Origin of the sequence: Bacillus luti (genome assembly GCF_009739945.1) — a bacterium.
Taxonomy (GTDB): domain Bacteria; phylum Bacillota; class Bacilli; order Bacillales; family Bacillaceae_G; genus Bacillus_A; species Bacillus_A luti.
On record NZ_CP040336.1, the window covers coordinates 5,112,501 to 5,170,171 of the forward strand.

54 protein-coding genes and 4 tRNA genes (1 of these 58 only partly in view) are annotated in these 57,671 nt (G+C 35.0%); 42 read left to right on the plus strand and 16 right to left on the minus strand.

From position 1 onward, the window contains the following. The 6 genes from gyrA to dnaA form a co-directional block, all read right to left on the minus strand. Positions 1 to 839 carry the 5' end (the start) of a DNA gyrase subunit A gene (gene gyrA, locus EUC40_RS25885; RefSeq protein ID WP_001282869.1) on the minus strand. Its footprint begins 1,633 nt before the window's first position, so only the first 839 of its 2,472 coding nucleotides appear in the window; it begins with the start codon at positions 837 to 839; its stop codon lies off the left edge, out of view. An 88-nt stretch (positions 840 to 927) separates the two neighbouring features. Further along, positions 928 to 2,850: a DNA topoisomerase (ATP-hydrolyzing) subunit B gene (gene gyrB, locus EUC40_RS25890; protein WP_000372377.1), complete on the minus strand. Its 1,923-nt coding sequence runs from the start codon at positions 2,848 to 2,850 to the stop codon at positions 928 to 930. Between the two features lie 39 nt (positions 2,851 to 2,889). Further along, positions 2,890 to 4,017 carry a DNA replication/repair protein RecF gene (gene recF / locus EUC40_RS25895; protein ID WP_000470756.1) on the minus strand — a complete coding sequence of 376 codons (1,128 nt, stop codon included), beginning with the start codon at positions 4,015 to 4,017 and terminating at the stop codon, positions 2,890 to 2,892. 12 nt (positions 4,018 to 4,029) lie between these two features. Continuing rightward, positions 4,030 to 4,242, minus strand: coding sequence for a S4 domain-containing protein YaaA (yaaA, locus tag EUC40_RS25900; protein ID WP_000821362.1), 213 nt, complete (start codon positions 4,240 to 4,242; stop codon positions 4,030 to 4,032). A 127-nt stretch (positions 4,243 to 4,369) separates the two neighbouring features. Next, the gene (dnaN, locus tag EUC40_RS25905; protein ID WP_156576873.1) at positions 4,370 to 5,509 is read right to left on the minus strand and encodes a DNA polymerase III subunit beta; all 1,140 of its coding nucleotides are present in this window, start codon (positions 5,507 to 5,509) and stop codon (positions 4,370 to 4,372) included. 178 nt (positions 5,510 to 5,687) lie between these two features. Continuing rightward, positions 5,688 to 7,028, minus strand: a complete 1,341-nt coding sequence (dnaA, locus tag EUC40_RS25910; protein WP_000428019.1) for a chromosomal replication initiator protein DnaA — start codon at positions 7,026 to 7,028, stop codon at positions 5,688 to 5,690. Positions 7,029 to 7,592: 564 nt separating this feature from the next. On the opposite strand from dnaA, the gene rpmH reads away from it, so the two are divergent. The 10 genes from rpmH to spo0J all read left to right on the plus strand — a co-directional run bounded on the left by rpmH (position 7,593) and on the right by spo0J (position 16,638). Further along, the gene (gene rpmH, locus EUC40_RS25915; RefSeq protein WP_000831901.1) at positions 7,593 to 7,727 is read left to right on the plus strand and encodes a 50S ribosomal protein L34; all 135 of its coding nucleotides are present in this window, start codon (positions 7,593 to 7,595) and stop codon (positions 7,725 to 7,727) included. A gap of 76 nt (positions 7,728 to 7,803) precedes the next feature. After that, on the plus strand, positions 7,804 to 8,151 hold the full coding sequence (gene rnpA / locus EUC40_RS25920) for a ribonuclease P protein component (RefSeq protein WP_000728894.1): 348 nt from the start codon (positions 7,804 to 7,806) through the stop codon (positions 8,149 to 8,151). A 52-nt stretch (positions 8,152 to 8,203) separates the two neighbouring features. Then, on the plus strand, positions 8,204 to 8,971 hold the full coding sequence (gene spoIIIJ, locus EUC40_RS25925) for a YidC family membrane integrase SpoIIIJ (RefSeq protein ID WP_000726757.1): 768 nt from the start codon (positions 8,204 to 8,206) through the stop codon (positions 8,969 to 8,971). Then, the gene (jag, locus tag EUC40_RS25930; protein WP_098663466.1) at positions 8,968 to 9,585 is read left to right on the plus strand and encodes an RNA-binding cell elongation regulator Jag/EloR; all 618 of its coding nucleotides are present in this window, start codon (positions 8,968 to 8,970) and stop codon (positions 9,583 to 9,585) included. The genes spoIIIJ and jag overlap by 4 nt, the downstream gene beginning before the upstream one ends. 226 nt (positions 9,586 to 9,811) lie before the next feature. Further along, on the plus strand, positions 9,812 to 11,188 hold the full coding sequence (gene mnmE, locus EUC40_RS25935) for a tRNA uridine-5-carboxymethylaminomethyl(34) synthesis GTPase MnmE (protein ID WP_156576874.1): 1,377 nt from the start codon (positions 9,812 to 9,814) through the stop codon (positions 11,186 to 11,188). A gap of 46 nt (positions 11,189 to 11,234) precedes the next feature. Then, positions 11,235 to 13,124 carry a tRNA uridine-5-carboxymethylaminomethyl(34) synthesis enzyme MnmG gene (mnmG, locus tag EUC40_RS25940; protein WP_071711680.1) on the plus strand — a complete coding sequence of 630 codons (1,890 nt, stop codon included), beginning with the start codon at positions 11,235 to 11,237 and terminating at the stop codon, positions 13,122 to 13,124. Positions 13,125 to 13,145: 21 nt separating this feature from the next. Next, positions 13,146 to 13,865: a 16S rRNA (guanine(527)-N(7))-methyltransferase RsmG gene (gene rsmG / locus EUC40_RS25945; protein WP_001019622.1), complete on the plus strand. Its 720-nt coding sequence runs from the start codon at positions 13,146 to 13,148 to the stop codon at positions 13,863 to 13,865. Between the two features lie 105 nt (positions 13,866 to 13,970). After that, positions 13,971 to 14,843, plus strand: coding sequence for a nucleoid occlusion protein (noc, locus tag EUC40_RS25950; protein WP_000799022.1), 873 nt, complete (start codon positions 13,971 to 13,973; stop codon positions 14,841 to 14,843). A gap of 189 nt (positions 14,844 to 15,032) precedes the next feature. Next, positions 15,033 to 15,794 carry a sporulation initiation inhibitor protein Soj gene (gene soj, locus EUC40_RS25955; protein ID WP_000516111.1) on the plus strand — a complete coding sequence of 254 codons (762 nt, stop codon included), beginning with the start codon at positions 15,033 to 15,035 and terminating at the stop codon, positions 15,792 to 15,794. Continuing rightward, the gene (spo0J, locus tag EUC40_RS25960; protein ID WP_001051824.1) at positions 15,787 to 16,638 is read left to right on the plus strand and encodes a stage 0 sporulation protein Spo0J; all 852 of its coding nucleotides are present in this window, start codon (positions 15,787 to 15,789) and stop codon (positions 16,636 to 16,638) included. The genes soj and spo0J overlap by 8 nt, the downstream gene beginning before the upstream one ends. A 20-nt stretch (positions 16,639 to 16,658) precedes the next feature. Here spo0J and yyaC read toward each other — a convergent pair whose 3' ends face one another. Beyond that, positions 16,659 to 17,255, minus strand: coding sequence for a spore protease YyaC (yyaC, locus tag EUC40_RS25965; protein WP_001020706.1), 597 nt, complete (start codon positions 17,253 to 17,255; stop codon positions 16,659 to 16,661). A 257-nt stretch (positions 17,256 to 17,512) separates the two neighbouring features. On the opposite strand from yyaC, the gene EUC40_RS25970 reads away from it, so the two are divergent. The 24 genes from EUC40_RS25970 (at position 17,513) to EUC40_RS26085 (ending at position 36,856) form a co-directional block, all read left to right on the plus strand. Further along, positions 17,513 to 18,370: a mechanosensitive ion channel family protein gene (locus tag EUC40_RS25970; protein WP_156576875.1), complete on the plus strand. Its 858-nt coding sequence runs from the start codon at positions 17,513 to 17,515 to the stop codon at positions 18,368 to 18,370. 21 nt (positions 18,371 to 18,391) lie between these two features. Next, on the plus strand, positions 18,392 to 18,589 hold the full coding sequence (locus EUC40_RS25975; RefSeq protein WP_000436054.1) for a DUF951 domain-containing protein: 198 nt from the start codon (positions 18,392 to 18,394) through the stop codon (positions 18,587 to 18,589). A gap of 114 nt (positions 18,590 to 18,703) precedes the next feature. Further along, a complete protein-coding gene (gene ychF, locus EUC40_RS25980) occupies positions 18,704 to 19,804 on the plus strand; it encodes a redox-regulated ATPase YchF (RefSeq protein WP_000524657.1) in 1,101 nt (366 codons plus the stop codon). 191 nt (positions 19,805 to 19,995) lie between these two features. Then, on the plus strand, positions 19,996 to 20,286 hold the full coding sequence (gene rpsF / locus EUC40_RS25985) for a 30S ribosomal protein S6 (RefSeq protein WP_001233782.1): 291 nt from the start codon (positions 19,996 to 19,998) through the stop codon (positions 20,284 to 20,286). A 26-nt stretch (positions 20,287 to 20,312) separates the two neighbouring features. Beyond that, the gene (ssb, locus tag EUC40_RS25990; RefSeq protein ID WP_002113227.1) at positions 20,313 to 20,834 is read left to right on the plus strand and encodes a single-stranded DNA-binding protein; all 522 of its coding nucleotides are present in this window, start codon (positions 20,313 to 20,315) and stop codon (positions 20,832 to 20,834) included. A 45-nt stretch (positions 20,835 to 20,879) separates the two neighbouring features. Beyond that, the gene (gene rpsR / locus EUC40_RS25995; protein ID WP_000918873.1) at positions 20,880 to 21,113 is read left to right on the plus strand and encodes a 30S ribosomal protein S18; all 234 of its coding nucleotides are present in this window, start codon (positions 20,880 to 20,882) and stop codon (positions 21,111 to 21,113) included. A gap of 80 nt (positions 21,114 to 21,193) precedes the next feature. Continuing rightward, complete coding sequence (locus tag EUC40_RS26000) at positions 21,194 to 22,129, plus strand: YybS family protein (protein WP_071711685.1); 936 nt, start codon at positions 21,194 to 21,196, stop codon at positions 22,127 to 22,129. Between the two features lie 78 nt (positions 22,130 to 22,207). Next, positions 22,208 to 24,181, plus strand: a complete 1,974-nt coding sequence (locus tag EUC40_RS26005; protein WP_001113893.1) for a DHH family phosphoesterase — start codon at positions 22,208 to 22,210, stop codon at positions 24,179 to 24,181. Then, on the plus strand, positions 24,178 to 24,624 hold the full coding sequence (gene rplI / locus EUC40_RS26010; protein WP_071711684.1) for a 50S ribosomal protein L9: 447 nt from the start codon (positions 24,178 to 24,180) through the stop codon (positions 24,622 to 24,624). Before EUC40_RS26005 ends, rplI begins: the two co-directional genes overlap by 4 nt. 27 nt (positions 24,625 to 24,651) lie before the next feature. Further along, entirely contained in the window at positions 24,652 to 26,013 is a 1,362-nt protein-coding gene (dnaB, locus tag EUC40_RS26015; RefSeq protein WP_001286242.1) for a replicative DNA helicase, read from the plus strand. A 215-nt stretch (positions 26,014 to 26,228) separates the two neighbouring features. Next, positions 26,229 to 27,518, plus strand: coding sequence for an adenylosuccinate synthase (locus tag EUC40_RS26020; RefSeq protein ID WP_156576876.1), 1,290 nt, complete (start codon positions 26,229 to 26,231; stop codon positions 27,516 to 27,518). Between the two features lie 141 nt (positions 27,519 to 27,659). Next, positions 27,660 to 27,735 (plus strand) — tRNA-Lys (locus tag EUC40_RS26025). A 13-nt stretch (positions 27,736 to 27,748) separates the two neighbouring features. Next, positions 27,749 to 27,820: transfer RNA gene (locus EUC40_RS26030), tRNA-Glu, on the plus strand. A gap of 21 nt (positions 27,821 to 27,841) precedes the next feature. Continuing rightward, positions 27,842 to 27,917 (plus strand) — tRNA-Asp (locus EUC40_RS26035). A gap of 41 nt (positions 27,918 to 27,958) precedes the next feature. Continuing rightward, positions 27,959 to 28,031: transfer RNA gene (locus tag EUC40_RS26040), tRNA-Phe, on the plus strand. 281 nt (positions 28,032 to 28,312) lie between these two features. Then, entirely contained in the window at positions 28,313 to 29,020 is a 708-nt protein-coding gene (gene walR / locus EUC40_RS26045; protein WP_000971865.1) for a cell wall metabolism DNA-binding response regulator WalR, read from the plus strand. Positions 29,021 to 29,023: 3 nt separating this feature from the next. Further along, entirely contained in the window at positions 29,024 to 30,865 is a 1,842-nt protein-coding gene (walK, locus tag EUC40_RS26050) for a cell wall metabolism sensor histidine kinase WalK (protein WP_071710886.1), read from the plus strand. Then, positions 30,862 to 32,178, plus strand: coding sequence for a YycH family regulatory protein (locus EUC40_RS26055; protein ID WP_156576877.1), 1,317 nt, complete (start codon positions 30,862 to 30,864; stop codon positions 32,176 to 32,178). The genes walK and EUC40_RS26055 overlap by 4 nt, the downstream gene beginning before the upstream one ends. After that, entirely contained in the window at positions 32,159 to 33,001 is an 843-nt protein-coding gene (locus EUC40_RS26060) for a two-component system regulatory protein YycI (RefSeq protein ID WP_071710884.1), read from the plus strand. Before EUC40_RS26055 ends, EUC40_RS26060 begins: the two co-directional genes overlap by 20 nt. Beyond that, positions 32,985 to 33,779: an MBL fold metallo-hydrolase gene (locus EUC40_RS26065; RefSeq protein ID WP_000522832.1), complete on the plus strand. Its 795-nt coding sequence runs from the start codon at positions 32,985 to 32,987 to the stop codon at positions 33,777 to 33,779. Before EUC40_RS26060 ends, EUC40_RS26065 begins: the two co-directional genes overlap by 17 nt. A 63-nt stretch (positions 33,780 to 33,842) precedes the next feature. Then, a complete protein-coding gene (locus EUC40_RS26070) occupies positions 33,843 to 35,018 on the plus strand; it encodes a S1C family serine protease (protein WP_156576878.1) in 1,176 nt (391 codons plus the stop codon). A gap of 53 nt (positions 35,019 to 35,071) precedes the next feature. After that, the gene (locus tag EUC40_RS26075) at positions 35,072 to 35,257 is read left to right on the plus strand and encodes a CxxH/CxxC protein (protein WP_001052827.1); all 186 of its coding nucleotides are present in this window, start codon (positions 35,072 to 35,074) and stop codon (positions 35,255 to 35,257) included. A 59-nt stretch (positions 35,258 to 35,316) separates the two neighbouring features. Then, a complete protein-coding gene (gene rlmH, locus EUC40_RS26080) occupies positions 35,317 to 35,796 on the plus strand; it encodes a 23S rRNA (pseudouridine(1915)-N(3))-methyltransferase RlmH (RefSeq protein WP_001027003.1) in 480 nt (159 codons plus the stop codon). A gap of 181 nt (positions 35,797 to 35,977) precedes the next feature. Beyond that, on the plus strand, positions 35,978 to 36,856 hold the full coding sequence (locus tag EUC40_RS26085) for a radical SAM/SPASM domain-containing protein (protein WP_000713627.1): 879 nt from the start codon (positions 35,978 to 35,980) through the stop codon (positions 36,854 to 36,856). A 36-nt stretch (positions 36,857 to 36,892) separates the two neighbouring features. Here EUC40_RS26085 and pepF read toward each other — a convergent pair whose 3' ends face one another. Both pepF and guaC read right to left on the minus strand, forming a co-directional pair. Continuing rightward, positions 36,893 to 38,710, minus strand: coding sequence for an oligoendopeptidase F (pepF, locus tag EUC40_RS26090; RefSeq protein ID WP_156576879.1), 1,818 nt, complete (start codon positions 38,708 to 38,710; stop codon positions 36,893 to 36,895). A 137-nt stretch (positions 38,711 to 38,847) separates the two neighbouring features. Next, a complete protein-coding gene (guaC, locus tag EUC40_RS26095) occupies positions 38,848 to 39,831 on the minus strand; it encodes a GMP reductase (protein WP_061690304.1) in 984 nt (327 codons plus the stop codon). A 240-nt stretch (positions 39,832 to 40,071) separates the two neighbouring features. On the opposite strand from guaC, the gene EUC40_RS26100 reads away from it, so the two are divergent. The 3 genes from EUC40_RS26100 to EUC40_RS26110 all read left to right on the plus strand — a co-directional run bounded on the left by EUC40_RS26100 (position 40,072) and on the right by EUC40_RS26110 (position 44,209). Then, positions 40,072 to 41,103 (plus strand): acyltransferase, encoded by a 1,032-nt coding sequence (locus EUC40_RS26100; RefSeq protein WP_156576880.1) that lies wholly within the window; start codon positions 40,072 to 40,074, stop codon positions 41,101 to 41,103. Positions 41,104 to 41,280: 177 nt separating this feature from the next. Further along, positions 41,281 to 42,726: an ATP-dependent RNA helicase DbpA gene (dbpA, locus tag EUC40_RS26105; protein WP_071710879.1), complete on the plus strand. Its 1,446-nt coding sequence runs from the start codon at positions 41,281 to 41,283 to the stop codon at positions 42,724 to 42,726. Between the two features lie 244 nt (positions 42,727 to 42,970). Then, a complete protein-coding gene (locus EUC40_RS26110) occupies positions 42,971 to 44,209 on the plus strand; it encodes a hypothetical protein (RefSeq protein ID WP_033665338.1) in 1,239 nt (412 codons plus the stop codon). A 115-nt stretch (positions 44,210 to 44,324) separates the two neighbouring features. On the opposite strand, the gene EUC40_RS26115 is transcribed toward EUC40_RS26110, so the two are convergent. Beyond that, positions 44,325 to 44,888: a DUF1836 domain-containing protein gene (locus EUC40_RS26115; protein WP_071710877.1), complete on the minus strand. Its 564-nt coding sequence runs from the start codon at positions 44,886 to 44,888 to the stop codon at positions 44,325 to 44,327. A 164-nt stretch (positions 44,889 to 45,052) separates the two neighbouring features. Here EUC40_RS26115 and trhA point away from each other — a divergent pair, with 164 nt between their 5' ends. Further along, the gene (gene trhA / locus EUC40_RS26120) at positions 45,053 to 45,700 is read left to right on the plus strand and encodes a PAQR family membrane homeostasis protein TrhA (RefSeq protein WP_000995377.1); all 648 of its coding nucleotides are present in this window, start codon (positions 45,053 to 45,055) and stop codon (positions 45,698 to 45,700) included. Between the two features lie 171 nt (positions 45,701 to 45,871). Then, a complete protein-coding gene (gene galE / locus EUC40_RS26125; protein WP_156576881.1) occupies positions 45,872 to 46,888 on the plus strand; it encodes a UDP-glucose 4-epimerase GalE in 1,017 nt (338 codons plus the stop codon). Positions 46,889 to 46,936: 48 nt separating this feature from the next. On the opposite strand, the gene pelG is transcribed toward galE, so the two are convergent. Genes pelG through EUC40_RS26150 form a run of 5 tightly spaced genes read right to left on the minus strand, consistent with a single transcriptional unit; the run spans position 46,937 to position 53,763 of the window. Next, the gene (gene pelG / locus EUC40_RS26130) at positions 46,937 to 48,391 is read right to left on the minus strand and encodes an exopolysaccharide Pel transporter PelG (protein ID WP_071710875.1); all 1,455 of its coding nucleotides are present in this window, start codon (positions 48,389 to 48,391) and stop codon (positions 46,937 to 46,939) included. After that, positions 48,379 to 49,800 carry a GT4 family glycosyltransferase PelF gene (gene pelF, locus EUC40_RS26135; RefSeq protein WP_071710874.1) on the minus strand — a complete coding sequence of 474 codons (1,422 nt, stop codon included), beginning with the start codon at positions 49,798 to 49,800 and terminating at the stop codon, positions 48,379 to 48,381. The genes pelG and pelF overlap by 13 nt, the downstream gene beginning before the upstream one ends. A gap of 3 nt (positions 49,801 to 49,803) precedes the next feature. Continuing rightward, a complete protein-coding gene (locus tag EUC40_RS26140; RefSeq protein WP_156576882.1) occupies positions 49,804 to 51,636 on the minus strand; it encodes a DUF2194 domain-containing protein in 1,833 nt (610 codons plus the stop codon). After that, positions 51,620 to 52,540, minus strand: a complete 921-nt coding sequence (locus EUC40_RS26145) for a tetratricopeptide repeat protein (RefSeq protein ID WP_071710872.1) — start codon at positions 52,538 to 52,540, stop codon at positions 51,620 to 51,622. The genes EUC40_RS26140 and EUC40_RS26145 overlap by 17 nt, the downstream gene beginning before the upstream one ends. Further along, positions 52,540 to 53,763 carry a GAF domain-containing protein gene (locus tag EUC40_RS26150; protein ID WP_156576883.1) on the minus strand — a complete coding sequence of 408 codons (1,224 nt, stop codon included), beginning with the start codon at positions 53,761 to 53,763 and terminating at the stop codon, positions 52,540 to 52,542. The genes EUC40_RS26145 and EUC40_RS26150 overlap by 1 nt, the downstream gene beginning before the upstream one ends. A gap of 265 nt (positions 53,764 to 54,028) precedes the next feature. Here EUC40_RS26150 and EUC40_RS26155 point away from each other — a divergent pair, with 265 nt between their 5' ends. Continuing rightward, positions 54,029 to 54,847, plus strand: coding sequence for a glycoside hydrolase family 191 protein (locus tag EUC40_RS26155; protein WP_156576884.1), 819 nt, complete (start codon positions 54,029 to 54,031; stop codon positions 54,845 to 54,847). 91 nt (positions 54,848 to 54,938) lie between these two features. Here EUC40_RS26155 and EUC40_RS26160 read toward each other — a convergent pair whose 3' ends face one another. Beyond that, positions 54,939 to 55,370, minus strand: coding sequence for a hypothetical protein (locus EUC40_RS26160; RefSeq protein ID WP_156576885.1), 432 nt, complete (start codon positions 55,368 to 55,370; stop codon positions 54,939 to 54,941). A 427-nt stretch (positions 55,371 to 55,797) separates the two neighbouring features. Here EUC40_RS26160 and EUC40_RS26165 point away from each other — a divergent pair, with 427 nt between their 5' ends. Continuing rightward, positions 55,798 to 56,388 carry an AmiS/UreI family transporter gene (locus tag EUC40_RS26165; protein WP_000542563.1) on the plus strand — a complete coding sequence of 197 codons (591 nt, stop codon included), beginning with the start codon at positions 55,798 to 55,800 and terminating at the stop codon, positions 56,386 to 56,388. Between the two features lie 106 nt (positions 56,389 to 56,494). Beyond that, positions 56,495 to 57,376, plus strand: a complete 882-nt coding sequence (locus tag EUC40_RS26170) for an NAD-dependent epimerase/dehydratase family protein (RefSeq protein ID WP_244322211.1) — start codon at positions 56,495 to 56,497, stop codon at positions 57,374 to 57,376. Positions 57,377 to 57,671: the final 295 nt, after the last annotated feature.

Genomic DNA, 57,671 nt, shown 5'->3' on the forward strand with positions numbered 1-57,671 from the left:
TCTGCAATCTTTTCAATTAATCGCGCCTTATTAACTTGATAAGGTAGTTCTGTTACGATAATAGATTGTTTACCATTTGCTCTCTCTTCAATTTCAACTTTAGCACGAAGTATAATAGAACCGCGACCTGTTTCGTAAGCTCTTCGAATTCCACTTCGCCCTAAGATTAAACCTGATGTTGGGAAGTCTGGACCAGGAATATATTCCATTAATTCCGCGATAGTGATATCAGGGTTATGACTTAATGCCAACACACCGTCAATTACTTCTCCAAGTTGATGTGGTGGAATGTTTGTTGCCATACCAACCGCAATACCCGTCGTACCATTTACTAATAAGTTAGGAAAACGTGCTGGTAATACAACTGGTTCCCTTTCAGAGCCATCATAGTTATCTTGATAATCAATCGTATTTTTTGAAATATCGCGTATCAATTCCATAGAAATCTTAGACATTCTTGCTTCTGTATAACGCATTGCTGCCGCTGAATCTCCATCAACAGAACCAAAGTTACCATGCCCATCAACAAGCATATACCGTTGACTAAAATCTTGCGCCATACGTACCATTGTTTCATAAACCGCTGAATCACCATGCGGGTGATACTTACCAATTACTTCGCCGACAATACGCGCTGACTTCTTATATGCTTTATCAGCTGTAATTCCTAAATCATTCATCGCATATAAAACCCTACGATGCACTGGCTTTAACCCATCACGAACATCCGGCAATGCACGAGATACGATAACACTCATTGCGTAATCTAAAAATGAGGTACGCATTTCATGACTAATATTAATTTCTCGAATTCGTGCTTGTTGTTGATTGTCTGACATCAACGAGCACCTCCTCTTACATTTCCGTTACACATACATTGATTTATATGTAGAAGACAGGAATACTTAAATTCCTGTCATTACTCACTTAAATATCAAGGTTTTTCACGTATTTTGCATTTTCTTGGATAAAGTTACGACGCGGCTCTACTTTATCTCCCATTAAAATTTCAAATGTTTCATCCGCTTCAATCGCATCTTGAAGAGAAACTTGAAGTAACGAACGTACCTCTGGATCCATTGTCGTCTCCCATAGCTGAGTTGGATTCATTTCTCCTAGACCTTTATAACGCTGAATCCCAGGCTTAGGTTGTGCCGGCAATTCAGCTAGTATTTTTTCAAGTTCTTTATCATTGTAAGCATATTGAATTTTTTTACCTTGTTGTACTTTAAACAATGGCGGCTGTGCAATATAGATATAACCACACTCAATTATTTGACGCATATAACGATAGAAGAACGTTAATAATAGGGTACGAATATGTGCACCATCCACGTCGGCATCGGTCATAATGATAACCTTATGATAACGTGCCTTTTCAATATCGAAATCTCCACCAATGTTCGTACCAATAGCAGTAATGATTGTACGCACTTCATCATTAGATAAGATTTTATCTAATCGCGCTTTTTCAACGTTAATAATTTTACCTTTAAGTGGTAAAATTGCTTGGAAGTGACGATCACGCCCTTGTTTCGCTGATCCACCGGCAGAGTCACCCTCTACGATGTAAATTTCACTAATTGCTGGGTCTTTAGAAGAACAGTCTGCCAATTTCCCTGGTAAACTTGAAACTTCTAATGCACTCTTTCGGCGAGTTAACTCACGAGCCTTTTTAGCTGCTACACGCGCACGTGCTGCCATCGTCCCTTTATCTACAACTTTACGTGCAACATTGGGGTTTTCCAGTAAAAACTTTTCAAACGCCTCTGAGAATACTGACTCTGTAATCGTTCTCGCTTCACTATTCCCTAGCTTCGTCTTCGTTTGTCCTTCGAATTGTGGATTCGGATGTTTAATTGACACAATTGCTGTTAAACCTTCACGAACATCTTCACCAGTTAAATTACTATCCGCATCTTTTAAAATGTTATTTTTACGACCATAATCGTTGATCACACGTGTTAGGGCAGTTTTAAATCCTACCTCATGTGTACCACCTTCATACGTATGAATATTATTTGTAAATGAGTAAATATGATTTGTATAACCTTCGTTATATTGAAGCGCAACTTCAACCTGAATACCATCTTTTGAACCTTCTACATATACAGGTTCTTCATGAATTGGTTGTTTTGAACGATTTAAATGTTCAACATATGATTTAATTCCACCTTCATAGTGAAACTCTTTCTTTTGCTTATGTTCACGCTTATCTTCTATAGTTAATTTGATATTACGATTTAAAAATGCTAGTTCACGCATACGAGTCGCTAACGTATCAAATTCATATTCTGTCGTCTCTTTAAAAATCTCTGGATCCGGCTTAAAGCGAGTTATTGTTCCCGTTTTATCTGTATCACCAATGACTTTTAAATCCGCAACTGGAATACCTCTTTCGTACTTTTGGTAATGAATTTTGCCATCACGATGTACAAATACTTCTAGTTCTGTTGATAAAGCATTTACAACAGATGCACCAACACCATGCAAACCACCAGAAACTTTATAACCGCCACCGCCAAATTTACCACCAGCGTGGAGGACTGTCATAATAACCTCTACTGCGGGACGTCCCATTTTTTCTTGTATACCAACTGGAATACCGCGTCCATTATCCGTTACAAGAATACTATTATCTTCTTCGATGCTAACATTAATTTCATCGCAATATCCTGCTAATGCTTCATCGATACTATTATCGACAATTTCCCATACAAGGTGGTGAAGTCCTTTTCCACTTGTAGATCCAATATACATACCCGGACGTTTCCGAACTGCCTCTAGTCCCTCAAGTACCTGTATCTGGCTTTCATCATATGCGTTCTCTTGCATTTGTTTTTGGTCCATTGACACAAAGATCACCTACTTTTCCATTTAAACAGGGAATTATGCCCTATCTATTTCACAATCTACCGTGCCGTTCGTTACATGAATTGTTTTCGCTTCTTTTAACGTTTCGTGTTCAATTCCGTCGACACTCGTCGTTGTCACAAATGTTTGCACTTTTCCTTGAATTGTATTTAACAGATGTGATTGACGATAATCATCTAACTCTGATAATACATCATCCAATAAAAGAATCGGATATTCCTTAACTTCTGAGTAAATCAATTCAATTTCAGCTAATTTTAGGGACAGTGCGGTTGTTCGTTGTTGTCCTTGCGAACCAAAGACTTGAACATTTTTACTATTAACGAAGAATTGTAAATCATCACGATGAGGACCAATTAAAGTCGTACCACGGAAAATTTCACGTTGTTTCACAGATTGAAAACTTTCATAGTATACTTCTTTTATTTTCGACAAATCCATTGATTCTGATACATCTACACTTGGTTTATAGACAATTTCTAATTCTTCTAATCCACGGCTTATACCGCGATGAATTGGAGCTGCCCATTCTTGTAGTAAATGCAAAAATTCAAACCGTTTTCGCAATATTTTTGTACCATGCTCAATAAGTTGAAGTGTAAATACATCCAACATCGTTTCCTCATTCTTACTATTCCCTTGCATCTTCTTCAGCAAGTGATTTCGTTGCGTGAGCACTTTTTGATATTGACTTAATTCATACAAATAGACCGGAGCTATTTGACCTAATTCCATATCTAAAAAGCGTCTTCTTACTTGAGGGCTTCCTTTTACAAGATTTAAATCTTCTGGGGCAAACATGACAACATTCATCACGCCAATATATTGACTTAATTTCTGTTGTTCAAGTTGATTTAATTTTGCCTTTTTACCTTTTTTCGAAATATTTAATTCCAAAGACAAAGAACTATTTCTCTTTTGTAATTTCCCTTTAATTTGACCGAATTCTTCATCCCAGCGGACAAGCTCACGATCATTAGAGGTTCTATGAGATTTTGCCATCGCTAAAACATAAATAGCTTCCATCAAATTTGTTTTCCCTTGTGCATTTTCGCCGATAATTACATTTACCTTATCTTCAAAGGAAAGCTCTAACTTTTCATAATTGCGATAGTTTTTTAATTGTATTTCTGAAATAAACAAAGGGCTCCCCCTTTATGACTGAACTTGGAAACTTCCGCTTCCTGGAATTTCAATAATATCGTTCGCATATAGTTTGCGACCTCTTCTATTTTCAAGTTCTTGATTCACGTACACTTCATATTCTTGTAAAAACCATTTTACAGCGCCACCTGTATCAATTATATCGGCTAACTTTAAAAATTGTCCTAGTGTAATATACTCTGTTGAAATTTTAATACGTTTCATAAAATCGCTCACTTTCTGAAAGTGTTCATTCTTTCATTGTACTAAATAAACTAGCATTAGGAAAGTAATACCCAAAAATCAAATAAGGGCTACTAGTATCTTTAAACTAGCAACCCTTATTTCTTACTTAGTAAGTACGAACCGGTAAAATTAATTGAATAATGGACTCATCATTTACTGTACGAATTAAGAATGGTCTCATTGCTCCAGTAAAACTAATCTTAATCTCGGTGCTATCTAATGCCTTCAGTGCATCCATCATATATTTTGCACTAAAAGATATTTTTAATTCTTCCCCATCTACTTTTTCACATTGAACTTCTTCTACTACTTTTCCGATTTCTGGTGAATTCGAAGAAATTTCTAGCATTTCCTGTTCCAAAGCTGATAATTTTACAACATTATTACGACCATCTCTTGCTAATAGAGAGGCACGATCAATTGCTTGTAAGAATTCTTTTGTATTTACAAAGATATCTGTTTTACTCTCTGCTGGAATTAAACGAGTTGTATCAGGGTAATTCCCTTCTAATAATCTTGAGAAGAATAATAAATGTTTTGTACGGAATAATACTTGATACTCCGTAATAACGATATCTACCATTTCTTCAGACTCATCTAGAATTTTGCTTAATTCATTTAAGCTTTTACCTGGGATAACAACACTCGCTTGGAATTCATCTGCAATGCCTTCGATTTTTGCTTTTCGAAGAGCCAACCTGTGACTATCTGTAGCAATGCAAGTTAACTCGCTGTTATATACCTTCCAGTTTACACCTGTCAAGATCGGTCTTGTTTCAGAAGTGGAAACTGCAAATACAGTTTGTCTGATCATATGTTTAAGTAAATCTGTTGGGATCTTAAAAACATGATGTTCTTCAATCTGTGGCAATAATGGATATTCAGCAGAATCTAAACCATTTAAATTAAACTCTGATTTTCCAGATGTTATTTTTGTCATAAAATGATTTTCCACAGAAATTTCAACAGTTTCTTTCGGTAATTTTTTTACAATCTCACTAAAATATTTTGCTTGTAAAACAATACTTCCTGATTGTGCAACTTCTACAATTTCTTTCCCATTTTCTTCAACAGGGATAAAAGATTCAATGGAAATATCAGCATCGCTTCCTGTTAATGTAACTCCTTCTTCAGTAGCGACAACTTTAATTCCTGTAAGGATCGGAATTGTTGTACGAGAAGAAACTGCCTTCATTACATCTTGTACACTTCTTACAAGATAGTCTTTTTGTATTGTAAAACGCATAACGAAAAACCTCCGGTAAGTATAAGATTTTATTTAATTAATAAAGATAAAATATAGTAGTAATAGTAATAGGGCTTGTGGATATGTGGATAACCCCGTTAAAGGATGTAAAAACAGCCTATCTACATGTGGATAGACTGTGCGTAAAACAAGGTAAGTTATTCACACTATTCAGCTACTACTTTAAAATATCGTTAATTTCTTCAACTTGCTTTTGTAATTGCGTATCCGTTTTGAGCAGCTTAGAAATTTTTTCATGGGCATGGATAACTGTTGTATGATCACGTCCACCGAATTCTTCACCTATTTTAGGTAAAGAGGAGTCCGTAAGTTCGCGTGATAAATACATTGCAATTTGGCGAGGAAAGGCAACGGATTTTGTTCGTTTTTTTGCCTTGAAATCTTCTAATTTTACTTGATAAACGTCCCCGACCGCTTTTTGAATATCATAAATAGAGATAATTTTTGGCTTAGAATTCGGAATAATATCTTTAAGTGCTTCAGCTGCTAAATCAGCATTAATATCTTTGTTAATTAAAGATGAATAAGCTACAACTCGGATTAGTGCACCTTCCAGTTCACGAATGTTTGAATCAATTTGATTTGCGATATAAAGCATAACCTCATTTGGTATGTCGAGCCCTTCAGCCTTTGCTTTTTTACGTAAAATTGCAATTCGTGTTTCTAAATCTGGTGGCGTAATATCTGTAATAAGTCCCCATTCAAAGCGAGAACGAAGACGATCTTCTAAAGTTGGAATTTCTTTTGGTGGCCGATCACTTGAAATTACAATTTGTTTACTTTCTTCGTGTAATGCATTAAATGTATGGAAAAACTCTTCTTGAGTTTGTTCTTTTCCAGCTAGAAATTGAATATCATCTATCAATAAAACATCTACATTGCGGTATTTATTACGAAAATCGACCGCTTTATTATCACGAATAGAGTTAATGAATTCGTTTGTGAATTTTTCTGATGATAAATATACAACCTTCGCATTTGGGTTGTGTTCAATTACATAATGACCAATCGCATGCATTAAATGCGTCTTTCCAAGTCCAACTCCTCCATAAATAAAGAGGGGATTGTATGCTTTAGCTGGTGCTTCGGCCACAGCTAATGAAGCAGCGTGAGCAAAGCGGTTACCAGAGCCAATAACAAATGTATCAAACGTATATTTTGGGTTTAGCATACTCTGTGGTAAATGATTAGAATCATCTTGTGCTGCATTTGGTTTTGAAGGAGGAAAATCAATTTCCTCTTCAGCCTGACTTTGGGGAATGATAAAGCGAATAGCTAATTTTGCCCCTGTTAAATCATAAAGTGTTTCCGAAATTAGCTCTGAATAATGAGATTCTAACCAATCACGAGCAAATTCATTTGGAGCTGTAATGGTTAATACGTCCTTCTTTAAATTATGTGCGGTTGTTGATTTTAACCATGTTTCATAACTAGGTTTACTGACCTTTTTTTCTAGTTCTTTTAAGGCACTATTCCATAAATCAGAGATGTTTTCCAAAGGTGTCCCTCCTTTACTAAGATGGTAAAAGAATAAGGTTGCGCAACAAATGTACAACCTAATAAATATAAAATGTATATTTATACGAAACGTATTTTAAAACCAAAAAACGTCGTTTGTATATGAGATAGGGTTTTCGACAAAAAAAGTGAATGTGGATAATCATTTACCCACATGTGATTAAAACTGTCCACATGTTATACACAAATTGTGGATAAGATAAAGATGTGGAAAACTTATTCAAAGTGAAAACACAACTATAATATCAAAAAAAAGTAGCTATAGCAATGAAATTAAGAAAGTTATCCACAAAATCAATACCTTGTGGAATAAACTTGTCCACAACACGATATACTGTGTAAAAGTACTAAAAGAGTTTGTGGATATAAAAAACAAGAAAAAACATTTATCCACAAGGAAATATAGAGGCTGTGAAAAAGTATGTGAATAGGTTCAAAATGAATATTTGATGAAAATTTCGAGAAGCATTGACATTTTCCTATTTGATTTACTATAATTTATTAGACTGTCTTTAACAGATATTCCTCAGGGAGGTGTCATATAATGAAAAGAACTTACCAACCAAATAAACGTAAGCGCAGCAAAGTACATGGTTTCCGCAGCCGTATGAGCACAGCGAACGGACGTAAAGTGCTAGCAGCTCGTCGTCGTAAAGGAAGAAAAGTATTATCTGCGTAGACCACTGATCGTTCAGTGGTCTTTTTTTCTAATAATAATGAATTTCCGCTGATGAAATACAGGAGTGTCAATTGATATGAAGAAAAAAAATCGTATAAAAAAGAATGACGAATTTCAGACGGTTTTTCAAAAAGGAAAATCGAATGCCAATCGTCAGTTTGTTGTATACCAATTAAATAAAGAAGAACAACCATACTTTCGCATCGGCCTTTCTGTTAGTAAGAAAATAGGAAATGCAGTAGTTCGTAATCGTATTAAGCGTATGATTCGTCAAGCGATTATAGAATTAAAAGATGAGATAGATTCTGGAAAAGATTTTGTTATAATAGCAAGGAAGCCTTGTGCAGAGATGACATATGAAGAAGTAAAGAAAAGCTTAATTCATGTCTTTAAACGCTCTGGTATGAAAAGAATAAAAAAGTAGCGTAAGGAAATGAATTACACTATATACATACCGAAACAAGGAGGAGCAGGCTTTGAAAAAGAAAATAGGTTTACTAGCCATGGTTATCGCATTAATGGCAATTGCTACTGGCTGTAGTGAAACGAATCAGCCGATTACACCGAAAAGTACTGGAATTTGGAATGAATATTTCGTATATCCGCTTTCTCAGTTAATCACGTATTTTGCAGACTTATTTGGTAATAATTACGGTTTAGCAATCGTGGTTACAACTCTTATTATTCGTTTTGCATTATTACCATTAATGATTAAACAAACGAAGAGTACGAAGGCAATGCAAGCGTTACAACCAGAAATGGTGAAGCTAAAAGAGAAATATAGCTCTAAAGATCAAGCAACACAGCAAAAATTACAACAAGAAATGATGCAGTTATATCAAAAAAATGGTGTAAATCCATTAGCAGGATGTTTACCAATATTTGTTCAGATGCCTATTTTATTCGCGTTTTATCATGCGATTATGAGAACATCAGAAATTAGTAAGCATACATTCTTATGGTTTGACTTAGGACAGGCAGATCCGTATTATATCTTACCGATTGTTGCGGCAATTACGACATTTATTCAGCAAAAGCTTGCTATGGCAGGAACAGCTGGTCAAAACCCGCAAATGGCAATGATGATCTGGCTTATGCCAATCATGATTTTAGTCTTCGCAATTAACTTCCCGGCTGCATTATCACTTTACTGGGTTGTTGGTAATATCTTTGGTATCGCTCAAATGTACTTGATCAAAGGACCAGAAATTAAGGCTAGTAAGGCAGAAGGATCAAGCAAGTGAGTATAATTACTGCTAAAGGACAAACAGTCGAGCTGGCAGTACAAGATGCTTTAAGGCAATTAAATGTTTCAAAAGACCGAGTAGATATAAAAATTATCGATGAGGGTAAAAAAGGATTCTTAGGTTTATTTGGGAATCGTCCTGCAGTAGTAGAAGTTGTATTGAAGAAAGATCCAATTCAAGAATGTGAAGAATATTTGAAAAATGTTATTCGCAATATGGGTGTGGAAGTTGAGATTAGTAAAATTGTAAAAGGACGCGAAGTTGAATTTACAATTTCCGGTGATAATATAGGTGTTTTGATTGGAAAAAGAGGTAATACGTTGAATTCTTTACAGTATTTAACAAAACTTGTCGCAAATCGTCATACGAAGCAGTATATCGGTATTACACTGGATGCTGAAAATTATCGTAGTAAAAGAAAAAGTACGTTAGAATCGCTTTCTTATCGATTAGCAAAACAAGTGTCTAATACGAAAAAAAGGGTTGTTTTAGAGCCGATGCCATCTTTTGAACGAAAAATTATTCATCAAGCATTATCGAATCATCAAGGTATTAATACAACTTCTGAAGGAAATGAACCACATCGGCATGTTGTAATATCTTCCAAATGACCGGTTACTCAAATGAGTGCCGGTTTTTTTGAGGAAAAAACTGCTGTGGATAACTAAAAAACACTAAACTTATCCACTGTGAATAAGTTTAGTGTTTTTTACATGAGGACATAATAAAATGAGTTATTATTCTTTTGTAGATAGGTTCGTTATGGTATCCTAATAATTTAGTGAAGAAAATAATCATGTTGAGATAGAGATAAATAAGCAAATGAGGTGAAAGGACATGGAATTTGATACAATTGCCGCGATTTCCACAGCTCTTGGAGAGGGTGCAATTGCCATTGTTCGAGTAAGTGGGGATGATGCGGTTGAGAAAGTGAATCGTATTTTTAAAGGGAAGGATTTAACAGAGGTTCCTTCTCACACAATTCATTATGGTCATATTGTTGATTTAGATACAAATCAGGTTATTGAAGAAGTTATGGTGTCTATCATGCGTGCGCCAAGAACTTTTACACGTGAAAATATAGTGGAAATTAACTGTCACGGTGGACTTGTTTCGGTAAACAAAGTATTGCAACTTATTTTAGCGCAAGGAGTGCGACTAGCAGAGCCTGGTGAATTTACAAAACGAGCTTTTTTAAATGGTCGTATTGATTTATCACAAGCAGAAGCTGTTATGGACTTAATCCGTGCAAAAACGGATCGTGCGATGAATGTAGCAATTAATCAAATGGAAGGACGATTATCTAAATTAATCGGCCGTTTGCGTCAAGAAATATTAGAAACATTAGCTCATGTTGAGGTAAATATAGATTACCCAGAATATGATGATGTGGAAGAAATGACACATAATATTTTAATTGAGAAAGCGACGTATGTTCGTACTGAAATTGCAAAAATATTAGAAACATCGAAGCAGGGAAAGATTTTACGTGAAGGTATTGCTACTGCAATCATCGGTAGACCTAACGTTGGGAAATCATCGCTATTAAACAGTCTCGTTCAGGAGAAGAAGGCAATTGTAACTGATATTGCAGGAACAACTCGTGATGTTATTGAAGAGTACGTTAATGTGCGTGGTGTACCACTTAAACTTATAGATACAGCTGGAATTCGTGAAACAGAAGATGTTGTTGAAAGAATTGGCGTAGAGCGTTCAAAAGAAATGATGAGCCAAGCTGATTTGGTGTTAGTTGTCGTTAATTATAGTGAAGCTTTAACGAATGAGGATGAAGATCTATTCCGTGCCGTACAAGGAAAAGATTTCATTGTTATCGTAAATAAGACAGATTTACCGCAAGCCATTGATATGGAACGTGTTACAGAGTTGTCAGCGGGAAATCGTGTTATTACAACATCGTTAATTGAGGAACAAGGAATAGATGAGCTTGAAAGGGCAATAGCTGAGTTATTCTTTGAAGGAACAATTGATTCTGCGGATATGACATACGTTTCTAACGCGAGACATATTGGATTATTAACACAAGCAGGAAAAACAATTGGAGATGCAATTGAGGCAATAGAAAATGGTGTTCCAATTGATATGGTGCAAATTGATTTAACAAGAACGTGGGAAATACTTGGTGAAATTACTGGTGATACCGTTCATGAAAGCTTAATTGACCAGTTGTTCTCTCAATTTTGTTTAGGAAAATAATATAGTGATGTGTTAGAAAGATAGAGATTATTAGGAGGAATAAACAATGGGATACAATGCCGGTTCATACGATGTCATAGTAATCGGTGCAGGTCATGCAGGATGTGAAGCTGGTCTTGCGGCAGCACGAATGGGCTCCAAAACATTAATGTTAACAATTAATTTAGATATGGTAGCTTTTATGCCATGTAACCCTTCTGTTGGTGGACCAGCAAAAGGGATTGTTGTTCGTGAAATTGATGCATTAGGCGGAGAAATGGGACGCAATATTGATAAAACGCATATTCAAATGCGTATGTTAAATACAGGTAAAGGGCCAGCTGTGCGTGCACTTCGAGCACAAGCAGATAAGTTCTCTTACCAGCATGAATTAAAGAAAACGATTGAAGAGACACCGAATTTAACGTTGTTCCAAGGAATGGTAGAACGTTTAATTGTTGAAGATGGTGAATGTAAAGGGGTAATTACGCAAGCTGGTGCTGAATATACGGCGAAAACCGTTGTAATTACGACTGGAACGTTTTTACGTGGTGAGATTATTATGGGAGATTTAAAATATTCGAGCGGTCCGAATAATCAACAACCATCTATTACTTTATCAGAACATTTAGAGGAGCTTGGATTTGATCTTGTTAGATTTAAAACAGGTACACCTCCACGTGTAAACAGTAATACGATTGACTACAGTAAAACAGAAATTCAGCCAGGTGATGATAAACCACGAGCTTTCTCTTTTGAAACGACAAAATTTATTATGGATCAAATTCCATGTTGGTTGACGTATACAAGTACGGAGACACATCGTTTAATAGATGAAAACCTACATCGTTCAGCTATGTATTCTGGTATGATTAAAGGAACAGGTCCTAGATATTGTCCTTCAATTGAAGACAAAGTAGTAAGATTTAATGATAAGCCGCGTCATCAAATTTTCTTAGAGCCAGAAGGACGTAATACACAAGAAGTATATGTACAAGGTTTATCCACAAGCTTACCAGAAGATGTACAGCGTGATATGCTTAGAACAATTCCTGGTCTAGAAAACGTTGAAATGATGCGAACAGGTTATGCAATTGAATATGATGCAATCGTGCCAACACAACTATGGCCAACACTTGAAACGAAAAAAATTAAAAATTTATATACAGCAGGACAAATTAACGGAACTTCTGGTTACGAAGAGGCGGCAGGACAAGGAATTATGGCTGGAATTAATGCAGCATGTCGTTCTTTAGGTAAAAAAGAAGTTGTTTTAGGTCGCGAGGATGCTTATATTGGTGTCTTAATTGATGACCTTGTAACGAAAGGTACAAATGAACCATATCGTTTATTAACGTCTCGTGCAGAATATCGTCTATTATTACGCCACGATAATGCGGATCTTCGTTTAACTGAAGTTGGTCGTGAAATTGGATTAATTAAAGACGAGCGTTATGAGCGATTTACAAATAAAAAATTACAGATTGAACAGGAAAAGGAACGTTTAAGCAGCATTATTATTAAACCACGTCCTGAAGTTCAAGAATTAATTCGCAATACTGGTGGAAGTGAATTGAAAGATGGAATACGTGCAAGTGACTTATTACGTCGTCCAGAGATGACATATGAGCATATTCACCTTTTAGTACCAAGTGAAGTAGAATTAAGTGATGAAGTTACAGAACAAGTTGAAATTCAGATTAAGTACGAAGGATATATCGAAAAATCTTTACAGCAAGTAGAGCGTATGAAGAAAATGGAAAATAAAAAAATCCCTGAGGATATTGATTATGATGCGATTTCTAGCCTTGCTTCAGAAGCTAGACAGAAATTGAAAGATGTTCGTCCACTTTCAATGGGGCAGGCTTCACGTATTTCTGGCGTAAATCCAGCGGATATTTCCATTTTACTTGTGTATATTGAACAAGGAAAAATTGCGCGAGTATCGAACCAATAAATAGTAAGGAGATATTGTTAGATGAACATAGAACAATTTCAATCTATGCTAGAAGAGAAGGGTATTACCCTCTCTTCTAGACAGTTAGAGCAGTTCGAAATCTACTTTGAAACATTAGTAGAGTGGAATGAAAAAATGAACTTAACGGCTATTACAGAGAAAGAAGAAGTATATTTAAAGCACTTTTTTGATTCTATTACAGCTGCTTTTTATTATGATTTTTCAAAACCATTCTCAATTTGTGATGTTGGCGCAGGAGCTGGATTCCCAAGTATCCCTTTGAAAATCTGTTTCCCGCACTTAAAAGTAACAATTGTAGATTCATTGCAAAAACGTATTAATTTCTTAAATCACTTAGCACAAAAATTAGAATTAAGTGATGTTGCATTTTGTCACGATCGTGCTGAAACATTTGGGAAAAAAGAAGGTGTACGTGAATCGTACGATATTGTAATGGCACGGGCAGTTGCACGTCTTTCTGTATTAAGTGAGCTATGTTTACCACTTGTAAAAGTTGGAGGAACATTCATTGCAATGAAAGGTGCAGCGGCGAATGAAGAAATCGAAAATGGCAAGTATGCTTTAGAGGTGCTAGGCGGGGATTTAAAAGAAATGTCTACGTTCCAATTACCGTTTGAAGAAAGTGAACGTAATATTTTATTAATCGAGAAAAAGCGCAAGACACCAAAGAAATATCCACGCAAACCGGGAACACCCAATAAATTACCTATTGAAAAATAAATCTTATTAGACGTAAGATTAAATTATATAAATGAAAACGTAAATGTTTCATAGGAAACATTTTATGGAGAACAGTCAATAGGCCTAAAAGGTGGTGGAATATGTATGAAAAATACGTTTTCTCGTTTATTTGGCTTTGGAGATAAAGAGAGCGAATTCGAATTACAAGACGAAAGCCATGAAGAAATAGATAAAAAGGTATATGAAGAAATACAAGAAATTCCGATAGTGAATATTACTCCTAACCGTTATCAACCACGAACAGTTTTTGACGATGCGCGTATTGATGAGTTAGCGTTAACAATTCGCACACATGGACTTATTCAACCGATTGTTGTGAGGCAATATGAGGATGATAAGTACGAGATTATTGCTGGAGAAAGACGTTTCCGTGCGGCAACAAAATTAGGTTGGGAAAAGGTCCCTGCTATTATTAAAAACCTAAATGATACAGAGACGGCTTCTGTAGCTCTAATTGAAAACTTGCAACGTGAGGAACTAACAGCGATCGAGGAAGCTGTGGCATATCAAAAGCTAATTGAGTTACATAATTTAACACAAGAAGCATTGGCACAACGACTTGGAAAAGGACAATCTACAATCGCAAATAAGTTGCGATTGTTAAAGTTGCCTGAAAAAATAAAAAGTGCATTATTAGAAAAGAGTATTACAGAACGTCATGCCCGCGCCCTTATTCCTTTAAAAAATGAGGAATTACAACTGAAGGTTTTACAGGAAATTGTGGAGAAACAACTGAATGTAAAGCAAACAGAAGAACGAATTGCGAAATTGTTAGAGGAAGCAAAACCGAAGCGTAAGGCAAAGCAAAAAGCAGTAAGTCGAGATACGAGAATTGCCATGAATACAATTAGGCAGTCATTACAAATGGTTGCTGACAGTGGTTTAAATGTCAATTCTGAGGAAGAAGAATTTGATGAATACTATCAAATTACAATTAAAATTCCAAAAAAGAAATAATAGTGGTGTGTTAGAGACCTTATCCTATCGGAGAGGTCTCTTTTGCTATATTTTCTTGTTAAATGAAGAAGGAGTTTAGAAATAAATTTTGAAGTTTAATAAGGACGTAAAAGAAAAACTTTTATTTCATGTTACAATAAACGTAATTATTACTAGAATAAGATAGAAAGGTTGAAAGTAGGTGACATCATGGGAAAAATCATTGCTATTGCCAATCAAAAAGGTGGTGTTGGGAAAACAACAACATCTGTTAATTTAGGGGCTGGATTGGCACAAGCAGGTAAAAAGGTCCTTCTTGTAGATATTGATGCGCAAGGAAATGCAACGACTGGTGTGGGAATTGAAAAATCCGAATTAGATCAATGTATTTACAACGTTCTTGTGGAAGATGCAGATGTTCAAGGAGTTATACGGAAAACCGCAACTGAAAACTTAGATGTTCTACCCGCTACAATTCAATTAGCAGGTGCTGAAATTGAATTGGTACCGACTATTTCCCGGGAAGTACGTTTGCAAAGGGCATTACAGCCAGTTCGTGATGAATATGATTATATTATTATCGACTGTCCACCGTCCTTAGGGTTATTAACGATTAACGCATTAACAGCAGCAGATTCTGTTATTATTCCTGTTCAGTGCGAATATTACGCACTAGAAGGATTAAGTCAGCTATTAAATACAGTTCGACTTGTGCAAAAGCACTTAAATAAAAATCTAGCAATTCAAGGTGTATTGCTAACAATGTTGGATGCCCGTACAAATTTAGGGATTCAAGTGATAGATGAAGTGAAAAAATACTTTAGAGATAAAGTATACCGTTCGATTATTCCTCGTAATGTGCGCTTAAGTGAGGCGCCAAGTCATGGGAAACCAATTATGCAGTATGACGCTAAATCAAGAGGAGCAGAAGTGTATATAGATTTAGCAGAGGAAGTGATTGCAGGTGGCTAAAGGATTAGGAAGAGGAATTAATGTGTTTTTTCCTGATTTAGATGTGAAAGAAGAAGAAACAATTCAGGAGATTATAGTAACTGAATTAAGGCCGAATCCATATCAACCACGTAAACACTTTAATAAAGAAGCGATTCAGGAATTAGCGACTTCTATTAAAGAACACGGCATATTACAACCGTTAATTGCTAGAAAGAGTATTAAAGGATATGAAATTGTTGCAGGTGAAAGAAGGTATCGTGCTGCCAAAGAGGCTGGGCTCGAAAAAGTACCTGCAGTTGTAAGGCAATTAAATGAGCAGCAAATGATGGAGTTTGCATTGCTAGAAAACTTGCAACGAGAAGATTTAAATCCTATGGAAGAAGCAATGGCATATCAGATGTTAATGAATGAGCTAAATGTAACGCAAGAACAATTAGCAAAACGTCTTGGTAAAAGTAGGCCTTATATCGCAAATTATACTCGGTTACTAAGCCTCCCTTCATTCGTGCAAGATATGATTGCAAATGGTCAACTTTCAATGGCTCATGGGAGAACTCTACTTACAATAAAAGATGAAGAGCAATTGAAATCTTTATTGAAACGAATAGAAAAAGAAGGATTGAATGTCCGTCAATTAGAGAAAATTGTTCAGGAGATTAATCAAAGCGTTTCACGTGAAACAAAACCAGTGAAAAAAGAGAGAAATATATTTTTTGTAGAGCGCGAAACGTTCTTAAGAGAAAAGTTTGGCACAGACGTGAAAATTAAAGAAACGAAAAAAGAAAAAGGTAAGATTGAAATTGAATTTTTTAATAAAGAAGATTTAAATCGTATTTTAGAATTGTTATCACAGGAAAATTAAAGAGCAAACCATCTTATTATTTATAGATGGTTTGCTTTTTTTAATACAGATAATTTTTGATCCGTTTCCTTTATGCTTTGCGCGATGACATCAGCCATTTTCATAACTAAACTTAACCTTGTATTTTGAAGTACGAAAAATTCCATGAAACCATTTAAATTTACGATGCCGTGTATATGCAAATCGCCAACTGCAGGTAAGTTCTTATTCATAGCAGCCCCAGGCTTACTAGGTCCCTTTCCGGTAGTGATTGAACCGATGCTTTGGGATTTTCCTAAACACGCGTCAACAGCAATGATAAATGAAGTAGGATTATTTTTCTGTATATTCTGAATTCTTTCTTCTAAATTTAACGCATGTATAGGTTCATCTAGCGTGCCGAACACTTGGAAGTTTTTGATTTCTACTTGTTCTAGCTTGGAGCCAACTAAAGGACCTAGTGCATCGCCAGTGGAACGATCTGTTCCGATACAAACGAGAGTAAGTGGTATATTCGTTTTAATAGGGATGTGGGAAAGTAAGAAGTTACTGATAGTCTCGGGGGCCTCTAAGTCTTGATGCATAACATTTTGAGTTTCCTTTTCAAAAAAAGGTAAGCGAAAACTTCCAATATTCATGAAGCATCCATCCTTTTAATAAATTTTCAAAATATGTTATATAGCGAGTGAAGTGGAATACTATAAGTGCATACTTTTGTAAAATCCAAATAAAAACAGAAATAATAGTACTAGTATATATATTCGTTCCATTTTATACCTGAATGGAAGTTAACAAATGGAATTAAAGTCATAAATTTTTTTCAGAAACCAGAGAGAGTTCTGATACAATAAGAAGGATAACTAAAAAGAAATTTTAGCTGGAGAGGTAGAGGTACATGGATTTAGCGTTGAAATGGTTTGAGTCCATTGATTGGACGAATATAGGTGTGAAATCACTAAAAATAATCGTTATTTTAATACTTGGTGCGATTGTTGTGCGAATTGCAAGAGCGATTGTACGAAATGCATTTCGTATGGGAAGTCGTTCGCCAATTCAAATTTCAGAACGTCGTACAGTTACAGTAGCGAAGTTACTTGAAAATATTGTGGCATACGTTGTTATGTTCATTATGTTAATTGCGATTTTAGGCGTGTTTGATATTAATGCATCAGGTTTATTAGCGGGGGCTGGGGTAATTGGTTTAGCAGTCGGATTTGGTGCTCAAAGTTTAGTGAAGGATGTCATTACAGGATTATTTATCTTGTTAGAAGACCAGTTCTCAGTTGGAGACTATGTTAGAATCGGTCAATTTGAAGGAGTCGTTTTAGAAATTGGACTTCGTACAACAAAAATAAAGAGTTGGACAGGTGAAATTCATACTTTACCAAACGGAAGTATCATTCAAGTTACTAACTTCTCAGTAAGTAACAGTGTGGCATTTGTTGATGTATCTATTTCTTATGAGGCCGACATTGCAAAAGCAGAGCAAGTTATTGAAGATTTATTAGTAGAATTACCTGCAAAGTACGAGAAGATGGTAACAACGCCTCAATTGTTAGGTGTACAAACATTAGCCGCATCAGAAGTTATATTACGCGTCATTGCTGAAGTAGAGCCAATGCAACATGCGGTTATTGCAAGGGCTCTTCGTAAAGAGATTAAAAATCGTCTTGATTTACATGGAATTGAAATTCCATATCCACGTATGGTTTTATATAATCGTGAAGAATTGGTTAGCGGAAAAGCAATCTAGTATGGAGAGGGGATTTGGAGAGTGGAGCAAAAGCAATATAACTTGTATGATGTTGTGGAAATGAAGAAAGCCCATCCTTGTGGTGAGAATCGTTGGAAGATTATTCGTATGGGAATGGATATCCGCGTTAAGTGCGAGGGATGTGACCATTCGGTAATGATTCCTCGAAGAGAGTTTGATCGTAAGGTGAAAAAAATACTTGTGAAGCATGAAGAATAGAGGGAGAGTAACAGTTGCAGTAGGCGGCTGTTACTTTTTTCGTTTTGAGGAAACTTGTCATTTTTTTCGTTACTATCTATAATGATGAAAGATTGAGACATAGGAGTGAAAAATATGGGATTAACGGCTGGGATTGTTGGATTACCTAACGTAGGGAAGTCAACTTTATTTAATGCAATTACACAAGCAGGAGCAGAATCTGCGAACTATCCATTCTGTACAATTGATCCAAACGTAGGGATTGTAGAGGTACCAGATGAGCGTTTAAATAAATTAACGGAATTAGTAGAACCGAAAAAGACTGTTCCGACTGTATTTGAGTTTACTGATATTGCAGGTATCGTAAAAGGCGCTAGTAAAGGTGAAGGTTTAGGAAATAAATTTTTATCTCACATTCGTCAAGTAGATGCAATTTGTCAAGTTGTTCGTTGTTTTGAAGATGAGAATATTACGCACGTTTCAGGAAAAGTAGATCCAATCGATGATATTGAAACAATCAACTTAGAGCTAATCTTAGCAGATTTAGAATCTGTTGATAAACGTATCGAGCGTGTTGCAAAGTTAGCAAGACAAAAAGATAAAGAAGCAGTATATGAGCATGAAATTTTAGTGCGTTTAAAAGAAGCGTTTGAAGAGGGTAAACCAGCTCGTACTGTTGAATTTACAGAAGAGCAAATGAAGATTGTTAAAGGTCTTCATTTACTGACAACGAAAGAAATGTTATACGTAGCAAACGTAAGTGAAGATGATATTATTGACCCTTCTGAAAATAAGTATGTACAAATGGTAAAAGAATTTGCTGCAAATGAAAATTCTCAAGTAATCGTTGTATGTGCGAAAATCGAATCAGAAATTGCTGAGTTAGATGAGGAAGAGAAAAAAGTATTTCTTGAAGAATTAGGCATTGAAGAATCTGGTTTAGATCAATTAATTCGTGCTGCATACGATTTATTAGGTCTTGCTACTTATTTCACAGCTGGTGTACAAGAAGTACGTGCGTGGACGTTTAAACAAGGTATGAAAGCACCACAATGTGCTGGTGTAATTCATACAGACTTTGAGCGTGGATTTATTCGTGCAGAAACTGTTTCTTATGATGATCTAATGACAAATGGTTCTATGACAGCTGCAAAAGAAGCTGGTAAAGTACGTCTAGAAGGAAAAGAGTATATCGTAAAAGACGGAGATGTTATGCACTTCCGTTTCAACGTTTAATTTAATATTTCCTAGGAAAAATAAAGATATGAGCTTGGCAAATATATTATGTGTTTGCCAAGTTTTTTATGTATTGGTGAGTTGATTCATATAACTTACTATGATATAATCTAAACTCGTGAGTAATTACTATAAATTAATTGCTCCTTGCCCATTACGGGCCGTTTAGACCAAAAGGAGGTGAAAGTGTAATGAGAAAGTACGAAATTATGTACATCATTCGTCCTGGCGTTGAAGAAGAAGCTCAAAAGGCTTTAGTTGAACGTTTTGCAGGTGTTTTAACAAACAATGGTGCAGAAATCATTAACACGAAAGAGTGGGGTAAGCGTCGTTTAGCTTACGAAATCAACGACTTACGTGAAGGTTTCTACATGATCTTAAACGTGAACTCTAATTCAGAAGCAATTAACGAATTCGACCGTTTAGCTAAGATCAACGAAGACATCCTTCGTCATATCGTTGTTAAAGAAGAAGAAAAATAATTGATATATAAGGGAGAGTGGTTCGATTGATGAATCGTGTTATCCTCGTTGGTCGTTTAACTAAGGACCCTGACTTACGTTACACGCCCAATGGTGTTGCAGTAGCTACTTTTACGTTAGCTGTGAATCGCGCATTTGCGAATCAACAAGGTGAGCGTGAAGCTGACTTTATTAATTGTGTAATATGGCGTAAACAAGCAGAAAACGTAGCAAATTATTTGAAAAAAGGTAGCTTAGCAGGCGTAGATGGACGTCTTCAAACTCGTAATTACGATGGACAAGATGGTAAACGTGTATATGTAACAGAAGTTCTTGCGGAGAGCGTACAATTTTTAGAGCCGCGTAATGGCGGTGGGGAGCAACGCGGTTCATTCAATCAGCAACCATCAGGAGCTGGTTTCGGTAACCAAAGCTCTAACCCATTTGGTCAATCTAGTAATCCGGGTAACTCAGGTAACACTGGTAACTCTGGATTTACGAAGAATGACGATCCATTTTCAAATGTAGGTCAACCGATCGACATTTCCGACGACGATTTACCGTTCTAATACAGTAAATTTGTTAGTTTTAACAAAGAATGGAGGGAAATAGACATGGCAGGACGCAAAGGTGGACGTGCGAAACGTCGTAAGGTGTGTTTCTTCACAGCTAACGGCATCACTCGCATCGATTATAAAGATGTTGATTTATTAAAACGTTTCGTTTCTGAGCGTGGTAAAATTTTACCTCGTCGTGTAACAGGAACAAGCGCAAAATACCAACGCAAACTTACAGTTGCAATTAAACGTGCTCGTCAAATGGCACTTTTACCATATGTTGGTGAATAATAGCGTATGAAATGCACAGTAGAGTCGGACTCTACTGTGCATTTTGCTATGCTTTTCTTTTTTGAAAGAGAGGTTAGATGATGAAAAGTACGAAATTTATTACTGAAGGTGCGGCGTTATTGGCGATATATGCAATTTTATTGCTTATATCTATGTATGTTCCGATTTTAGGTACAGTTGCAATATTTGCATTGCCGTTACCGTTTATATTATTGACAATAAGGCATAAACTATCTAATGTACTCGTAATTTTTGTAGCGGCACTTTTTATTACAGTTATTGTGAGTCAGCCGATTAGTCTCGTAAAGACAGTGATGTTTGGACTAATAGGTATTGCATTAGGATATATGTATAAAAAAGGGAAGAAACCAGTAGAGCTATTAATAACTGGAACACTTACATACTTAATTGGTATGATGCTTATTTATGTTGGAAGTATAAAGTTTTTCGACATAAATATAATGAAGCAAATGCAAAATATGATTAATGAAAGTATGGCGCAAAGTGAAAAGATAGTAAGTGCTGCTGGTTTGCCAGTTAGTAAGGAACAAAAAGAGTTATTTGCACAAATGAATGATATATTACAAACGCTATTTCCGAGTATACTTGTGCTAGTTTCTGTATGTTTTTCTTGGATCACCTTAATATTATCAGGTAGTGTTTTGAGAAAATTAAAGTATGACGTTACACCTTGGCCTAAATTTAAAGATATACAATTGCCAAAGAGTATTGTCTGGTATTACGTTATATTTATTTTGTTAGCAACTTTTATAAAAGTAGAACCAACATCATATTTACATATGGCATTTTCTAATCTATATGTCATATTTGCGCTGCTACTCGTATTGCAAGGTTTGACATTTATCACCTTTTTAGCGCATAAAAAAGGTTTTACTAAAGGGGTTCCTATTATTAGTTTTATTGTCTGCATGTTTATCCCGATGCTGTTTCCTCTTGTGACAATCTTAGGTATAATTGATTTAGGGATTTCATTGCGTTCTAAAATAGGGGAATAAAATAATATTCCTTATACTATTTTAATCTGTTGAACTAACTGAAAGATAAGTTAGTTTTACTTTATAGGAGTTGTATACATGCCTGAATTTTATAAGAAACAGTGGTTTTTATATCCTGTTTATGTATTGGCATTTTTTGTGTTTGTGCTCATTTCGATCCTCTGTTACTTTCATTTGATTATGGGGATAGCTGCCTTTTTTGTTTTTTGTATCGTACTTTTTGTTGTTGTGCGCTTTGAGCTTACCTTTCAAAGGAATTTCGAAAAACATACGACAGATATGATCACAAGGGTAAAGAAAGTGAGTAATGAAGCGTTTAACCAAATGCCTATTGGTATTTTGTTATACAATAAGGATTATGGGATTGATTGGGCAAATCCTTATTTATCTTCATGTCTAGGGCAACATGCATTAGCTGGATGGCACCTTTACGATGTATCAGAAACGTTACTTCTTTTTATTAAGGGGGAAACATCTGATGATATAGTCTCTTTGAATAATCGAAAGTTCCGTGTTTTTGTAAGAAAAGAAGAAAAGTTAATTTATTTCTTTGATGTAACGGAACAAACAGAGATCGAAAAGATGTATGAGGATCAACGTACTGTGTTGGCTGTCATTTATTTAGATAATTATGATGAGGTTACACAAGGGTTAGATGATCAATTACGTACGAATATAACAAGTCTTGTGACATCTAGATTAAATGAATGGGCTCTTAAGTATGGGGCGTATTTAAAACGTGCATCTTCTGAAAGATTCTTCGTTGTGCTAAATGAAAGCATTTTAGCGCAAATGGAGAAAGGGAAATTTAGCATTTTAGATCAGGTGCGTGAAGAAACATCCAAAAGGAATATTCCTCTTACATTAAGTGTAGGTGTCGGATCAGGTGATTTACCTTTATCAGAGCTTGGAGCAATGGCTCAATCTGGTTTAGACCTTGCGCTTGGCCGTGGTGGAGATCAAGTAGCCATTAAACAAGCAACAGGTAAAGTTAAATTTTATGGCGGTAAGACAAATCCGGTTGAAAAACGTACTCGTGTACGTGCTAGAGTTATTTCGCATGCATTAAAGGATTTAGTATTAGAAAGTAGTAATGTCATTATAATGGGGCATAGAGCTCCTGATATGGATGCGATTGGCGCTGCAATTGGTATTTTAAAGGTAGCTCAATTAAATGAGCGTAAAGGATATATTGTGTTAGATGAAAATGATTCGGATAAGGGAATTAAGCGTTTGATGGATAAAGTGAAACAAAATGAAGAATTATGGTCACACTTTATTACACCAGTACAAGCGATGGAATTTGCAAATGATGATTCCTTACTTGTTGTTGTTGATACGCATAAACCTTCCATGGTGATGGAGGAAAAACTGTTACATAAAATTGAGAATGTAGTGGTTATTGACCATCACCGCCGAGGAGAAGACTTTATTGAAGATCCATTGCTTGTTTACATGGAACCATATGCTTCTTCGACGGCAGAGCTTGTTACAGAACTACTTGAGTATCAACCGAAAAATTTAAAGATGACGATGTTAGAAGCAACAGCATTGTTAGCGGGGATTATTGTTGATACGAAAAGTTTTACATTCCGGACAGGTGCTCGTACATTTGATGCTGCTTCTTATTTACGCTCACATGGTGCAGACACTGTACTTGTACAAGAATTGTTAAAAGAAGATATGGATCAGTATTTACGAGTTGCAAAAGCTATTAAAAATGCGTACATTTATAAAAATGGAATTGCAATTGCAAAAGTTGATAGTGATGATTACTACGACCAAGTGCTTATTGCGCAATCAGCGGACACGCTATTAACAATGACAGGTATTATCGCATCATTTGTTATCGCGAAACGTGGAGAGAATTTCATTGGGATTAGCGGCAGGTCTTTAGGTGAAGTGAACGTGCAGCTAGTTATGGAAAATTTAGGCGGTGGCGGGCATTTGACGAATGCAGCCACACAAATGAAAAATGTTACAGTAGATGAAGCTGAGGAGAAGCTTCAATTTGTTATTGATGACTATTTACAGGGAGGCACACAATCATGAAAGTAATTTTTCTAAAAGACGTAAAAGGTAAAGGTAAAAAAGGAGAAGTGAAAAACGTACCGGATGGTTATGCAAATAACTTCTTACTAAAACAAGGTTTAGCTGCTGAAGCGACAAACAGCAGTATGAAAACGTTAGAAGCTCAAAAGCGCAAAGAAGAAAAAGATGCAGCAGCAGAGCTTGAAAGTGCAAAACAATTAAAAGAAACGTTAGAGAAATTAACTGTAGAATTAAAGGCTAAATCTGGAGAAGGTGGACGTCTATTCGGTTCAATTACAAGTAAACAAATCGTAGATGCAATGCAAAAATCACACAAGATTAAACTTGATAAGCGTAAATTTGAAATGGATGATGCAATTCGTGCATTAGGCTATACAAATGTTACTGTGAAATTGCATCCGCAAGTAACAGCAGCAGTAAAAGTTCATGTTAGTGAACAATAAAAATAAGCTAAGCAAGGAGGATTGCGCATGAGTGATGTAATGGCTGATCGTACCCCTCCGCATAATATAGAAGCTGAACAGGCGGTTTTAGGGGCCATATTAATTGATCAAGATGCGTTAACGTCAGCATCGGAACTATTGGTACCTGACTCATTTTATCGAACGAAACATCAAAAGATTTTTGAAGTCATGCTTGGGTTATCTGATAAAGGAGAACCGATTGACTTAGTAATAATGACATCAGCAATGGCTGATCAAGGATTATTAGAAGAAGTTGGTGGGGTTTCTTACTTAGCAGAATTAGCAGAAGTTGTTCCAACTGCTGCTAACGTTGAATATTATGCACGAATTATCGCTGAAAAGGCGCTGTTACGTCGTTTGATTCGCACAGCGACTCATATCGTATCTGATGGATACGAGAGAGAAGATGACGTGGATGGCCTTTTAAATGAGGCTGAGAAAAAGATATTAGAAGTATCTCATCAAACGAATGCGAAAGCATTCCAAAATATTAAAGACGTTCTTGTAGATGCTTACGATAAAATCGAACTTTTGCATAATCAAAAGGGTGAAGTTACTGGGATACCAACTGGGTTTACTGAATTAGATAAGATGACGGCGGGGTTCCAGCGAAATGATTTAATCATCGTGGCAGCACGTCCATCGGTAGGGAAAACGGCATTTTCATTAAATATCGCACAAAACGTAGCGACGAAAACAGATGAAAATGTAGCGATTTTTAGTCTAGAGATGGGCTCTGATCAACTTGTTATGCGTATGCTTTGTGCAGAAGGAAATATTGATGCACAAAGACTTCGTACCGGTTCATTAACTTCTGATGATTGGGCGAAATTAACGATGGCGATGGGTAGCCTTTCTAATGCCGGTATCTATATTGATGATACGCCAGGGATTAAAGTAAATGAGATTCGAGCGAAATGTCGTAGATTAAAGCAAGAACAAGGTCTTGGGATGGTTTTGATTGACTATTTACAGCTTATTCAAGGAAGCGGGAAATCAGGAGAAAACCGTCAGCAGGAAGTATCTGAGATTTCTCGTACACTAAAAGGGATTGCACGTGAATTGCAAGTGCCTGTTATTGCTTTGTCGCAGTTATCTCGTGGTGTAGAATCTCGTCAAGATAAACGTCCGATGATGTCTGATATTCGTGAATCGGGAAGTATCGAGCAGGATGCTGATATTGTAGCCTTCCTATATCGTGAGGATTACTATGATCGCGAAACAGAAAACAAAAATACAATTGAGATTATTATTGCAAAGCAGCGTAACGGTCCGGTAGGCTCAGTAGAGCTTGCGTTTGTTAAAGAGTTCAATAAGTTCGTAAACTTAGAACGTCGCTTTGAGGATGGACATGCGCCGCCTGCATAAAAGCAGTATAAAAAAGAAACACATTTCTTATAATAAGATGTGTTTCTTTTTTTTTATAGGAAAGATAAGGCTTTCACAAGAGAAATGTATATTTCTTACGAACGAAAATGTTTTTTGATAAAAAAATGTTCGCTTTTTGGTTGACTTCTCTTTCGGTTTTGGTACAATTATATTGTTTGAATAGATCGTTTGAAAATTGCGGAGGTGCTTGAATAATGTCTTCAGTAGTAGTTGTAGGAACACAATGGGGCGATGAAGGAAAAGGTAAAATTACTGACTTTCTTTCTGAGCATGCGGAAGTAGTTGCAAGATATCAAGGTGGAAATAACGCGGGACACACAATTGTTTTCGGCGGAGTTAAATATAAATTACACTTAATCCCATCTGGTATTTTCTATAAAGAAAAAATTTGTGTAATCGGAAACGGCTTAGTAGTAGATCCGAAAGCATTACTTGAAGAGTTAAAATACTTACACGATCGTGGTGTAAGTACTGATAATTTACGCGTAAGTAACCGTGCGCACGTTATTTTACCTTATCACTTAAAACAAGATGAGTTAGAAGAAGCAAGTAAAGGTGATAACAAAATCGGTACAACGAAAAAAGGTATCGGCCCTGCATATATGGATAAAGCTGCTCGTATCGGTATCCGTATGGCTGACCTTTTAGACCGTGAAGCATTTAAAGAGAAGCTTGAGCGCAATTTAGTAGAAAAAAATCGCTTGTTTGAAAAAATGTATGATACAGAAGGTTTCAGTGTAGAAGAAATCTTTGAAGAGTACTTCGAGTACGGTCAACAAATCGCGCAATATGTATGTGATACATCTGTTGTATTAAATGATGTATTAGATGATAATCGTCGTGTGTTATTTGAAGGTGCACAAGGCGTTATGCTTGATATTGACCACGGTACGTACCCGTTCGTTACATCTTCTAACCCAATTGCTGGTGGTGTAACAGTGGGAACTGGAGTTGGTCCTGCGAAAGTTACTCGCGTTGTAGGTGTATGTAAAGCATATACAAGCCGCGTTGGTGATGGCCCATTCCCTACTGAACTTCATGATGAAATCGGTCATCAAATTCGTGAAGTTGGTCGTGAGTATGGAACAACAACTGGTCGTCCTCGCCGTGTAGGTTGGTTCGACAGCGTTGTTGTAAGACATGCACGTCGTGTTAGTGGTTTAACGGATTTATCATTAAATTCTATCGACGTTCTAACAGGTATTCCAACTCTTAAAATTTGTGTTGCTTACAAATACAATGGCGAAGTTATCGATGAAGTTCCAGCAAACTTAAACATTTTAGCGAAATGTGAGCCTGTATACGAAGAGCTTTCAGGTTGGACAGAAGATATTACTGGTGTAAAATCATTAGATGAGCTTCCTGAAAATGCACGAAAATACGTAGAGCGTGTTTCTGAGCTAACAGGAATTCAATTATCTATGTTCTCAGTTGGACCAGATCGTAATCAAACAAATATCGTTCGTAACGTATACGAAGCTTAATTGATATTTTTCCGAAAAAACTCATGTCCGCATGAGTTTTTTCTTATCTTTTATAAAAAAATAAAAAAAGGTATTGCAAAAATAAAAGATACTATGTTATGATACATCTTGTCGTCACGAAAATATGACGTTGGTGAGTATGAGCCATTAGCTCAGTTGGTAGAGCATCTGACTTTTAATCAGAGGGTCGAAGGTTCGAGTCCTTCATGGCTCACCATTTTATTTTTCGTGGCCCGTTGGTCAAGTGGTTAAGACACCGCCCTTTCACGGCGGTAACACGGGTTCGAATCCCGTACGGGTCATGTTTTTTTATGTTCATTTTTGGTCCCGTGGTGTAGTGGTTAACATGCCTGCCTGTCACGCAGGAGATCGCCGGTTCGACCCCGGTCGGGACCGCCACTTTTGTTTATACCACCATTAGTGGTTTTATATATAGTTTTGGCTCGGTAGCTCAGTCGGTAGAGCAGAGGACTGAAAATCCTCGTGTCGGCGGTTCGATTCCGTCCCGAGCCACTCTCAGGATATTAAGTGGGCCCACTTAATATCCTTTTTATTTGTGTAATTTTACAAAAGCGGGTAGTTATTTTAAAATAGAATGAGGAGCCTCTAGCAGTTGAAGCTAGAGGTTTTTCTATAGATCGTATAGGATTCCGTGTAAAAGTGGATCATACATGAGTCTGTGAGAATAGAGGAGAAAGTACTTAAGCAAAAGATGCGGTCATATAGGGACATACTATGTAGACATCAATGTGTTTAGGGATATTGACCATATTTTTATAAGGAGGAAATAGACGATGATGGGAAAGAAAATTTTAGTAGTTGATGATGAAAAGCCGATTGCGGATATTTTGAAGTTCAACCTAGAAAAAGAAGGTTTTGAAATTGTAATGGCGCATGATGGTGATGAAGCGATTGAAAAAGCGAATGAAGAACAGCCAGATATGGTTTTATTAGATATTATGCTACCAGGTAAAGATGGCTTAGAGGTTTGCCGTGAAATACGTAAAAGCTCAGAAATGCCAATTATTATGCTTACAGCAAAAGATTCTGAAATTGATAAAGTATTAGGGCTTGAGCTTGGGGCAGATGATTATGTAACGAAGCCGTTTAGTACGAGGGAATTACTAGCTCGTGTGAAGGCGAATTTACGTCGCCATCAGCAAGGTGGTGCTGCAGAAAAAGAAGAAAATACAGAAATGGTTATTGGACCAATTGTTATTAATCCAAATGCCTATAGTGTAACAAAGCGTGAAGAAAATATTGAGCTTACACATCGTGAATTTGAATTACTACATTATTTAGCTAAACATTTAGGACAGGTTATGACACGTGAACATTTATTACAAACAGTTTGGGGTTATGACTACTTTGGAGATGTTCGTACAGTAGACGTAACAGTACGTCGTTTACGTGAAAAAATTGAAGATAATCCAAGTCATCCTACTTTAATTGTAACTAGACGTGGAGTAGGGTATTACTTGCGTGACCCAGAGCAGGAATAGTATATGAAGAAAGTTGGTTTTTTTCAATCTATTCATTTAAAATTTGTACTCATATATATGCTATTAATATTGATAGCTATGCAGGTTATTGGGGTATATTTCGTAAGAGAGTTAGAAAAGAGTCTTGTACAAGGTTTTAGAGATTCTTTAACGCAGCAAACGAACTTATTAGCATATAACTTGAAACAAGAGTTTAAAAAAAGTTATACAAAAGCAGAAACAGAGTCAACAGATGAAACGATTAAAACTTCAATTCGAAAATTTGCCTCTGATCGAAAGAAAGATATTCAAGAGGTCAGTGTATTTGATTCGCATAGAAAGTTACTAGCTATTTCAGATGAATCGAAGCAAAATAAGGTGAATAGAACCTCAACTGATATAGCTGTTCAGCGGGTATTGGTGCAAAAAAAGCCTGAAGTAAAAATTGAGAAAGATGGTCGCACGGGCCATCGTGTTCAAGTTATGATTACTCCTATTCTGGATGATAACAACAAAGATGCACTTGGTGTTATTTATGTTGTTGCATCTATGGAAGATGTTTATAAGCAGATGAAGGATATTAATCAAATTTTTGCAACGGGAACCGTTATTGCATTGCTCGTAACAGCTGTACTTGGAATTTTGTTGGCTCAAACTATTACGAGACCAATTTCAGATATGCGAAGACAAGCAATTGAAATGGCAAAAGGAAACTATTCGAGAAAAGTAAAAGTGCATAGCCATGATGAAATTGGACAACTAGCATTATCTTTCAATAATTTATCAAAAAAATTACAACAAGCCCGTTCTTCAACAGAAAGTGAAAGACGTAAATTATCATCCGTTTTATCACATATGACAGATGGAGTAATTGCTACTGACCGAAAAGGAGATATTATTTTATTAAATGATCCTGCGGAAAAAATGCTAAATGTTTCGCGTGAAACAGCGCTCGATCAATCTGTTTTAGAAGTATTAGGGATACAAGAAGAGTTTACGCTTGATCATTTATACGAAGAACCAGATTCGGTTTTATTAGATTTTAGTACAAGAAATGAACCTTATATTTTACGTGCTAGTTTCTCGGTTATTCAAAAAGAGACTGGGAAGGCAAATGGTTTAATTGCTGTATTATACGATGTAACAGAGCAGGAGCGTATAGAGCGAGAACGCCGTGAGTTTGTGGCGAACGTCTCTCATGAATTAAGAACACCATTAACAACAATGCGTAGTTACTTAGAGGCGCTTACGGATGGGGCATGGCAAGATCCGAATATTGCACCGCAATTTTTAACAGTTACACAAGAAGAAACAGAAAGAATGATTAGACTTGTAAATGCGTTGTTGCAACTATCTAAACTCGATAGTACAGAACATCGTTTAATGAAAGAATGGGTCGACTTTACTGACTTCTTTAATAACGTTATTGATCGATTTGAAATGTCTAAAGAGCAAAATGTAAGTTTCAAGCGATCTTTCTCGAAAAAGTCTCGATTTATTGATATGGATACGGACAAAATTACTCAAGTGTTGTATAACATTATTTCTAATGCGTTAAAGTATTCACCAGAAGGTGGAACGGTAACATATCGCTTACGTGATCGTGGTGATTTATTAGAGATTAGTGTAAGTGACCAAGGAATGGGTATTCCGAAAGAAAACGTTGATAAAATCTTTGAACGCTTTTATCGCGTAGATAAAGCACGTTCAAGACAAATGGGTGGTACAGGACTTGGATTAGCGATTGCGAAAGAAATGATTGAGGCACATGGTGGTTCGATTTGGGCGAAAAGTGAGGAAGGAAAAGGGACGACTATTTACTTCACATTGCCGATGGCAGCGGATGAAGAGGACGATTGGGAATGAGTATGGAAAACTTTAAAACGATAGTTTTAATTAATTTAGTTGTAATTAGTCTATTCCTTACTTTTAACTTGTGGACATATGTGCCAGACTCCACTTCCATGCAAAATGCAAAATTTGTGCAGGGTAATGAAGGAACCAGTCAAACGAAAATTTCCGATGTAATCCGTCCCACTTCTATCATCGTGCATAAAGATAAAAATCATTATGGGAGCAAAAGAGAGGAAGATATAGAGTCAATCTATAGACCTTTGGAAACAGGAGAGTTACATGATTTTAGAGAAATCTCGGTTGCTAAGGGTGATTTCCTTTCTTATGTACATGGTGAAGGGAAAATTGAGCTTCTTTTTCCTACTAATATCCCATTTGATGCAGTCAAATCTATGTTTAATCTGAAAGAGAAAAGTATAGATAAGCCTAAACATTTTAATCGTATTATTCTTGATCCTTCTCGAAGTAGGGATCAGGAAATTAAAATTAACTTTGTGTCTTATGACGATAACTTTAGAATATATGAAGCAAAATTAAGTGGTGTGTATTTAAAAGATATTGTTAATGCACAAAATCAATTTATAGTATCAGCAAAACCATATTTTGATTATCAAATTAATGATACGAAAAAGTTGTTTTTACCGGATGGAACGACAGAATTAAACAATATCACATATATTTCATCTAATTTAGCGGTGGATACATTTAAAAATGCTCTTTTTAGCGATCCACGTTATTTGAGTCCTATTACAGAGGAATCGAAAGAAACATTTACAGATGGTATTAGATCCATGGAGATTGAACACGATCATCACATGCTAAAGTATAAAAACTCTTCTGTATCAAATGAGAAACCTATAGATAATTTAATGCTTTTACAAAAAAGTTTTGAATTTGTAAGTGGTCACAGTGGGAGCTTGGATTCATATCGTTTAGATTATGTGAATAAAGGACAGACAGTGTTTCGTTTGCATGAAGATGGATATTCCGTATTCAATACGGATGGATTAGCTGAATTAAGACAAGTATGGGGATCAGAAGAAGTGATGGAATATGAAAGACCGTTGCTATCTTTAAATACGAAGGGCATAGAACAGAATGTTACCCTTCCATCAGGTCACGTTGTGATAGCATCCTTAGAAAAGAATACAGAGATAAATAAACAATTAATTAAAGACATTGGTATTGGGTACAAGTTATCACTAGATGGGCAAGTAGTTCGATTACAGCCAATTTGGTATGTAAAGCTTGCTGAAGATGAGGCTGGTAAACAAAAAATATATGAGTGGAGTGAGGGAGGACTAAATGGATTGGGATCGGATTAAAACCATATTTATTGTGACCTTTTTTGTTTTGGACCTCTTTCTCATTTTTCAATTCATTCAAAAGCAAGATAGTAATCAATTGGAGCTTATTGCAGAAACAAAAATAGATCAAGAATTAAAAGCAAACAAAATTACTATGGGTAATTTCCCTAAAGAACCGAAAAAAGAGTCGTTTATTAGGGCAGAAAACAAGGCCTTTAAAGAAGAAGATATACAGTCTTTAAAAAATCAAACGGCGCATATGCAAAATATGTACAAGATAGAAAGTAAGTTAAAAGAACCTTTTTTAAATACAAAATCATTATCAAAAGATAAGTATAATGAATTTTTGAAGAACTATGTATTAGATGGACAAAAGTATGAGTTTGGAGTGATGAAAGACTCTAAAATTTACTTCTTCCAAAAATATAAAGATAAGCCTATTTTCTATAACGATCAGGCAATGATTGTTGTGGAATTAAATGAAAAAAATGAACTTGTATCGTACACACAGACGATGCTAACGGATTTAAAAGAAATGGGCGAAAGTGAGAAAACGAAACAGCAAGAAATTATTACTGCCCAAACGGCTTTAGAAAATTTATATTTAAAAAATAAAGTTCATGGTAATACGCATGTAAAAGAAGCACAAATCGGTTATGCCACCCTTACCGCATCTACTTCTAATAACCAAGTGCTCGCTCCTACATGGAATTTAAAAACGGATCAGAAGCAGGATTTCTTTGTGAATGCGATTGAAGGACAGGTTATGGAATTAGGGGAAAAGGAAAATCAAGTGGTTGATGAACATACTGGAGTGAGAAAGAATGGGGTTGCATTTTAGCGTACTTGCAAGTGGAAGTACAGGGAATATGCTATATGTAGGAACAGATGAAAAAAAATTACTTGTCGATGCAGGTTTAAGTGGTAAAGCTACAGAGGCTTTATTTAAACAAGCTGAACTGAATATAAACGACATATCAGGCATCCTAGTAACGCATGAGCATAGTGATCATATTAAGGGATTAGGTGTATTGGCGCGTAAATATGATTTACCTGTTTATGCGAACGAGAAAACATGGAATGCAATGGAACATTTAATAGGAAATATCCCAACTGAGCAAAAGTTCATTTTCTCAGTTGGGGATGTGAAAACATTTGGTGATATTGAAGTTGAGTCATTTGGCGTTTCTCATGATGCGGCAGAGCCGATGTTTTATGCTTTTCATAACAATAATAGAAAGTTAGCCCTTATTACAGATACAGGATACGTCAGTGACCGTATGAAAGGTGTTATTAAGGGAGCGAATGCTTTCGTATTTGAAAGTAATCATGATGTGGAAATGCTTCGTATGGGGCGTTATCCGTGGAGCATCAAGCGACGTATTTTAAGCGATGTGGGGCACGTTTGTAATGAGGATGCTGCATTAGCCATGGCGGATGTAATTACAGATGAGACAAAACATATTTATTTAGCACATTTAAGTTTAGATAATAATATGAAAGAGCTAGCTCGCATGTCAGTATCGCAAGTACTGGAGGAAAAGGGGTTTGGAGTAGGAGAATCCTTTGAAATTCACGATACAGATCCAAAAATGCCTACAAAAATTCAATACGTATAATTCTTCATTTTAGTAAACAATAAAGGTGAATATAGTTGTTTTCAGGAAGATGGGTGAACAAATATGTCCTTTATTGATGAAGAAAAATATCGTATAAAACGTGCAGGGAAAAAGAAGCGAAAAGGTATTGTTATTTCTAGCATAGCGGGAACAATTGTTGGAGCTTCATTGTTTGCATTTGGAGCTCCTTTATTTTCAAACAATACGGGATCGCTCCCGCAAGCGGAAGCAAGCGGAAGTAATATGGCTGAAGCTCAAGGGATTAAACAGATTAGCTTTGTGGATGCTGTTGATCGGGCTTCTGAAGCTGTTGTCGGTGTGATTAATATTCAACGAGATGATTTTTCAGAAGCTGATTCTGAAGCAGGTACAGGATCTGGTGTCATTTATAAGAAGACTGGTGATCGTGCTTACATTGTAACAAATAACCATGTTGTTGCTGGAGCGAATCGTATTGAAGTGAGCCTAAGTGACGGTAAAAAAGTTTCAGCAAAAGTATTAGGAACCGATGTAGTCACAGATTTAGCTGTATTAGAAATAGATGCGAAGTATGTGAAAAAAGTAATTGAAATTGGCGATTCTAATACTGTTCGCAGAGGAGAACCGGTTATTGCGATCGGAAACCCACTCGGACTACAATTTTCTGGAACTGTTACACAAGGTATTATTTCAGCTAGTGAACGCATTGTTCCGGTAGATTTGGATCAAGATGGTCATTATGATTGGCAAGTAGAAGTATTGCAAACAGATGCAGCGATTAATCCAGGTAATAGTGGGGGCGCGCTTGTAAATGCAGCGGGGCAATTAATTGGTATTAACTCAATGAAAATTGCGGCAAAAGAAGTAGAAGGAATTGGACTAGCAATTCCGGTTACTAGAGCTGTTCCAATTATGAATGAACTTGAGAAGTACGGAAAAGTAAGAAGACCTTATGTTGGAATTGAACTTAGGTCATTAAATGAAATTCCGAGCTATCATTGGTCGAAAACATTACAGTTACCAGGAAATGTGAAGGAGGGCGTTTGCATTTTAGATGTGAAAAGTCCTTCGCCAGGTGCAGAAGCTGGTTTACGAGAGCATGATGTTATCGTGGCGGTAGATGGAAAACCGATCCGCGATATTATTGGGTTCCGCACGGCCTTATATGATAAGAAAATTAATGATAAAATGACTCTGACGTTTTATCGTGGTACAAAACGAGCAACAACAACAGTGAAGTTAGGCATTCAAAAGTATTAAAAACAGGAGGGCCTACCTCCTGTTTTCTATTGTAGAAAAGTGAGGTGAAGAATATGAATTTACCTTGTTGTTTAGAACATGTGGAATTAGCGCTAGATATTATTGTGGATGAATGTGAAGTTGCACCGGTTATCAACAATGTGGATAACTCTGAAAAAGAGAAAAAAACATGTGAATTTTGTCAAAATGAGGCGACATATGTTGTATCGAACACAGATTCTCACACAATATGTGGGTAACAATTGTGGATATGTGGATAAGTTATGTGGATAACATGTTTGTAAGGTGGGGAATACGTGTGAATATCTCGATTATTTCAATTGGAAAATTAAAAGAAAAATATTTAAAACAAGGTATAGCAGAATACTTAAAACGATTATCTGCATACGCAAAAGTAGAGGTAATTGAATTACCAGATGAGAAGGCACCAGAAAATTTAAGTGAAGCTGAAATGCTAATTGTAAAGGAAAAAGAAGGTATACGTATACTGGATAAAATTTCTGATGATACGCATGTCATTGCGTTAGCGATAGAAGGAAAACAAAAATCATCAGAAGAATTTGCAGTAAGTCTAGATCGTCTTGCTACATATGGAAAGAGTAAAGTGGCATTTGTAATTGGTGGATCACTTGGACTAAGTTCAGAAGTAATGAAGCGTTCAAATGAGTCACTTTCTTTTTCAAAGATGACATTACCACACCAATTAATGCGATTAGTATTGCTTGAGCAAGTGTATAGAGCATTTCGTATTAATCGTGGAGAACCGTATCATAAATAAAATTGCCTTTTGTATATAAAAAGAGTAAAAAAGACCATTGGACAAAAATCACCGATGGTCTTTTGAACATTAATAGGTTGTATGTAGATTTCCTAAAATAAGTATGTTTCTATTTCTAAAAAAATATGCTGTAATATGAAGAGGAAAAATTATAAGTAGTCATAGAAGTGAGGAGTTAAAGGTGAAGAAGTTTAAAAAGTTTTACTTGGAGATTACGAGCGTATGTAATCTTGCGTGCAGCTTTTGTCCGCCGACGGAAAGGCAGAAGCAGTTCATTTCTGTGGAGGATTTTGCTAAAAGATTAGACCAAATTAAACCTCATACAGACTACATTTATTTGCACGTGAAGGGTGAGCCATTGCTGCATCCGAAAATAGACCAGTTATTAGATTTAAGCCATGAAAAAGGGTTTAAAGTTAATATTACAACGAACGGAACGTTAATTAATAAGAGAAGGCATAGACTGTTAAATAAGCCTGCTCTAAGACAAATGAATTTTTCACTGCACAGTTTTGATGGACACCCAGGATCACAGGACAAAGAAGGATATGTAAGAAGTATACTTTCTTTCATTAGAGAGGCGACGAGCCAATCGGATCTAATCGTTTCATTAAGGTTATGGAATTTAACGCAGGATAATAAAACAAATGCTGAAATTCAGAAAAATAGAGATTTATTATCTATAATTGAAAATGAATTTGATCTGCCTTATCAAATTGAAGAGAAGCTTACTCCGGGAAAAGGTATAAAAATTGCGGAACGCGTCTTTATTAATCAGGACTATGAATTCCAGTGGCCGGCATTACATGAGGAAGAGGATGATGGAAAAGGATTCTGTCATGGTCTTCGAAATCAAGCGGGTATTTTAGCAAATGGAACAGTTATTCCTTGTTGCTTAGATGGTGAAGGAATTATTAATCTTGGCAATATTAATAGTGATTCATTTTCTAACATTATAGAAGGTGAAAGAGCACAAAATATTGTAGATGGATTTTCGAAGAGAGTTGCAGTCGAAGAGCTATGTAGGAAATGTGGATACCGAAAAAGATTTGGGAAGTAAATATAGGATAAGCCCTCGTAAAGCGAGGGCTTATTTTTATTCTTGGTAAGAACGTTCTAATTCATCAATTAAGGAACCGACGTAAGAAACGGCTTTACGGATTGTATCTGGTTTGGACATATCTACTCCAGCATGGTTCATTAATTCGAGTGGTTTCATCGTACCGCCAGCGCGAAGCACATCTAACCAGCGATCAACGGCAGGTTGTCCTTCTTCTTTAATCATTTGGGCTACTGCAGTCGATGCAGTGAGACCTGCAGAATATGTGTAAGAATATAATCCCATATAATAATGAGGTTGACGCATCCAAGTTAAGCCAGCCCCTTCATCAATTTCTACAGAATCTCCCCAGAATGTAGAAAGGACATTTGTTTTTACCTCGGTTAAAGTTGTTGCTGTAAGTGCTTGTCCTTCTTCTGCTAGGGTATATACTCTTCTTTGATATTCTCCCTCAAGTAGATGGGTAACGAAATTATGGTAATATGTGCCGAGTAGTTGTAGAATGATCCATCTGCGCATTCTCTTATCTTCGGTTGTTGCAAGTAAATGTTGTGCTAGTAATAATTCATTCATTGTTGATGGTGCTTCAACAAAGTACATAGATGGACGTACATTCATAACACGCTGGTTTTTATTTGCTAAATAAAAATGACCAGCATGTCCGAATTCATGTGCTAATGTGAAGCACCCGCGCATTGTATTTTGCCATGTAATTAAAATGTAAGGGTGAGAACCGTATGGGCTTGAACAAAAAGCACCTGTTGATTTTCCTACATTATCTGCAATATCTACCCATCTTTCTTTGAAACCTTTTTCGATTATGGAACTATATTCATCGCCTAATACTTTTAAAGAATCTTGAATGAGTTTTCCTGCTTCTTCGTAAGTAATTGCTGGATTAAATTCGGGATCTAAAGGTGCATGTAAGTCACAGAAAAGCATTTGATCGAGCCCTAATACTTTCTTTTTTAAACCTGCAAAACGACGCATATGAGGTGCTAATTCGTTATAAATAATATCTAGTTGATTGTTATACATTTCAAGTGGAACTTTTTGAGGTTCTAAAAGCATATGAGTAACGGATTCATATTTGCGTAAACGAGAAAGAGTCACTTGTTGTTTTACTTCAGTAGCATATGTTGTGGCAACTGTATTTTTATATCGTTTCAAAGTGGAGACAAATGATGAATATGCTTTTCTACGTATATATGCGCTTGGAGAAAATTCATATTTGCTTTCAAATAATGCAAAGGATACAGGCAGATCATTTCCTTGTTCGTCTTGTATAGAATTAAAGTCCATATCAGCTAATTTAGTCATGCCGTAAATTTTGTAGGGAGAACTATGAACTTCACCTAGTGCAGCAAGTGCTTCTTCTGTTTCAGGTGAAAGAGTGTACTGTCTTTTGCTCAGCACTTCTAGTAACGATTTACGGAAAGGTTCGAGTTTTATTTCTTCATTTAAATATTTTTCAATCAATCCCTCTTGAAATGAAAGAATTTCATTATGAATAAAAGAAAGTGCGGTATGAACTTGTGTTCCTAAATCAGAAATCTTAGAAGAGTTCGCTTGAATAACTGGATTTGTACGATCAGCAGCTTCTTTTAAATTGGCGTATGAACTCAGTTTTATTAACTGCATTAAAAGTGTTTCCTCTAAAAGTAGGCAATTTAATAAAGTAGTGGAACTAGTATGTAAGCGTCCCTTAAATGAATCGAGTTTCTGTACATCACTTTCCAATACGTGTAATGCAGCATGCCATTCGTCATCGGACTTATACAAATCGGAAAGATCCCATGTTAGTTCAATAGGAATTTCTGCACGAATAAGGCGTTTTTCGATTACATGTTTCATTTATTATAGCCCCCTTATTTTAACTATCTAAAAATATGATACTAGAAAATTCAGTTAAATAAAAATATTTAATGTTTTTATACATAAAAAGAAGGCCAAGCATAACAAATGCTTGGCCTTTGAGTTAAATTTGAAAATTAATATACTTTGTCACCGTTGAAAATAGAGTTTTTCACGACAACATAATCTACAGTACGGATAGCGTCTAATTTTGTTCCACCAGCGTAAGAGATAGAAGATTGAAGATCTTGTTCCATTTCGATTAAAGTGTCTTCTAAAGAACCTTTATGCTCAACGAACATTTTCTTACCTTCAACGTTTTTCTTCTCACCTTTTTGGAATTCAGAAGCTGAGCCGAAGTACTCTTTATAAAGTTTACCGTCTTTTTCGATTGTTTCCCCTGGAGACTCTTCATGACCAGCGAATAGAGAACCGACCATAACCATAGTCGCACCAAATCGAATAGATTTAGCTACGTCGCCGTGTGTACGAATACCACCGTCAGCGATAATTGGCTTGCTTGCAGCTTTTGCACACCAGCGAAGTGCAGCTAGTTGCCAACCGCCAGTTCCAAAGCCTGTTTTAATTTTAGTAATACACACTTTACCAGGTCCAATACCAACTTTTGTTGCGTCAGCACCAGCATTCTCTAATTCTCTTACCGCTTCTGGAGTTCCAACGTTTCCAGCGATAACGAAGCTTTCTGGTAAATGTTTTTTAATATGTTGAATCATGTTGATTACAGCATTAGAGTGACCATGTGCGATATCAATCGTGATGTACTCAGGTGTTAGTTGCTCAGCAGCTAATTGTTGTACGAATTCATACTCGTCCTCTTTCACACCAACGCTAATAGAAGCGATTAATCCACGTGATTGCATATCTCTAATGAATGAGATGCGTTTCTCTGGTTGGAAACGATGCATGATATAGAAGTAATTATTTTCAGCTAAATAAGTTGCAATTCTTTCATCGATAATCGTTTGCATATTTGCAGGTACGACAGGTAATTTAAATTTATGTTTTCCTAAAGTGACAGTTGTATCACATTCAGAGCGGCTGTTTACAATACATTTTGCAGGAATTAATTGAATATCTTCATAGTCGAATACGTTTTCCATCATTTACACCCCTAAAATACGAATATTTTATTCAGTTTGTTTAAAAATGTTCGTCCAAAAGATAATTTACATTATTTTCACGCATAAGTCAAAGGTTTTCCTGTTTATATTTGAAAATTAAAGTTTATAAACATATGTTGTAGGTCCAAATAGTGAAAATGTGTTTTAACATAGTGTTATTTGATGTAAAATTATCCATGGAAAAGAGAAGTTAAATAGGTAAATTTAGGAGGGGCATTAATGAAACGTTTAGTATATATGGATTGGTTGCGTGTATTAGCGACAATAGCAGTTGTTACAATTCACGTTACTGCTGGTTATGTTTCCATGTTAGATACAAATAACGTGTCGCGCTGGATGGCTGGTAACCTTTTTGAATCCATTTCACGTGCCAGTGTTCCAATCTTCGTGATGATTAGTGGAGCTTTATTGTTAAAGGGAACGAAAGATATTTCGATCGGGGAATTTTTACAGAAGCGCGCAAGTAAAGTGATTATACCCTTTATCGCTTGGAGTGCTATATTTTATGCATATGGAGCATATGCAGGGTATTTTCCAGCATCTTTCAAGCAAGGGATAAAACACTTTTTAACGGATACAATTGGGGGACATTTATGGTTCCTATACATGATTGTAGGGATATATTTAATTACACCTCTATTGAAAATCTTTGTGAAGAACGCTAAGAAAAGAGAGATAGAATACTTTTTAATTTTATGGCTATATGCATCTGTTGTAGTTAATTTAGTAAAATATTATTATACTATCAATTTTAATATTGAATTATTTTACGTTACAAATTATGTAGGATACTTTTTACTTGGTTATTATTTATCTAATTATGATATTTCGAAAAAATGGAGAAATATTTCCTATATTGGAGGACTTGTAGGATTTATTAGTACATTCTTTATTACATATCACTATACGGTAAAAGCGAATGGACAGTTAGATCAGTTCTGGTACGGATATTTTGCGCCAGGTGTTGTACTTATGGCAATTGGACTATTTGTATTTTTCAAATATGCTTTCCAAAACTCAGAACGAGAATTACCATTCGTATTACGCTTTATAAATCAAGCGAGCCTTGGAATCTATATTCTCCACTTCTTCTTATTAAATAACTATCTGTACATCATTTTTCCTAAGGTAAATGAACGTGTGCATGCAATATTAGCAATACCAATTAATGTAACAATTACAATTGTTCTTAGCATGGTGATTACATTAGTGTTGCAAAGGATACCTGTTGTAAAAAGATTAGTTCCGTAAAAATTAATATGATGTAGATGGGGCAGACTTATTATTAAGACTGCCCTTTACTATTTTTAAATTATACTTAGATAAATTGTGACTTAAATGAATTAAAAACAATAGTATTGCGGTATAATGCAACGTGAGGCATCAAGAATATAATTATTTAAATTTAAAATCAAATGAGGTTAATATATGAGTAAAAAGAGCTTTAGTAATTATGCATTAAATAAAGAAATAGTACGAGCATTGACTGGTTTAGGATATGAGCATCCAACAGAAGTGCAAGGAGAGGTTATTCCAGTTGCATTGCAAAAGAAGGATCTTGTTGTAAAATCGCAAACTGGAAGTGGAAAAACGGCTTCGTTCGGTATACCACTTTGTGAAATGGTAGAGTGGGAAGAGAATAAACCACAAGCATTAGTTTTAACACCAACGAGAGAACTTGCTGTTCAAGTAAAAGAAGATATTACGAATATAGGTCGATTCAAAAGAATTAAGGCTGCCGCAGTTTATGGGAAATCTCCATTTGCGCGTCAAAAATTAGAGTTAAAGCAAAAAACACATATTGTAGTGGGTACTCCTGGTCGTGTATTAGATCATATTGAAAAAGGTACGCTTTCTTTAGAGCGTCTAAAGTACTTAGTTATCGATGAAGCAGATGAAATGCTAAATATGGGGTTTATTGATCAAGTAGAAGCAATTATTGATGAATTACCTACAAAGCGAATGACAATGCTATTTTCAGCAACGCTTCCAGAAGATGTTGAAAAGTTGTCTCGTACATATATGAATTCACCAACGCATATTGAAATTAAGGCAGCTGGGATTACAACAGATAAAATTGAACATACCCTTTTTGAAGTGAGCGAAGAAGAGAAGCTTTCACTTCTTAAAGATGTAACAACAATTGAAAATCCAGACAGCTGCATTATTTTTTGCCGTACACAAGAAAACGTAGATCATGTATATAGACAGTTAAAACGAGTGAATTACCCTTGTGACAAAATACATGGTGGTATGGTACAAGAAGATCGTTTTGAAGTAATGGATGATTTTAGAAAAGGAAAGTTCCGTTATTTAGTAGCAACGGATGTAGCTGCGAGAGGTATTGATATTGATAATATTACACATGTTATTAATTACGATATTCCATTAGAAAAAGAAAGTTATGTACATCGTACTGGAAGAACAGGACGAGCTGGTAAGAAAGGAAAAGCTATTACATTTATTACGCCGTATGAAAATAGATTTTTAGAAGAAATTGAGACGTACATCGGATTTGCAATTCCGAAAGCACAAGCACCTTCAAAAGAAGAAGTGATGAAAGGCAAGGCTGTATTTGAAGAAAAAATACATGCTAAACCAATGATAAAGAAGGATAAAAATGCTGATATAAATAAAGGAATTATGAAATTGTACTTTAATGGCGGGAAGAAAAAGAAAATTAGGGCTGTAGATTTCGTCGGTACAATTGCCAAAATTCAAGGTGTTTCGGCTGAAGATATAGGTATTATTACAATCCAAGATAATGTTTCGTACGTTGAGATATTAAATGGAAAAGGATCACTTGTTTTAAAGGTCATGAAGAATACAACAATAAAAGGTAAACAATTAAAAGTTCATGAGGCGATTAAATAGGAGAAACTATCCACTGTAAAGGTGGATAGTTTTTTTGAAACTTCATTAGAGTGGACGATTTGAAAGGACTTTACATAACGCGTTATTGACGATTGTTTTTTTGTATGTTAGTATATTCATTTGATTTTTTTCTGTCATTGAATGGGAAAATTGTTAATTCGTTTAGAGGGATATTTTTATATAAGTAAATCAATTTTTAATTCAATTGTTGTAAGTTATAAAAAGTGAGGACGGTGTTTGATTAATGAGTTTTACTCGAGATAGGTGGAGTTTAAATTGGCTTCATTTTTATTTGATTGTAGTAGTTGTTGCATCTCTTTTATTACGTATATATTTAGCGTTTCATTTAGAAGGTTATGAACGAGATCAACTCTTTTTCGTAGACTGGATGAATACTGTAGGTAAGTATGGACTAGGTGATGTGTACGCGCATGGGGATTTAGTAAACTATCCACCATTTTTCTTAGCTATATTAGGTGTTTACGGAGCGATATTGTCATTTTTTAATATATCTGTCGAAGCGGCGGGTGTTTTAATTAGAGTGCCATCCATTTTATTTGAAGTGATAGCTATAATTATTTTTGCTATAGCTTCAAAAAGAATAGGTAATCCCATTGTGAGAGCGGCGTTAGTAACATTTTTTGCATTTAGTCCTGCTGTTATAGTGGATGGGACTATATGGGGTCAAGTAGATATGCTGCATAGTATATTGATGGTGAGTTCCCTTTTATTACTTATGTCTAAGCCGACTTGGTCTGGTGCTATTTATGCTGTAGCATTACTAGCTAAATTTCAATCAATTGTAATTGCACCTGTATTTGTTATGTATTTCTTAAAAGTAATATGGGAGAAAAGAGAAGGGAAGGAATTGGCTAAGTTTGTAATAGGATTCTGTATACCTTTATTAATATTTAGTTTATATTTTGCAGCTCATGGAACATTTAGTATGATGTTAGATCAAGCGTATTTAGATGCAGTCGGTACGTTCCCAACAGTAACCGTATTTGCCATGAATATTTGGTATTATGCAATTGGTACTACCCCTGATACAGTGGATACTATTCAAATCTTACCGTATATTACTTTGAAAACAGTAGGGTTAATACTCTTGTCTATCGCTTCAGCATTAATGTGCTTGTATGTCTTTTTCCATCGCCAAATGAATACAGCAATTTTATTGAAGGCCGCGACTTTTATAAGTTTCGCATTCTTTATGTTACCTACACAAATGCATGAAAGATATTCTTTCCCAGCATTAGTATTCGTGATCTTTTTACTGTTGTATGACATGAAGTGGACAGGAATAGCGTTAGGATTATCAGTAACAATATTTTTAAATATAGGAACGGTTTTATATGCGGGCGCTAATACGAATACAGGAATGTTTATTGTTGTAATGAATGTTTGTATTTTTTATTCTATGTGTAAATTATTATTCAAAGAGTATTATGATCGCTTTGAATCGTTGTTAGAGAGACAGTAAAAGCATAATACTTGGAATAGCTACATGTATGAGTTATTAAAATCTAGTAATTACTCCAATAGATAATGCGAGATAAAATAAAACGCTACCTAATTGTTAGGTAGCGTTTTTATCGTTAGTAAGATCCTTTTAAATCATCAATTAACTTCTCAGCTAAGCGTCTATACATATTACTCATAGTTACGAAAGATGTTAGTAATAAAAATTGCTCTAAGTTTGGATCTTCCAAGGAAGAGATGTCGCTTACTTCTGAAACACGATTATTTACGTCTTGTTTAAAGCCCTCAACATTGATTTTAGTAAGAGCTAGATAATCCTTATATAGTGTATCTAATTCAAAGGTATCATCATTTAATAATGATTCATTTATATTTTCTAAGGAGCTTTTAATGTCGTTAATAGAGAGAGCTCCTTTTAATTGATAAATTAAGCTGATTAAAATCATATGCTCTTTTGAGTATTTTTTATTTTTGATTGGAATGAATAATTTCCCTTTTGCGTAATTGTTAATCATTGTTTTCGTTAATACTTTTTCATCATCTGTTCTTGTTGTATCCGCATAAGTATTCTCAAATAGTTGAACAACTTGGTCTACATATAAATCGACATTTGGGATATCCTCAAGTTTAATATTTTTTTCTAAATGTAATGATTCAAGTAATTTATTTATATTTTCCACGTAGAACCCCTCACTTTTATAACTTAGTGGAACTTAATGTTTAGTATATCTTTAAATATGGTATTACGAAACAAATGAATTGTAAATGTTGACCTACAAGAACAATGTGTATATAATTACATGTAGTTATCAAAACTACATGTAATTATATGAGGGGTGTTAATATGAATGCTTATGTAAGAGAACCGGTTAATGCATTAACTCATTTAGGAGGAGCTGTATTATCATTTATTGCATTATTAGCTATGCTTGTGAAGGTTTCTGTTAAGATGCCATCTTTCGCGGCAATTACAGCTGTTATTTTATTTGGTATTGGGATGATGGTCCTTTATATGGCGTCAGCTGTATATCATAGTGTTGTAGCCAGTGAACGTGTTATTTATTTCTTTAGGAAGTTAGATCACTCTATGATCTTTATATTAATTGCAGGTACATATGCACCCTTTTGCTTAATTACATTACACTCGGCAAATGGTTTGCTATTATTTTGTTTAGTTTATGCGACCGCAATTTTTGGTATTATTTTTAAAATGTTTTGGTTTAATTGTCCGAGATGGTTATCAACCGCAATTTATCTTCTGATGGGTTGGTTAATTGTTTTATTCTTTGCACCGCTAGCTGAGAATTTAAGTACAGGAGGTATTACTTTCTTAGTACTTGGAGGGATTTTTTATACAATTGGTGGATTTATTTACGGTGCGAAGCCAAAATGGTTGGAGTTTAAATATATGGGACACCATGAAATTTTTCATGTTTTTGTATTGTTAGGTAGTCTTGCGCATTTTCTAAGTGTATATTGTTACGTAATTTAATATAAAAAAGCCACATAACAAAGATTATGTGGCTTTTTTGATTGTTGAAGTAGAATTGTGTGTTGTACAAAATAAATGTGAGTTTCTGTGTTCGCATAATAAACATGTAACAATAAATACATGGTATAATTTGGTGAATTCATATTAAATATGATATGGGGGACTAGAATTATGGCAGTACTTGTAACAGGTGGAGCAGGATATATTGGTAGTCATACATGCGTAGAATTACTGAATAATGGTTATGAAATTATTGTAATAGATAATTTATCAAACAGTTCAGTGGAGTCTATTCATCGAGTAAAAGAGATAACGGGGAAACAATTCAAATTTTATAAAGAGGATCTTGTAAATTACGAGGCGCTGAATAAAATTTTCGAGGAAAATACAATAGAAGCTGTCATTCACTTTGCAGGTTTGAAAGCTGTAGGAGAATCGGTAGCAAAACCATTAATGTATTATCACAACAACATTATTAGCACATTAGTACTATGTGAAGTGATGCAAAAGCGTAATGTGAAGAAGATGATTTTTAGTTCATCGGCAACAGTATATGGTATTCCAGAAACATCACCAATTACGGAAGAATTCCCATTAAGTGCAACAAATCCATATGGTCAAACAAAACTAATGATTGAACAAATGATGCGTGATGTAGCATTGGCAGATGAGGAATGGAGTATTGCATTACTTCGCTATTTCAATCCATTTGGTGCACATGAAAGTGGACGAATTGGAGAAGATCCAAATGGCATTCCAAATAACTTAATGCCATATGTAACACAAGTGGCGGTAGGTAAGTTAAAAGAATTAAGTGTATTTGGAAACGACTATGCAACGAAGGATGGGACAGGCATCCGTGATTACATACATGTTGTAGACTTAGCAAATGGCCATGTAAAGGCGCTAGAGAAAGTATTGAATACAACAGGAGTGGATGCTTATAATCTGGGCACAGGTACGGGGTACAGTGTGCTAGAGATGGTTGAAACTTTTGAAAGGGTTTCAAATAAGAAAATCCCTTATAAAATTACAGATCGTCGCCCTGGTGATGTGGCGGTATGTTTTGCAGATGCATCAAAAGCAAAACGTGAACTAGGATGGGAAGCAAAACGTGGATTAGAAGAAATGAGTGCGGATTCTTGGAAATGGCAGTCAAATAATAAAAATGGTTACGTAGAAGTTTAAGGGATATAAAAAATGACCTTTGCATAAGCAAAAGGTCATTTTTTATATTTATTTTCTATTAAGTTTATTCGCTAATGTAGTAAAGAAAGTTCTCTGTTTTATAGGAACATTTGACTGGCAAAATGTATAGTAATCAATATCTTTAATGTAAGTAAAGAGTCTGGAAATCGCATATAAGAACGTAATAGAAGACCCGATTGCAAAACTAATACCGTAACCATTGAATCCAAACGGAAGTAGCAGGAGACTTAATATTAAGTTTGCAAAAAAGAATAAGGCCGATGTTCGAAAGGCGCCTTTACGATCCTCAAAGTATAGAAGTAGCAACGTAATAACGAGTACCATTCCATTTGCATAAGCCCCGACTATAGTTAGCTGCAAAATAGAGTATTCAAGTGTCGTTTTTCCAGATTGTGAACTAAACATCCATATTATAAAAATAATAAGTAAAGAAAAAATACCTTGATTACGAAGTATACGTTCCATTTCTTGCTTTAAGACAAAGTTCATGGAATCTTTTAATTGTAAAATTGTATTTAATGTTCCTCCATTGTTTACTGAACCGAAGAACTTTTTATATCTTTCATAAAACCTTGTTTCAATGGATACTACAAAGAATATGTAGGTTGGAATAATGCTTAAATATGCCCAGAAAACAGAAGTATCATAAATTTGATGATAAATAAATGTATCTTCAATATTTCCTCGTCCTTCTCCAAACCAAATAACAAAGTTACATATCCAAATACCGATATTGTAAAATAGGCTTGACCAAAACAGTTCCGGATATTTATCTAGATAAGAAAGAAAAGTAAATTGCTCAGTAGCGTCACTGTTTGGGAACATTCGTACAATAACGACACTCAACCATACTAATGTAATGAAAGTACCGATTGTAAAAGAAATTAAAAGCAATAGAGCCGATCCGTGTTCTAATCCGAGTGTGGGATGCCAGTAAGCAATTAGTGCAATTCCAGATAAGGAAAAAATGGAACCAATTAAAAAGGCAAGAGCGATGGATTGATAATCTTTAGCTGCCGTTAAATAAATGGATTGAATCCAAATGATATTTAAAGCTAAAAATAAAAATAACATCACAATTTTATAATAAAAGGCCAATGGTGTGAAAAACGCAAACAACATCCATAAAATAATAGCTAAAAAAAGTGTAATCTTCGTCATTCCTAAAAATGAAGAGAATACTTTATCAGCTTTCTGCTCGTATAAGAGGTCAGCCACATATCTAGTTACGATGAGTTGCAGTGCCCCGTATATAATTTGCGAAAAAATAAAACAGTATGAAATAGAAATGGTGAAAAGCCGCTGTTCTTCAATTGAAATTGAATGGAACAAACTTAAAATATATCGAATAGCTGTTACTGCTAAAATAACAACTAACCAAGGACCTGCTGTAACAAACAACGAAAACCCATAAGCTTTCACCCTTGAAGAATAGTAGTCTTCTTGAAATAATTTTTGTAATCGGAATCCTATGCCTGCCACATTTTTTCGCCTCTTTCTAAGTAAAGCTTACGATAACTTTCAACGACACCTGATAATTGATAGTGCGCTTCAATACGATTTCGGCCATTATCTCCAAATTGTTGAATAGATTCAGGATGACGGTAATACCATTCTAAATAAGTAGCAACTTGTTCAGGAGATACAGGTGGTACCACAAATCCACATTGACCATAGGGATCACCATCTTGTCCATAAATTAATTCTTTACAAGAACCAACATCCGTAACAACCCATGGTAATCCTGCGGCCATACCTTCTAACATAGCTAGAGGTTGTCCTTCAGATATACTTGTTAATACGAGAATATCCGTTTGTTTTAAGTAATCTTTAATATTCACTCTGCCAGTCATTATTACATAATCTTTTAATCCTAATTGCTGAATTAAATCGCGACATTCTTGGGCGTATTCTGGTTCTTCAGTATCGGGTCCTAGTAGATAAAATATAAAAGGAACACCTTTCTCTACTAATAATTTAGCTGCATAAATCATCGTTTTTACATCTTTAATCGGTACAACGCGTATAATAGCGGAAATAACGAGTTTTTCCGGGTTGTACTTTGATTTACGAAGTCCTACATAATCAGATAGAGTAACTCCATTTGGTATGATTTTTAGTTTATGGGATGGAGCACCTAGTTCTTTTTGATATATACTATTTCGACCGAATAAAGTAATTACATCATCAGCCTGTTCGTATGCCTGGTGAGATAAATGATGGAAGAAGGAAACCCATCTTTTTTTATATTCAATTGGTATCCAAGTTGATTGTAATATTTCTTCTTCACGTTCCCGAGAGTAGATACCGTGTTCAGTTAGCAGAAATGGTATATCAGAATTAGCACTGATTGCCGCACCAAGTAATCCACCATAGCCCGTTGATACAGAATGGATAAGATCTAGTTTTGGGAAATCAATTTGTAAAATTTGAATGATTGGTGTGAACATAGACCTCCACATCCAAAAATAATTTAAGAAAGAGCCACTACTTTTTTCATATATATAGCTCTCTTTAACAATTTCATAAAACTCACGGCTTTCGAAGAAGGAGTGAAGCGTTCCTAACTTTTGTTTATTCCCTAATATACGTAATGCCGCTGTATCGTTAGCTTGAAATGTAAACCATTTTTGAAGGGTTTGCACTTCATCAGTAGTTAAATTCGTTTTTACATGTTTTGAGTCACTTTCTGATTGTAAGGGAATCATAATGATCTCTTTTACATTACTGGGAATCTCATATTGATATTCTTCTTCTGTTTTTATTTGTGGTACGATCGCAAATATGGTGAATTCATGTTCTTTAAATTGTTGGATGATCATTTGTACCCAGCTTGCTACTCCGCCACTGACAAAAGGGTAACTTCCTTCAACGACTAAACCTATTCTCATTTGCTATGCTCCTTTAATTGGAATTGTAGCGTTGGCTTTTTTTAATGTAACGCTATAAATTTGTGAATCTAGTTTTGTAACTGTACCGTACGGGAAAGAACCAGTTTTTAATTTTTTTCCTTCTTCTACACGTATAATCGTTGAAGTGTGGTTTGGTAATCCTTTATATGCAATATGAACAGCATCATCTTCATAAGAAACAGCTAAATCACCAGTTTGATAAATTTTCATGGAAGCAGTTGCTTCGCTTTGGGTCATACTTTCTATATAAGGATATCTTTCACGTATTTCAAAGATTGTTTTTTTATAAGCTTTAAATAATTCTTCCCAAGTTAAGTTACCTGAACGTTTTTCATCAAGAATATCATCGGGATGGACGAAGTGTGAAATAACACCTAAATTTGCAGTAACATCGGTTAAGATGAACTGTTCCTCGTCTGAAATAGCATAACCACTCGTAATGCGCGGGAAGTGATAAATGTTTTTGTTCTGTTTATCTTGCTCGAATTCCTGAATCAAGCTGCCGTTACTGCTACTTCCTATATATAGGGAGGAAACAGTTTCTAGTGTAGGAACACTATCATTTAATACATTTAATCCAGTTGTATTTATAATATTGGATGGTGGTACATAAGTTTTTAATTTTTCATTTGGAAAGAAGTTATATGCGAGCTTTTGTAGAGCATCTAAAGCATTAGCCATATCCTCTTTTGAATTCCATGGAATGTATTCCAACGATTTGTCTACCGGATCTTTTGGTAATAATAAGGGTTGATGATTATAGCCGTGTATTCCAATCTCTCCGCCTTGAGATAACAATTCCCTTCCAAATAATAAATAGGTATTTCTATTTTTATTAGCGAAATCTTCAAAAGGAGGCGTCACCTTATTTTGATATGTTCCAATTGCAACCCCTGTGTATTTAATATGAAGTTCGTCAGAGATGTCTTTCATATTCTTCCACCAATGTTTTTTATAAAATTCTTCAACAGAAATTTTTTCGGTCGTTAAGTTTTTTAGCTCACCGCTTGGTACGGGTGATGGGAAATCATCGATATACATAATCTCTGCACCAAGTTGTGCTGTAGCAAAAGTAGGGAAAATGGTACCAAGTGATTGGACAAACATCCCTCTACCTAATTTATTATTTAATGCTGTTGTATTCCAATATAAGACCTTTCCATCACCATATTCATTCGTCCAAAGAATCGGAAGGTCTTCGGCTGTTATCCAAGGATCAGTTGTATTCTCATCTAGTGCAATGTCCATTGAGCTATGTGTAAATAGAGAAGAAGAGTTTGAGAGATCTGGATATCCAGGGAATAAAACTTGTTCAAAAGTTAATCCCTTTGCATCTGTGAATCCTCCTTTTTGGTTAATCCCAAATAAGGAATTCCAGGAAGGATCTGAATCGAGCCGGTTGGCAATAATGAGTCTTCCACCCATCTGTACAAAATTTTGAATATCAGCTTGTGGCAGTTGCGCCATTACTTCACCCGTAATAATGATTCCTGTATAAGGAGAAGGAGTAAGCGTCTTAATTTCATTAGCTGTAATATCCTTATAATGTAGGTGGGCGTAATCCATTGCCTTTTTTGTATGGAACGTAACTTGCTCACCTAAATTATTATCCGTTGTTAAAACGTAGAATTGCATTTCTTGACCATTTGGAGTTACATCTTTCGCTGTTACTGCTTTAACAGTATCTGTTTCTTTAGTATTGGGAATAGAAAAAAATTGATAAAAATTATTTGTTCGATATATAAGGATAGAGAAAACTAAGAGAAGTAAAGTAATACTGATGATCCCGATATATATATTAATGCTCTTCTTCAATGTGTATGCCTCCAAACTGCCCTACAAATAATTGATATTTACGTGGTAAAATATGAACTTTTTTTGTAGATGTTAGATTATCAATTAATTTATAAAGTTTGTCCCATAATTGTTGTTCGTAGTATAGTTCTAGTAATCCGACATAACCGTAATATGATTCAGGATTACGGTGGATTAGATGTGAAAATTGTCCTTCGGATTCTACATATTGTTTTTTGTATAGAAGTAGATTTCCGAGCTGGAAAGAGTAGAGCAATTCGTCCGGGAAAAGTTCTATACTTTGCGTAATGAGACTCATAAATTCATTAATTGTTTTCTCTTTCTGTTGATTGGAAAGTAGCCCACTTTCTATATACCTTAAATAATTAGAAACTAATTCTTTTGCAATATCGTTTTGGGGATGTTGCAGAAATTGTTTATTTAAGTATCCAATCTGTTTTTCATAACGTTCATTTAGTAAATTAATCGTAGTTGCAGCATAATGTACAGTTTCAGGATCTTTATGATGAATCGCTTCTTTCAATAATCCACCTTCATTAGAAATAGTGGAAGAACTTAATTGTACAATGAGTTGTTTATGTAACTCTGGCTTATCAATTTCTAATCCGGAAGAAAATGAAATAAGGTCCATATCCTGTTTAGCTGATTCTAAAATATCTTCATAATTATCAACCTGAAAGGACACATAATCAGAATACTGCTGTAACCACCCTGTTTTGGAACGCTTTATATTAAGTAATAACATGATTACTGATACAATAAGCCCAAGGAGTGGGAACAGAAGAGAGATAATTAAGCAAAATTCAATAATTCCTTTTTTATTTTCTGACATTAAACCTTTCGTAAATCGAAATAAGAGAAAAATTAAAATAGCATATATAATATAAAAAAGGAGGAAAATCATTAGAATATCACTCCTTCAGCAGAGAGCGCATTTTGTATACGAGTTTTAACTTGTAATAAAAACTTTTCTTCAGTACCAGGTAATAAAATCATGATTTTTTGATGGACTGTACTATAACTGAAGATATCAATATCACGTAAATGTGTTTTTAAGATTGCATTTATTGCTTGTAAAGAGTCCTGTGACGCATGGAATTCAAAATATGAATATGGATATGATAATGTTTCGTAACGTTTTTGTTCGATTTCTAATAAATGTTCAAATTCGTCTTCATAGTAAATACTCGTGTTAGGGAATGTACGCTCTTCTTGGCTAGATATCCAGATATTGGAAGCGTTTTGTAAACGGTCACCCATCCAGCGTAAATACCATGTGAAGAGTTCAAATTGTTCAGAAGTTATTTTGGAGAATTCAATTTCATCTAAGATAATGATGTATTGTACATTATCTTGGAATAAGACAGGACCAACTAAAAGTGGTGCGTCTTGAAAATCTTCTTCTGTACGGAAAAAAGGTCGATTATGCGCTAACGCATTCTTGATGACTGGTGAAGCGTTTTTAACAAAAATTGATTGAGATAAAGTATTTTCACCAGTTTCTGATCTTAATTTAATACGAAGAGATTGTTTATTGTTATCTACGTGATAGATGCCAATTTTTTTCGCACCAAAATATGTTTTTAATACATTCATGCCTTCATCTAATACAATTTCAGGATGTGTATGATTTAAGGCTTTAAACATATGGTACATTTTAGATAAATGATTGTTTGATTCAAGCACACGAGAACGAAGTGTAATACGTGTTTCATCCAATTGTTTAATAACATACTTTAGCTCTTTATTTTCAGACTGGAGTTCAGTATTTATCATATGTATATCTTCATAACGTTCTTTTTGTGAAGTACTCATTAATCCGCAATATAAACTAACAACAAGCAAGAAAATCCAGCTTATCCAATGATCTGATGAATAGAAGTAAAGTAGTATATCATCACCTTTATATATACCGCTTACAAAAATATAAACTATTGATTCCAGGAATGTGAAAAGTGCAATTGATATACCGTATCGGCTAGAAATAATTAATGTAATAAATAAAAGTATGAAATATTCATGTGTAGACGTAAAAAAATCAGTTAATATTGAGAGAACAAATAGAGCAATAAAGAGAATAGTAGGTTCAATCAATTTCATGAATAAATTGGATTGTTTATAGTGCATAAATAGACCCCTTCTTTCGTTTACCAATTTAGCTCCGAGGAATAATACATGAAGTAAAATAAACAGCTATTTTAAAATATATATTTTCTGCAGAATACAAATTATTTTATCAATAGGGATGTAGTAAATTCAAGAGAAATAAATTCTAATTTTTGTTAATCCATTGTGTTTTTGAGGGGTTTTTATAAAATAACGACACTTTATTAAAGTTTTAAAATATAAAACATGAGAATATTATTATATTAGTATAGGAGGCAATATGATTATGAGTTGGAAACGTTCCATCTGTTTTTTCTCTATATTTTCTTTTATTTTTTCTTCAAATACAGCAGCACAAGTAAATGCAGTGAATCCAATTTTGAAAAATGTGCAAAGCTATAAAATTTATTATGGTGAAGCAAATGAGCAAGTAATTGAAAGACTTTCGAAGTATGACATGGTTATTATTGAGCCTTATGCATTTACGAGAGAACAGGTTCAACAATTAAAAAAATCAGGAACTGTGGTCCTCGGCTATGTTAGTGTTTTAGAATTAGAAGATTGGCATAAATCACAAGTAATGGAGTCGGATTATTATTATAGAGACGGCGAGAAAATGAGAATTGAACAGTGGGATACATATATTATGAATTTAGCTGACAGCCATTACCGAAGTATTATCATTAATAAGGTAAAACAGCAAATTATTGAAAAAGGTATAGATGGGGTATTTTTAGATACTGCGGGTGATATTGACGATTATTTTTATGATCAGGCAGCTGTACAAGAAAAATTTAGATTGGCGTATGTAAATTTATTAAAAGAAATTAAAAGTGTTGATTCTAATTTATTGCTTGTACAGAATTGGGGATTTGAAACGATTAAAAGTGCGACTTTAAATTTTATCCATGGTGTACTATGGGAAGATTTTAATAAACGCGTTATTACAGAAGATCAATGGAGCCAAAATTGGATGCGTTATTTTAAGCAACAGAGTAATAAAATTGTAACGTTTACTGTAACTCCAGATGATATATCGAAAAAATATAGTACTGTAAATGGATTTATTTCTACAATAAATCCAAATGACATTTATGATCATTAAAATAATATTAAATATGCCCTTTGGGATCAGTAATACCCTTTTTTCTAGAGAAGGAAAAAGGGTATTACTGGTCTAGAGGTTTTCGGATGCATTAAGACTGATAATATGGAAACGTAATACTTTCATGAATTTTAACGAGTTGCTTATGGTATACAGTATTACCTTGTTGGCTTGTATAAGGAGGGAGGCTTCGTCCAAAACAATTTGCAACAACATTAGCGTGCTTACGATAAGAAATACGAATTTCATACAAATTAACAGATTCATTTAAATCTGCATAAAAGACCGCTAAATGATTTCCAGCTAAAGGATAAGGAAAGATTGCTTCCGTGTTTTCACCAATTAATACAGGTAATTTCACCGGATTAGAATAATTAGACCAATCCCAAACCTCTATACTTATAGGGTGTTCGTAATGTACATCTAGATTTGCGATGTTTACTACTGCAGAAACGGTAGCGGGTTCTCTTGTTAAAACACCAGTTGAGTAAGTAAGAGAGTGATTTGGATAATGAAGAGGCATACATATCAAACCTTTCTAAATTAATATGAATTTACAATATTCTATGCGAATAATTAATAGAGTGAGATAGGGAAAATGCATCATTCATCATATTTTTTATAGAAATAAAAAATATGATATTGAAAAGTATTCCAATACTTGTATCATTACTAGAGTACGTTTATAATCAAATAATCCTATTAGCTTTTTGATTGAATTACGTATTATTGAAAGCGTTTTAAGACGTGTTACGCTCAGATTCATATTATTTACTGTGTAGCATGTATGGAATGGGTTTGTATGTCGTTTTTCAAGGTAGGAAGTCTGACTTGTTTTGCAAAAAACTTTGTATGTAGTTGTAAATAAGAAGGAGAATAAGGAATAATATCATTTTTTACAAGATGGGGAGGTTACAGTGTGAAAATGTAAGGTTTTCACATGAGAATATATGGGTTATGTAGGATTGTTACTTTCAGGTGCAGCTTTATTTTTAAACAGCCTTGTTATATTAGGCAAAGCAGAGATGAAAAGTGCGGGTGTTTTTAATCTATTTGTGGGGGCATTACAAATTATTATTCCGTTCTATTTAATTATGATTTCTGATCAAAGTAATTGGACGGTGTATTCATACGCAGCTACTTTTTTATTTGGATTAACCTATTTATATGTAGGAGTTACTTTTATTAAAGGGATGGATAGTAGCGGCCTAGGATGGTTTTGTATATGGGTAGCCATTATTGCATTATTCTATATGGTTGTTTCATTTGTTCAATTTCATGATGTTGTTGGTGCGTTAACATGGTTTATGTGGGCATTACTTTGGTATTTATTCTTTGTATTAAATACACAAAAAAAGAATATTAATCAATACCTTGGTAGAATTGCTTTCGTGCAATCGTGGGTAACGTTGACGTTGCCTTCGCTCTTTTATTTTATGGGAGTATGGGGAGAGGGATTTGTATATGAACTTTGGGTTTATGTATCAGTAATTTCTATTTTATACTTCTGTTATTGTATTTTTAAATATAGAGTACGTTAATATATTATCTATAGAAAAGCATGGAATCATTAAATTGATTCCATGCTTTTTATATAGTAGCGTTTATAATGATAGAGGAAGTATTTTACAAATCATTGTAATGGGGATGATGAAATTGAAAAAAGTATTAGTGCTAGGGGGAACAAGGTTTTTTGGTAAACATTTAGTAGAAGCACTTTTGCAAGATGGACACGATGTAACGATTGCGACGAGAGGAATTACGGAAGATTCTTTTGGAAGTACAGTAAAAAGACTGATTGTAGATAGAGAAGACGAAAAACAATTAGAAGAGTGTCTAGAAGATAAAAGTTATGATATCGTATACGATAATTTATGCTATAGCTCGAATGCAGCGAAGATAGTATGTAAAGTTTTGAAAGGGAAAACGAAGAAGTATATTATGACATCTTCAATGGCCGTCTATAAACCTGCACGAAACTTATTAGAAGAGGACTTTAATCCGTACGAGTATGAAGTCGCGTATGGAGATAGGAATAACTTCAGTTATAGTGAGGGAAAGAGATTAGCCGAAGCAGTTTTACTCCAAAAAGCAACGTTCCCAGTTGTTGCAGTACGTTTTCCAGTTGTTATTGGAGAAAACGACTATACGAAAAGGTTACAATTTTACGTTGAACATATTATGAGACAAGAACCTGTCGCTGTGAATCATCTTGAAGGAGAGTTGTCGTTTATACTTGAAAAAGAAGCAGGAGAATTTTTAGCTTGGTCTGGGATGGAAAACATAGAAGGACCAATTAATGCTTGTAGCAACGGAGTAGTTTCTACTAGAGAAATTATTCGTTTTATAGAAGAAAATATGGGAATAAAAGCACTCGTTCAAGAAGTAGGAGATAATGTAGCGCCTTATAATGAAGTGATTAATTGTACATTACATAATGGAAAGGCTAATGAATTAGGATTCTCCTTCCGCGATTTGAAAATAGAAATAGAAAAGGTATTACATTATTACATACATGCAATGAAATAATCATAAATCCCCCGGTGGCAATCCGGGGGATTCTGGAGGATGCTGGCAATACTACTCTTACACTACCAAATTTTCCTTATACGTATGACTAATGTTTTTCGGGATTGAATTGCTTGTAAATACTTTTCATTTACTTTGGCCCAGCTTCCTGTGCCATCAGTTGCTATCCATATATGGCTCTAGTTCATCATAGTCATATTGTAGCGTTGGCAAATGAAATGAACTAACATACCCTCCTTTCTAGTCAAAAAGTTGGTCTAGGTAAAAATAATTTACTTTAGTCAAAAATACATCT

Coding starts and splice junctions, on each gene's coding strand:
- gyrB (WP_000372377.1), bottom strand. CDS start 2,850: ATGGACCAAAAACAAATGCAAGAGAACGCATATGATGAAAGCCAGATA.
- yaaA (WP_000821362.1), bottom strand. CDS start 4,242: ATGAAACGTATTAAAATTTCAACAGAGTATATTACACTAGGACAATTT.
- dnaN (WP_156576873.1), bottom strand. CDS start 5,509: ATGCGTTTTACAATACAAAAAGACTATCTTGTAAGAAGTGTACAAGAT.
- rpmH (WP_000831901.1), top strand. CDS start 7,593: ATGAAAAGAACTTACCAACCAAATAAACGTAAGCGCAGCAAAGTACAT.
- rnpA (WP_000728894.1), top strand. CDS start 7,804: ATGAAGAAAAAAAATCGTATAAAAAAGAATGACGAATTTCAGACGGTT.
- mnmE (WP_156576874.1), top strand. CDS start 9,812: ATGGAATTTGATACAATTGCCGCGATTTCCACAGCTCTTGGAGAGGGT.
- mnmG (WP_071711680.1), top strand. CDS start 11,235: ATGGGATACAATGCCGGTTCATACGATGTCATAGTAATCGGTGCAGGT.
- rsmG (WP_001019622.1), top strand. CDS start 13,146: ATGAACATAGAACAATTTCAATCTATGCTAGAAGAGAAGGGTATTACC.
- noc (WP_000799022.1), top strand. CDS start 13,971: ATGAAAAATACGTTTTCTCGTTTATTTGGCTTTGGAGATAAAGAGAGC.
- soj (WP_000516111.1), top strand. CDS start 15,033: ATGGGAAAAATCATTGCTATTGCCAATCAAAAAGGTGGTGTTGGGAAA.
- yyaC (WP_001020706.1), bottom strand. CDS start 17,255: ATGAATATTGGAAGTTTTCGCTTACCTTTTTTTGAAAAGGAAACTCAA.
- EUC40_RS25970 (WP_156576875.1), top strand. CDS start 17,513: ATGGATTTAGCGTTGAAATGGTTTGAGTCCATTGATTGGACGAATATA.
- ychF (WP_000524657.1), top strand. CDS start 18,704: ATGGGATTAACGGCTGGGATTGTTGGATTACCTAACGTAGGGAAGTCA.
- rpsF (WP_001233782.1), top strand. CDS start 19,996: ATGAGAAAGTACGAAATTATGTACATCATTCGTCCTGGCGTTGAAGAA.
- rpsR (WP_000918873.1), top strand. CDS start 20,880: ATGGCAGGACGCAAAGGTGGACGTGCGAAACGTCGTAAGGTGTGTTTC.
- EUC40_RS26000 (WP_071711685.1), top strand. CDS start 21,194: ATGAAAAGTACGAAATTTATTACTGAAGGTGCGGCGTTATTGGCGATA.
- EUC40_RS26005 (WP_001113893.1), top strand. CDS start 22,208: ATGCCTGAATTTTATAAGAAACAGTGGTTTTTATATCCTGTTTATGTA.
- rplI (WP_071711684.1), top strand. CDS start 24,178: ATGAAAGTAATTTTTCTAAAAGACGTAAAAGGTAAAGGTAAAAAAGGA.
- dnaB (WP_001286242.1), top strand. CDS start 24,652: ATGAGTGATGTAATGGCTGATCGTACCCCTCCGCATAATATAGAAGCT.
- EUC40_RS26020 (WP_156576876.1), top strand. CDS start 26,229: ATGTCTTCAGTAGTAGTTGTAGGAACACAATGGGGCGATGAAGGAAAA.
- walR (WP_000971865.1), top strand. CDS start 28,313: ATGATGGGAAAGAAAATTTTAGTAGTTGATGATGAAAAGCCGATTGCG.
- walK (WP_071710886.1), top strand. CDS start 29,024: ATGAAGAAAGTTGGTTTTTTTCAATCTATTCATTTAAAATTTGTACTC.
- EUC40_RS26055 (WP_156576877.1), top strand. CDS start 30,862: ATGAGTATGGAAAACTTTAAAACGATAGTTTTAATTAATTTAGTTGTA.
- EUC40_RS26060 (WP_071710884.1), top strand. CDS start 32,159: ATGGATTGGGATCGGATTAAAACCATATTTATTGTGACCTTTTTTGTT.
- EUC40_RS26065 (WP_000522832.1), top strand. CDS start 32,985: ATGGGGTTGCATTTTAGCGTACTTGCAAGTGGAAGTACAGGGAATATG.
- EUC40_RS26070 (WP_156576878.1), top strand. CDS start 33,843: ATGTCCTTTATTGATGAAGAAAAATATCGTATAAAACGTGCAGGGAAA.
- EUC40_RS26075 (WP_001052827.1), top strand. CDS start 35,072: ATGAATTTACCTTGTTGTTTAGAACATGTGGAATTAGCGCTAGATATT.
- pepF (WP_156576879.1), bottom strand. CDS start 38,710: ATGAAACATGTAATCGAAAAACGCCTTATTCGTGCAGAAATTCCTATT.
- guaC (WP_061690304.1), bottom strand. CDS start 39,831: ATGGAAAACGTATTCGACTATGAAGATATTCAATTAATTCCTGCAAAA.
- EUC40_RS26100 (WP_156576880.1), top strand. CDS start 40,072: ATGAAACGTTTAGTATATATGGATTGGTTGCGTGTATTAGCGACAATA.
- dbpA (WP_071710879.1), top strand. CDS start 41,281: ATGAGTAAAAAGAGCTTTAGTAATTATGCATTAAATAAAGAAATAGTA.
- EUC40_RS26110 (WP_033665338.1), top strand. CDS start 42,971: ATGAGTTTTACTCGAGATAGGTGGAGTTTAAATTGGCTTCATTTTTAT.
- trhA (WP_000995377.1), top strand. CDS start 45,053: ATGAATGCTTATGTAAGAGAACCGGTTAATGCATTAACTCATTTAGGA.
- galE (WP_156576881.1), top strand. CDS start 45,872: ATGGCAGTACTTGTAACAGGTGGAGCAGGATATATTGGTAGTCATACA.
- pelF (WP_071710874.1), bottom strand. CDS start 49,800: ATGAGAATAGGTTTAGTCGTTGAAGGAAGTTACCCTTTTGTCAGTGGC.
- EUC40_RS26145 (WP_071710872.1), bottom strand. CDS start 52,540: ATGATTTTCCTCCTTTTTTATATTATATATGCTATTTTAATTTTTCTC.
- EUC40_RS26150 (WP_156576883.1), bottom strand. CDS start 53,763: ATGCACTATAAACAATCCAATTTATTCATGAAATTGATTGAACCTACT.
- EUC40_RS26155 (WP_156576884.1), top strand. CDS start 54,029: ATGAGTTGGAAACGTTCCATCTGTTTTTTCTCTATATTTTCTTTTATT.
- EUC40_RS26160 (WP_156576885.1), bottom strand. CDS start 55,370: ATGCCTCTTCATTATCCAAATCACTCTCTTACTTACTCAACTGGTGTT.
- EUC40_RS26165 (WP_000542563.1), top strand. CDS start 55,798: ATGGGTTATGTAGGATTGTTACTTTCAGGTGCAGCTTTATTTTTAAAC.
- EUC40_RS26170 (WP_244322211.1), top strand. CDS start 56,495: ATGATGAAATTGAAAAAAGTATTAGTGCTAGGGGGAACAAGGTTTTTT.